This window comes from Mesorhizobium sp. B2-4-17 (genome assembly GCF_006441275.1).
In the GTDB taxonomy this organism is placed as follows: domain Bacteria; phylum Pseudomonadota; class Alphaproteobacteria; order Rhizobiales; family Rhizobiaceae; genus Mesorhizobium.
The window spans coordinates 1-55923 of sequence record NZ_VFUX01000034.1; the positions used below are offsets into that span (position 1 = coordinate 1).

54 protein-coding genes and 1 other RNA gene (1 of these 55 only partly in view) are annotated in these 55923 nt (G+C 62.3%); 24 read left to right on the forward strand and 31 right to left on the reverse strand.

Annotated features, from left to right (window positions below):
* Nucleotides 1-45: 45 nt before the first annotated feature.
* The 6 genes from FJ548_RS23985 to FJ548_RS24010 form a co-directional block, all read right to left on the reverse strand.
* Nucleotides 46-336 (reverse strand): type II toxin-antitoxin system ParD family antitoxin, encoded by a 291-nt coding sequence (locus tag FJ548_RS23985; protein ID WP_140779126.1) that lies wholly within the window; start codon nt 334-336, stop codon nt 46-48.
* Nucleotides 337-499: 163 nt separating this feature from the next.
* An RNA gene (rnpB, locus tag FJ548_RS23990) (RNase P RNA component class A) lies at nt 500-898 on the reverse strand.
* Nucleotides 899-963: 65 nt separating this feature from the next.
* Nucleotides 964-1683: a lytic transglycosylase domain-containing protein gene (locus FJ548_RS23995; protein WP_140779127.1), complete on the reverse strand. Its 720-nt coding sequence runs from the start codon at nt 1681-1683 to the stop codon at nt 964-966.
* A gap of 211 nt (nt 1684-1894) precedes the next feature.
* Nucleotides 1895-2650: an N-acetylmuramoyl-L-alanine amidase gene (locus FJ548_RS24000; RefSeq protein ID WP_140608063.1), complete on the reverse strand. Its 756-nt coding sequence runs from the start codon at nt 2648-2650 to the stop codon at nt 1895-1897.
* The gene (locus FJ548_RS24005; RefSeq protein WP_140779128.1) at nt 2647-3366 is read right to left on the reverse strand and encodes a DnaJ family molecular chaperone; all 720 of its coding nucleotides are present in this window, start codon (nt 3364-3366) and stop codon (nt 2647-2649) included. The genes FJ548_RS24000 and FJ548_RS24005 overlap by 4 nt, the downstream gene beginning before the upstream one ends.
* Before the next feature lie 158 nt (nt 3367-3524).
* Complete coding sequence (locus FJ548_RS24010) at nt 3525-3731, reverse strand: hypothetical protein (protein WP_140608067.1); 207 nt, start codon at nt 3729-3731, stop codon at nt 3525-3527.
* 184 nt (nt 3732-3915) lie between these two features.
* Between FJ548_RS24010 and FJ548_RS24015 the strand changes: the two genes are divergently transcribed.
* From FJ548_RS24015 to FJ548_RS24035, 5 genes are all read left to right on the forward strand, one after another.
* Complete coding sequence (locus FJ548_RS24015; RefSeq protein WP_140779129.1) at nt 3916-7668, forward strand: hydantoinase B/oxoprolinase family protein; 3753 nt, start codon at nt 3916-3918, stop codon at nt 7666-7668.
* A gap of 32 nt (nt 7669-7700) precedes the next feature.
* A complete protein-coding gene (locus FJ548_RS24020) occupies nt 7701-8999 on the forward strand; it encodes a DUF3419 family protein (protein ID WP_140779130.1) in 1299 nt (432 codons plus the stop codon).
* Nucleotides 8996-9661, forward strand: a complete 666-nt coding sequence (locus FJ548_RS24025; RefSeq protein ID WP_140608073.1) for a class I SAM-dependent methyltransferase — start codon at nt 8996-8998, stop codon at nt 9659-9661. Before FJ548_RS24020 ends, FJ548_RS24025 begins: the two co-directional genes overlap by 4 nt.
* A 158-nt stretch (nt 9662-9819) precedes the next feature.
* Nucleotides 9820-10116 (forward strand): type II toxin-antitoxin system RelE/ParE family toxin, encoded by a 297-nt coding sequence (locus FJ548_RS24030; RefSeq protein WP_140779131.1) that lies wholly within the window; start codon nt 9820-9822, stop codon nt 10114-10116.
* Between the two features lie 8 nt (nt 10117-10124).
* Nucleotides 10125-10433, forward strand: a complete 309-nt coding sequence (locus FJ548_RS24035; protein ID WP_140608077.1) for a HigA family addiction module antitoxin — start codon at nt 10125-10127, stop codon at nt 10431-10433.
* Nucleotides 10434-10457: 24 nt separating this feature from the next.
* Here the strand turns inward: FJ548_RS24035 and FJ548_RS24040 are convergent, their stop codons facing one another.
* A complete protein-coding gene (locus tag FJ548_RS24040) occupies nt 10458-11837 on the reverse strand; it encodes a serine hydrolase (protein ID WP_140608079.1) in 1380 nt (459 codons plus the stop codon).
* Between the two features lie 285 nt (nt 11838-12122).
* On the opposite strand from FJ548_RS24040, the gene FJ548_RS24045 reads away from it, so the two are divergent.
* Together FJ548_RS24045 and FJ548_RS24050 are read left to right on the forward strand one after the other, a co-directional pair.
* Nucleotides 12123-12914, forward strand: a complete 792-nt coding sequence (locus FJ548_RS24045) for a GH25 family lysozyme (RefSeq protein ID WP_140608081.1) — start codon at nt 12123-12125, stop codon at nt 12912-12914.
* Between the two features lie 241 nt (nt 12915-13155).
* Nucleotides 13156-14334, forward strand: coding sequence for a lytic murein transglycosylase (locus FJ548_RS24050; protein ID WP_140608083.1), 1179 nt, complete (start codon nt 13156-13158; stop codon nt 14332-14334).
* A gap of 72 nt (nt 14335-14406) precedes the next feature.
* Here FJ548_RS24050 and FJ548_RS24055 read toward each other — a convergent pair whose 3' ends face one another.
* The gene (locus tag FJ548_RS24055) at nt 14407-15627 is read right to left on the reverse strand and encodes an alanine racemase (protein ID WP_140608085.1); all 1221 of its coding nucleotides are present in this window, start codon (nt 15625-15627) and stop codon (nt 14407-14409) included.
* A 214-nt stretch (nt 15628-15841) separates the two neighbouring features.
* On the opposite strand from FJ548_RS24055, the gene FJ548_RS24060 reads away from it, so the two are divergent.
* Nucleotides 15842-16759, forward strand: coding sequence for a DMT family transporter (locus FJ548_RS24060; protein WP_140779132.1), 918 nt, complete (start codon nt 15842-15844; stop codon nt 16757-16759).
* Between the two features lie 381 nt (nt 16760-17140).
* Here the strand turns inward: FJ548_RS24060 and metF are convergent, their stop codons facing one another.
* Both metF and FJ548_RS24070 read right to left on the reverse strand, forming a co-directional pair.
* On the reverse strand, nt 17141-18058 hold the full coding sequence (metF, locus tag FJ548_RS24065) for a methylenetetrahydrofolate reductase [NAD(P)H] (RefSeq protein ID WP_140779133.1): 918 nt from the start codon (nt 18056-18058) through the stop codon (nt 17141-17143).
* Complete coding sequence (locus FJ548_RS24070; RefSeq protein ID WP_140779134.1) at nt 18058-19080, reverse strand: metalloregulator ArsR/SmtB family transcription factor; 1023 nt, start codon at nt 19078-19080, stop codon at nt 18058-18060. Before FJ548_RS24070 ends, metF begins: the two co-directional genes overlap by 1 nt.
* A 178-nt stretch (nt 19081-19258) precedes the next feature.
* On the opposite strand from FJ548_RS24070, the gene tsaA reads away from it, so the two are divergent.
* From tsaA to FJ548_RS24090, 4 genes are all read left to right on the forward strand, one after another.
* Complete coding sequence (tsaA, locus tag FJ548_RS24075; protein WP_140779135.1) at nt 19259-19783, forward strand: tRNA (N6-threonylcarbamoyladenosine(37)-N6)-methyltransferase TrmO; 525 nt, start codon at nt 19259-19261, stop codon at nt 19781-19783.
* Nucleotides 19780-20094 (forward strand): DUF2293 domain-containing protein, encoded by a 315-nt coding sequence (locus tag FJ548_RS24080; protein WP_140695652.1) that lies wholly within the window; start codon nt 19780-19782, stop codon nt 20092-20094. Before tsaA ends, FJ548_RS24080 begins: the two co-directional genes overlap by 4 nt.
* A gap of 200 nt (nt 20095-20294) precedes the next feature.
* Nucleotides 20295-21257: a D-amino acid aminotransferase gene (locus FJ548_RS24085; RefSeq protein ID WP_140779136.1), complete on the forward strand. Its 963-nt coding sequence runs from the start codon at nt 20295-20297 to the stop codon at nt 21255-21257.
* Nucleotides 21258-21390: 133 nt separating this feature from the next.
* Nucleotides 21391-22230 carry an SDR family oxidoreductase gene (locus tag FJ548_RS24090; protein ID WP_140779137.1) on the forward strand — a complete coding sequence of 280 codons (840 nt, stop codon included), beginning with the start codon at nt 21391-21393 and terminating at the stop codon, nt 22228-22230.
* Nucleotides 22231-22300: 70 nt separating this feature from the next.
* Here the strand turns inward: FJ548_RS24090 and FJ548_RS24095 are convergent, their stop codons facing one another.
* Nucleotides 22301-22939: an MOSC domain-containing protein gene (locus FJ548_RS24095; RefSeq protein ID WP_246678750.1), complete on the reverse strand. Its 639-nt coding sequence runs from the start codon at nt 22937-22939 to the stop codon at nt 22301-22303.
* Nucleotides 22940-23114: 175 nt separating this feature from the next.
* Here FJ548_RS24095 and FJ548_RS24100 point away from each other — a divergent pair, with 175 nt between their 5' ends.
* Nucleotides 23115-23681, forward strand: coding sequence for an isoprenylcysteine carboxylmethyltransferase family protein (locus tag FJ548_RS24100; RefSeq protein ID WP_140779139.1), 567 nt, complete (start codon nt 23115-23117; stop codon nt 23679-23681).
* A 24-nt stretch (nt 23682-23705) separates the two neighbouring features.
* Here FJ548_RS24100 and FJ548_RS24105 read toward each other — a convergent pair whose 3' ends face one another.
* Both FJ548_RS24105 and tam read right to left on the reverse strand, forming a co-directional pair.
* Complete coding sequence (locus FJ548_RS24105; RefSeq protein WP_140779140.1) at nt 23706-24827, reverse strand: beta-ketoacyl-ACP synthase III; 1122 nt, start codon at nt 24825-24827, stop codon at nt 23706-23708.
* A 243-nt stretch (nt 24828-25070) separates the two neighbouring features.
* A complete protein-coding gene (gene tam, locus FJ548_RS24110; protein WP_140779141.1) occupies nt 25071-25847 on the reverse strand; it encodes a trans-aconitate 2-methyltransferase in 777 nt (258 codons plus the stop codon).
* A gap of 150 nt (nt 25848-25997) precedes the next feature.
* Here tam and FJ548_RS24115 point away from each other — a divergent pair, with 150 nt between their 5' ends.
* Genes FJ548_RS24115 through FJ548_RS24125 form a run of 3 tightly spaced genes read left to right on the forward strand, consistent with a single transcriptional unit; the run spans nt 25998 to nt 28893 of the window.
* Complete coding sequence (locus FJ548_RS24115; RefSeq protein WP_246678751.1) at nt 25998-26642, forward strand: MT-A70 family methyltransferase; 645 nt, start codon at nt 25998-26000, stop codon at nt 26640-26642.
* The gene (locus FJ548_RS24120) at nt 26639-27241 is read left to right on the forward strand and encodes a BglII/BstYI family type II restriction endonuclease (protein ID WP_246678752.1); all 603 of its coding nucleotides are present in this window, start codon (nt 26639-26641) and stop codon (nt 27239-27241) included. The genes FJ548_RS24115 and FJ548_RS24120 overlap by 4 nt, the downstream gene beginning before the upstream one ends.
* 5 nt (nt 27242-27246) lie before the next feature.
* Nucleotides 27247-28893 carry an AIPR family protein gene (locus FJ548_RS24125; protein WP_140779143.1) on the forward strand — a complete coding sequence of 549 codons (1647 nt, stop codon included), beginning with the start codon at nt 27247-27249 and terminating at the stop codon, nt 28891-28893.
* A gap of 9 nt (nt 28894-28902) precedes the next feature.
* Here the strand turns inward: FJ548_RS24125 and ettA are convergent, their stop codons facing one another.
* Entirely contained in the window at nt 28903-30552 is a 1650-nt protein-coding gene (gene ettA, locus FJ548_RS24130; protein WP_140779144.1) for an energy-dependent translational throttle protein EttA, read from the reverse strand.
* 226 nt (nt 30553-30778) lie between these two features.
* Nucleotides 30779-31786, reverse strand: coding sequence for a ribonuclease (locus tag FJ548_RS24135; RefSeq protein WP_140779145.1), 1008 nt, complete (start codon nt 31784-31786; stop codon nt 30779-30781).
* Nucleotides 31787-31975: 189 nt separating this feature from the next.
* On the opposite strand from FJ548_RS24135, the gene FJ548_RS24140 reads away from it, so the two are divergent.
* The 3 genes from FJ548_RS24140 (at nt 31976) to FJ548_RS24150 (ending at nt 35838) form a co-directional block, all read left to right on the forward strand.
* Nucleotides 31976-32908 (forward strand): alpha/beta hydrolase, encoded by a 933-nt coding sequence (locus FJ548_RS24140; protein ID WP_140779146.1) that lies wholly within the window; start codon nt 31976-31978, stop codon nt 32906-32908.
* Between the two features lie 108 nt (nt 32909-33016).
* Entirely contained in the window at nt 33017-34192 is a 1176-nt protein-coding gene (locus FJ548_RS24145; protein WP_140779147.1) for a CaiB/BaiF CoA-transferase family protein, read from the forward strand.
* On the forward strand, nt 34189-35838 hold the full coding sequence (locus FJ548_RS24150; protein WP_140608118.1) for a thiamine pyrophosphate-binding protein: 1650 nt from the start codon (nt 34189-34191) through the stop codon (nt 35836-35838). The genes FJ548_RS24145 and FJ548_RS24150 overlap by 4 nt, the downstream gene beginning before the upstream one ends.
* Before the next feature lie 89 nt (nt 35839-35927).
* Here the strand turns inward: FJ548_RS24150 and FJ548_RS24155 are convergent, their stop codons facing one another.
* Both FJ548_RS24155 and FJ548_RS24160 read right to left on the reverse strand, forming a co-directional pair.
* Nucleotides 35928-36371: a CHRD domain-containing protein gene (locus FJ548_RS24155; protein WP_140608120.1), complete on the reverse strand. Its 444-nt coding sequence runs from the start codon at nt 36369-36371 to the stop codon at nt 35928-35930.
* Nucleotides 36372-36535: 164 nt separating this feature from the next.
* Nucleotides 36536-37819, reverse strand: coding sequence for a cystathionine gamma-synthase family protein (locus tag FJ548_RS24160; protein ID WP_140779148.1), 1284 nt, complete (start codon nt 37817-37819; stop codon nt 36536-36538).
* A 119-nt stretch (nt 37820-37938) separates the two neighbouring features.
* On the opposite strand from FJ548_RS24160, the gene FJ548_RS24165 reads away from it, so the two are divergent.
* Nucleotides 37939-38397 (forward strand): Lrp/AsnC family transcriptional regulator, encoded by a 459-nt coding sequence (locus tag FJ548_RS24165; RefSeq protein ID WP_140608124.1) that lies wholly within the window; start codon nt 37939-37941, stop codon nt 38395-38397.
* A 49-nt stretch (nt 38398-38446) separates the two neighbouring features.
* Here FJ548_RS24165 and FJ548_RS24170 read toward each other — a convergent pair whose 3' ends face one another.
* From FJ548_RS24170 to FJ548_RS24185, 4 genes are all read right to left on the reverse strand, one after another.
* Nucleotides 38447-39418, reverse strand: a complete 972-nt coding sequence (locus FJ548_RS24170) for an ABC transporter substrate-binding protein (protein WP_140695687.1) — start codon at nt 39416-39418, stop codon at nt 38447-38449.
* Between the two features lie 40 nt (nt 39419-39458).
* Nucleotides 39459-40613 (reverse strand): ABC transporter permease, encoded by a 1155-nt coding sequence (locus FJ548_RS24175; protein ID WP_140779149.1) that lies wholly within the window; start codon nt 40611-40613, stop codon nt 39459-39461.
* Complete coding sequence (locus tag FJ548_RS24180) at nt 40610-41488, reverse strand: ABC transporter permease (RefSeq protein ID WP_140779150.1); 879 nt, start codon at nt 41486-41488, stop codon at nt 40610-40612. Before FJ548_RS24180 ends, FJ548_RS24175 begins: the two co-directional genes overlap by 4 nt.
* 359 nt (nt 41489-41847) lie before the next feature.
* Entirely contained in the window at nt 41848-42639 is a 792-nt protein-coding gene (locus FJ548_RS24185) for an ABC transporter ATP-binding protein (RefSeq protein WP_140608922.1), read from the reverse strand.
* Between the two features lie 124 nt (nt 42640-42763).
* On the opposite strand from FJ548_RS24185, the gene FJ548_RS24190 reads away from it, so the two are divergent.
* Nucleotides 42764-43168, forward strand: a complete 405-nt coding sequence (locus tag FJ548_RS24190; protein ID WP_140779151.1) for a cupin domain-containing protein — start codon at nt 42764-42766, stop codon at nt 43166-43168.
* A 253-nt stretch (nt 43169-43421) separates the two neighbouring features.
* Here FJ548_RS24190 and FJ548_RS30005 read toward each other — a convergent pair whose 3' ends face one another.
* The 4 genes from FJ548_RS30005 to FJ548_RS24210 form a co-directional block, all read right to left on the reverse strand.
* Nucleotides 43422-43592, reverse strand: coding sequence for a hypothetical protein (locus FJ548_RS30005; protein ID WP_181168890.1), 171 nt, complete (start codon nt 43590-43592; stop codon nt 43422-43424).
* 1 nt (nt 43593) lies between these two features.
* Nucleotides 43594-45045 carry a dihydropyrimidinase gene (gene hydA, locus FJ548_RS24200; protein WP_140779152.1) on the reverse strand — a complete coding sequence of 484 codons (1452 nt, stop codon included), beginning with the start codon at nt 45043-45045 and terminating at the stop codon, nt 43594-43596.
* 63 nt (nt 45046-45108) lie between these two features.
* On the reverse strand, nt 45109-46359 hold the full coding sequence (locus FJ548_RS24205) for a Zn-dependent hydrolase (RefSeq protein ID WP_140699433.1): 1251 nt from the start codon (nt 46357-46359) through the stop codon (nt 45109-45111).
* 72 nt (nt 46360-46431) lie between these two features.
* On the reverse strand, nt 46432-47760 hold the full coding sequence (locus FJ548_RS24210; RefSeq protein WP_140699431.1) for an aspartate aminotransferase family protein: 1329 nt from the start codon (nt 47758-47760) through the stop codon (nt 46432-46434).
* Between the two features lie 227 nt (nt 47761-47987).
* Between FJ548_RS24210 and FJ548_RS24215 the strand changes: the two genes are divergently transcribed.
* Nucleotides 47988-48623 carry a TetR family transcriptional regulator C-terminal domain-containing protein gene (locus FJ548_RS24215; RefSeq protein WP_027051045.1) on the forward strand — a complete coding sequence of 212 codons (636 nt, stop codon included), beginning with the start codon at nt 47988-47990 and terminating at the stop codon, nt 48621-48623.
* A 239-nt stretch (nt 48624-48862) separates the two neighbouring features.
* Here the strand turns inward: FJ548_RS24215 and FJ548_RS24220 are convergent, their stop codons facing one another.
* The 5 genes from FJ548_RS24220 to FJ548_RS24240 all read right to left on the reverse strand — a co-directional run bounded on the left by FJ548_RS24220 (nt 48863) and on the right by FJ548_RS24240 (nt 53781).
* A complete protein-coding gene (locus FJ548_RS24220) occupies nt 48863-49357 on the reverse strand; it encodes a DUF3592 domain-containing protein (protein ID WP_140699428.1) in 495 nt (164 codons plus the stop codon).
* A gap of 268 nt (nt 49358-49625) precedes the next feature.
* Nucleotides 49626-50084, reverse strand: a complete 459-nt coding sequence (locus FJ548_RS24225) for a carboxymuconolactone decarboxylase family protein (protein ID WP_140699425.1) — start codon at nt 50082-50084, stop codon at nt 49626-49628.
* A gap of 28 nt (nt 50085-50112) precedes the next feature.
* Nucleotides 50113-50631, reverse strand: a complete 519-nt coding sequence (locus tag FJ548_RS24230; RefSeq protein ID WP_140609128.1) for an Rrf2 family transcriptional regulator — start codon at nt 50629-50631, stop codon at nt 50113-50115.
* A gap of 469 nt (nt 50632-51100) precedes the next feature.
* Nucleotides 51101-52414 carry an NAD-dependent dihydropyrimidine dehydrogenase subunit PreA gene (gene preA / locus FJ548_RS24235; protein WP_140779153.1) on the reverse strand — a complete coding sequence of 438 codons (1314 nt, stop codon included), beginning with the start codon at nt 52412-52414 and terminating at the stop codon, nt 51101-51103.
* Nucleotides 52415-52416: 2 nt separating this feature from the next.
* A complete protein-coding gene (locus FJ548_RS24240; RefSeq protein WP_140608940.1) occupies nt 52417-53781 on the reverse strand; it encodes an NAD(P)-dependent oxidoreductase in 1365 nt (454 codons plus the stop codon).
* A 271-nt stretch (nt 53782-54052) separates the two neighbouring features.
* On the opposite strand from FJ548_RS24240, the gene FJ548_RS24245 reads away from it, so the two are divergent.
* The gene (locus tag FJ548_RS24245; protein ID WP_140608942.1) at nt 54053-54829 is read left to right on the forward strand and encodes a VOC family protein; all 777 of its coding nucleotides are present in this window, start codon (nt 54053-54055) and stop codon (nt 54827-54829) included.
* A 75-nt stretch (nt 54830-54904) separates the two neighbouring features.
* Here the strand turns inward: FJ548_RS24245 and FJ548_RS24250 are convergent, their stop codons facing one another.
* Nucleotides 54905-55393: a hypothetical protein gene (locus FJ548_RS24250; RefSeq protein ID WP_140779154.1), complete on the reverse strand. Its 489-nt coding sequence runs from the start codon at nt 55391-55393 to the stop codon at nt 54905-54907.
* A gap of 221 nt (nt 55394-55614) precedes the next feature.
* Between FJ548_RS24250 and FJ548_RS24255 the strand changes: the two genes are divergently transcribed.
* Nucleotides 55615-55923: the 5' portion of a DoxX family protein gene (locus tag FJ548_RS24255; RefSeq protein WP_140608947.1), read on the forward strand. Its footprint extends 84 nt past the window's final position; only the first 309 of its 393 coding nucleotides appear in the window; its start codon is at nt 55615-55617; the stop codon falls past the right edge of the window.

Genomic DNA, 55923 nt, shown 5'->3' on the forward strand with positions numbered 1-55923 from the left:
ACGCTTCACCGCCGAGCAATGCACAAACTACTTCAGCGCCGCAGGTTACGAGCCAGAGTGATCAGATTCTGCTCTAGACCGCAAGCGTCTCCGTGCCTCGGCCTTGACTTCATCCATCGATGCAAATCGTCCCGGCCCGCTGTCGATCCCTTCCTGCACCAGCTTGCGCAGTTCCTCCACCGTGTAGCCGAAGAGGTCGCGACGATCCTTCCACTGCCTGAGCGCATCGCGGATTACTTCGCTTGCCGACGCATATTCGCCAGCAGCAACGACATCATCGACAGCTGCCGCCAGTTCCGGCGAAAGCGTAATGCTGCGTTTGTCGACCTGACCCATGACTGGCTCCTTATTCCGTTCACAGGCATGGTACGATTTAATCGCACCATTTTCAAGGAAAGCCATCCTGTCCTGTTGGCGGAATGGCGAGGCGGCAAAACCTGAATCGCCAGGCGCGCCGGAGAGCGCAACCTGCTGATCTCAAAGGGTTTCTCGGGGAGAAACTGCCAGCCGGCCTGTAAGCCGGGTTCTGTATGGCCCTCGCCCCTTGCGGGACGAGAACGTGGCGGCCATTCATCTTGGACGCATATTGCCATGCGCCTCACGCAACCTACCCGGACGGTGAGCCGGAAACAGCCCTCGAGGGTTTCCCCCCGCACCGCCCCTATTCGGTCTTGCTCCCGGTGGGGTTTACCGTGCCGCTCCTGTTGCCAGTCGCGCGGTGGGCTCTTACCCCACCCTTTCACCCTTGCCACGATAAATCGTGGCGGTTTGCTTTCTGTGGCACTTTCCCTGGGGTCGCCCCCGCCGGCCATTAACCGGCACCGTGTCTCCATGGAGCCCGGACTTTCCTCACCCGCGGCCTTTCGGCGCTTGCGGGTGCGGCCGCCCAGCCAGCTGGCAGGGCGTATAAAGGGGTTCAGCCGGCAAAACGCAACCGAAAAAGCCGGTTGCGGCCAGTTCTTCTCATGCGGGCGCCCCAACAGCGGCCAACTGCACCTTGACCTTGCTGCAATAAGCCGCCGACACCGGGTTCATCCGGGTCGCGCCGTGGCCCGCATTGTATTTCAGGATCGTGCCGCAAGTGGTGCCGCCACCGAGATCCCGCGCCATGGCGAGATACTTCATGCCGTATTTGATGTTGGTGTCGGGATCGAACAGCCCCTTGGCAGAGCCGTTATAGCCCATCATCCGCGCCGTTGCCGGCTTGATCTGCATCAGGCCGATCTCGCCGGCGCTGCCGACCATGTCCGGCCGGTAGTTGCTCTCGATCTTGATGACGGCTTGAGCCAGTGAAACAGGAACGCCGTAGCTCGCCGCATAGCGGGCAACGACCGCGGAATACTGGCCGCCACTGGCCACCGCCGCGGTCGACGCAGCGACATTCCTCAGTCCGATCGATGCCGTCGTCGTCATGTCGATGGTCTTGCGGCTAGGCTTGGCCTGCCTTTTGGCTGCGGATTTTTTCGCCTTGGACCAGCTTGCCTTTTCCACCTTCGCCGAAGCCTGCTTCGTCGCCGCCTTGGTGCTCTTGCTGCTTTTGGCCGAAATGACCTTGCCCTTGGCACTCACCGCGACGAGCCCCTGATCGGCCCGTGGGCTTACCGGCGCGGCGTTCGCCGCACTGAAGGCAAAAGTCATTACGCCGGCAGCAAGAGCTGCCGTTACAACGGTCAATTTCTGCATGGGATCCTGTTCTGTCTGGACCACGCGAAGATTTTCGCGCGGGATTGCTTGATCAATATCGGAATATCCGGGGGGATACGCGTCCGACAAACTGTACGAATTGCCCTTTGAAGCCTGAATTGGCGGCAATGAAGGCGGGGCAAGTCACTTTGAGTGACAGTTTGTAACCTAACGGCGAAAAGGATTACTTGGACGGCGCCTTGACCTAAGGTCAGTCCCGGATGGAAGCGAGCAGCCTTTCCAGCGTGCGCATGGTCGACCCGTCTGCCGTCCCATCGATCCGGCGCGGCCGAAAATGCCGCTGGAAAGCCTCGATGACGTTCTGTGTCTGATGGTCAAAAGTTCCTGATATCTCAACGCCGTAGCCATAGAGCGCCAGCATCGACTGCAGCGCCTCGACATCAGCCCCGCTGTCGCCGGGCTTCAGCGCCGCTCCGCGTCTTACAGGCGCGGCCGGCACCAGATGGCCGACACCGGCCTCGAACAGCACCGCCCAGGGAAACTTCTCACCCGGATCGATCTTGCGACCCGGCGCCACATCGGAATGCGCCAGCACCCGCTCGGCGGCGATCGCATGGCGGCTGATGATCCCCCGGCATAGGCCGATGACCGCGTCGATCTGACCCCGGGGAAAACCGGGATATCCCAGCGAGTGCCCTGGATTGACGATCTCGATGCCGACCGAGCAGGAGTTGATGTCGGTGCGTCCGAACCAGGAACTCTTGCCGGCGTGCCAGGCGCGGTCGCTTTCCCTGACCATCTGCACGATGTGGCCATTCTCATGGACGAGATAGTGCGAGGAAACCTCGCTCGCCGGGTCGCACAGCCAGGCTTCCGCGCCGGCCCCTGTCGCCATGCCGGTATAGTGCAGCACGATCATGTCGGGCTTCAGCGTGTTGCGCCTTGGCCCGAAATTCGGCGATACCCTGACCTCCGCGCTCGGCTCGTCGGGCAGGAAGCCACTCATGCGTGCCGCAGGCCCCGCTCGATCATCTCATAGGCGGCGTTGATCGCCGCGACCCTGGTCGTGGCGATCTTGATGAATTCCTGCGGCAGGCCGCGCGCGATCAGCCGATCGGGATGGTTGTCGGAAACCAGCTTGCGATACCGCTTCCTGACTTCCTCGAACGGCTTGCCGCGCTCGATACCGAGCACAACATAGGGGTCGGCGGCGCCGAGATTGACGTGGCGGGCCAGGATCGACTCGTAATGCGCCTCGTCGATGCGGAAAATCTCGGCGATGCGGTGCAGGAACTGGCCTTCGCGCTCATGGATCAGCCCGTCGGCCTTGGCGATGTGGAACAGGCCGTCGAGTATGTCTTCCAGCATTGCGCAGTTCGAATGGCCGGAGCCGCAAAGTTGGGCCATACGTTCGGCATAGGTTTCGAAGCCGGCAACGTCTTGCTTGGCCAAGTCATAGAGCCGCGCAACGTTGCGCGTCTCCTTTGGCGGAACTTCGAATATCTCCTGGAAGGCCCGTACCTCATCCTGGGTGACGATGCCGTCGGCCTTGGCCATCTTTGCAGAAAGCGCGATCATCGCCACCGAGAAGGCAATGCGTCGGCGCAGGTCCGCATCCCCGGAGAAAACCGTGCGCACGGCTTCGACGACGTCGGCAACGCCCGACGAGGCTGACGACGATACCCGTGTGATGAAGTCGCCGAGGCGGTCCCAAATCGACATGGCCGTTTCTTAAAGCGAACCGGTCCCCGCTATCAAGCCAATAACGGCCATGACCCTGCTTGTGAACGACGGGCATTTGCCGGTCCATGAGTGCCTGACGGAGAAAAGGCCGACGAGACGCCGGCCCTTCCTCCAAAACACTTTTACTGCCTAACGAACTACTGCGCGGGCGCAGGAGCAGGCGTTGCCGGAGCCGGCTCGGCGGGCTTGGTCGATTTATCGGCCGGAGCCGCAGGCTTCATGGGCTGCTCGGCAGGCGGCGGATTGGTGCTCTGGGTGGTGGTCTTGTCGGTGCCACTGTCGCTGCAGGCCGCAACGCCCAGCAAGGCAAGAGCGGACACAGAAGCAAGAATGAGCTTTTTCATGACATCTCTCCTTCAACACACGCTCACGTTGCGGTGAACGGTCGCAGTGGAAATGCATCACACGGCCATGAGTTTCGTAACGTTGCGTTTCCGCGTGTAACAGCAACGGCATGCGGGCGGCGTTGCTGTGGGCGTCGAGGCAGATTAACAACAGATAGGAACGAAAATGCCGGGGAGAGCCGCCATGGCCGGGAAATGGGATTTCTGGATCGATCGCGGCGGCACCTTCACCGATATCATCGGCCGCGACCCGCAGGGTGGGCTGCATCCGCGCAAGCTCCTTTCGGAGAACCCTGAAGCCTATGCCGATGCCGCCATCCAGGGCATCCGCGATCTGCTCGGGCTCGAAACGGGCGCTGTTATCCCATCGGGCTCGATCGGCGACATCAAGATGGGCACTACCGTGGCCACCAACGCGCTTCTGGAACGCAAGGGCGACCGCGTGCTCTTGCTCATTACAAAGGGGTTTCGCGATGCGCTCAGGATCGCCTACCAGGCGCGGCCCGACATTTTCGCCAAGGAGATCATCCTTCCCGAACAGCTCCATGAGCGCGTCCTCGAGATCGACGAGCGCGTGCTCGCCGATGGCTGCGTCGAACGGCTGCTCGACATCGCCGCCTGCCGTCCGGCGATAGAGCAGGCGAAAGCCGATGGCATCGACGCCGTGGCGATCGTCTTCATGCATGCCTGGAAATACCCCGATCACGAGAAAGCGGTGGCGAAGGTCTGCCGCAAGCTTGGCTTCAGCCAGGTCTCGGTCAGCCACGAAGTCTCGCCGCTGATCAAGCTGGTCGGCCGCGGCGATACCACCGTGGTCGATGCCTATCTGTCTCCCATCCTGTCGCGCTATGTGCAAAAGGTTGCGGGAGAACTCGGCGCCCTCTCCCCGCTCGAGCGGGTGACGTCGGCAAAGCCCGCAGAGGGGGTCATCTCAGAAGGCACCTCTATAGCGTCGCGTCCAGTCGAACCGACCCCAGCCGGCGGCTTTACCGCCACCCTCTCCTCGAGGGAGAGGGAAGGCCCCCGCCTCATGTTCATGATGTCGTCGGGCGGCCTCACCGCCGCCGACATGTTCCAGGGCAAGGACGCCCTGCTGTCGGGTCCCGCCGGCGGCGTCGTCGGCATGGTCGAGACGGCGAAGCTCGCCGGCTTCGACAAGGTCATCGGCTTCGACATGGGCGGCACCTCCACCGACGTCGCCCACTATGATGGCGAGTACGAGCGCGCCTTCGACACCGAGGTGGCCGGCGTGCGCGTTCGCGCTCCGATGATGCGCATCCACACCGTCGCCGCCGGCGGCGGCTCGGTCCTGCACTACGAAGCCGGCCGTTTTCGCGCCGGACCGGACTCCGCGGGCGCCAATCCAGGCCCCGCCGCCTACCGGCGCGGCGGCCCGCTGGCCGTCACCGACGCCAACGTCATGCTCGGCAAGCTGCAGCCCGATTTCTTCCCGTCGATCTTCGGCCCCGGCCAGGACCAGCCGCTCGATCTGGGAACGGTGCGCGCAAAATTCGAGGCACTTGCCGCCGAAATCGCCGACGGCCGTTCGCCGGAAGCGGTTGCCGAGGGTTTCATCACCATCGCCGTCGAAAACATGGCCAATGCCATCAAGAAGATTTCGGTGCAGCGCGGCTACGATGTCACCGAATATCTCCTGAACTGCTTCGGTGGCGCCGGTGGCCAGCACGCTTGCCTGGTCGCCGACGCGCTTGGCATGGAAGCCGTGCTGATCCATCCTTTCTCCGGCCTTCTATCAGCCTATGGCATTGGCCTGGCGTCGGTCTTTGCCTCGCGCCAGCAGGCGCTGCTCAAGCCACTTGCCGAGGACTCCAGGACAGAGGTCAGCGGTCTCATCGCAACGTTGAGAAAAGCCGTTATTGCCGAACTCGCCGCGCAAGGCATCGCCGAGGATGCGGTTGCCACCAGGCCCGTGCTGCACATTCGCTATGACGGCACCGATACGACGCTGCCGGTGAATTTCGAAAGCGGCTCGATTTTCCAGGCCAAGCGCGATTTCGAAATCGCCCACAAGACGCAATTCGGCTTCGTCTATGACGACAAGCCCATGATCGTCGAGACGGTCGGCGTCGAAGGCACCGAAATCGCCGAAAACAGCGCCGAAGCCCATGCACCCGCCGGACCTGCGAAGGATAAGATCGGCGCTTCCCAAACCCGGCGCATCTATACGGAAGGCCGATGGCATGAAGCTGGCGTCCACCGTCGCGAAAATCTGCGCCCGTCGGATCGGGTGGCAGGCCCCGCTTTGATCATCGAACCGAACCAGACCATCGTCGTTGAACCGGGCTGGCAGGCTGAAATCACCAACCTCAATCACGTCGTGATCCGCCGAACGGAAAGAAAAGCGCGCACCGCCGCCCTCGGCACCGAAGCCGATCCGGTCATGCTCGAAGTCTTCAACAATCTCTTCATGTCGATCGCCGAGCAGATGGGCGTGACACTGCAGAACACCGCCTACTCCGTCAACATCAAGGAAAGGCTGGATTTTTCCTGTGCCGTCTTCGACCACACCGGGGCGCTGGTCGCCAACGCGCCGCATATGCCGGTGCACCTCGGCTCGATGGATCGCTCGGTCGAAACCATCATCCGGCTGAACTCCGGCGACATCCGTCCTGGCGATGTCTTTGCCCTGAACGCCCCCTATAATGGCGGCACACATCTTCCCGACATCACCGTGGTGACGCCGGTCTTTGACGACGCCCAAAGGAGTATCCTTTTCTGGGCGGCCTCGCGCGGTCATCACGCCGATATCGGCGGCACCGCTCCCGGCTCGATGACACCGCTTGCCACAAGGGTCGACGAGGAAGGTGTGCTGTTCGACAATTTCCGCATCGTTGACCGCGGAAAATTCCGCGAGAAGGAATTGCAGGCGCTGCTGACCGACCACCGTTACCCGGCCCGCAACCCACACCAGAACATTGCCGACCTGAAGGCGCAGATCGCCGCCAACGAGAAAGGCGTCGCCGAACTGCGCAAGATGGTCGCCCATTTCGGCCTCGATGTCGTCAAGGCCTATATGGGCCACGTCCAGGACAATGCCGCCGAGAGCGTGCGGCGGGTGATCGAGCGGTTGCCCGATACGTCGCAATATGAATACCCGACCGACACCGGCCAGGTCATCAAGGTGAAGATATCGGTCGACCGAGAGAAGCGTGAGGCGACCGTCGACTTCACCGGCACGTCGCCAGTGATGAAGAACAACTTCAATGCGCCCGAACCGGTCGCCCGTGCCGCTGTGCTCTACGCCTTCCGCGTCATGGTCGAGGACATGATCCCGATGAATGCCGGCTGCCTCAGGCCGATCAACATCGTCATTCCCGATGGCTGCATGCTGAAGCCCACCTACCCCGCCGCCGTTGTCGCCGGCAATGTCGAGACCTCGCAACATGTCACCAATGCGCTGTTCGGCGCCATGGGCGCGATGGCCAATGCGCAAGGCACGATGAACAACTTGACCTTCGGCAACAAGAAATACCAGTACTACGAGACCATCTGCTCCGGCTCGCCGGCCGGGCACATGAACTCTGGGCGCGGCTTCGCCGGCACCTCCGGCGTCCACACCCACATGACCAATTCGCGCCTCACCGATCCTGAGGTTCTGGAATTGCGTTTTCCGGTGGTGTTGGAGGATTTCCATATCCGCGAAGATTCCGGCGGCAAAGGCAAATGGAACGCCGGCGACGGCACCAGACGCACGATCCGCTTCCTCGAGACGATGGAATGCGCGATCCTGTCATCACACCGCAACCGTCCGCCGCAGGGCCTGGACGGTGGCGGCGACGGCGAGGTCGGCTCGACCAAGGTCCGTCGCAAGGACGGCGCAATCGACGTGCTCAAAGCCTGCGACCAGACCGTGCTCGACGCGGGCGACGCCGTCATCCTGACGACGCCGACGCCGGGCGGGTTCGGAAAGCTGTAAAGAAGGCGTCAACAGACTGTCACCGGCCTGTCATGACCCTGCGCTACCCGCTTGCGCCAAAGCAAATGGGGAATCACTTTGCCATGACGGACGTTTCCGCAGATCTGGTTTTTCGGCGCGGCAAGGAAGTTGGAAAAGCCGTCTACCAGAACCGCCCGCTTTCGAAAGCCGGCATCTCCGAACGGCTGTTCGCCTTCCTCTTCTCCGGCCTCGTCTATCCGCAGATCTGGGAAGACCCGGATGTCGATATGGAGGCCATGCAGCTTGGCGAAGGCCACCGCGTCGTTACCATCGCCTCGGGCGGCTGCAACATCCTGGCTTACCTCACGCGCTCGCCAGCAAGGGTCGACGCGGTCGACCTCAACGCCGCGCACATCGCGCTGAACCGCATGAAGCTGGAGGCGGTGCGCCGCCTGCCCTCGCAGGGCGACCTGTTCCGCTTCTTCGGCGCGGCCGACACAAGCCATAATTCGGAAGCCTACGACCGTTTCATCGCGCCGCATCTCGATCCGGTCAGCCGCCATTACTGGGAGCGCCGCAACTGGCGCGGTATCAGGCGCATCGCCGTCTTCGACCGCAATTTCTACCAGACCGGCCTGCTCGGCCTGTTCATCGCCATGGGCCACCGCACGGCGAAGTTCTTCGGCGTCAACCCGGCCCGCATGATGGAAGCCAGGAATATCGGCGAACAGCGCCGCTTCTTCAACGAGGAATTGGCTCCGGTCTTCGACAAGAAGCTTCTGAAATGGGCGACCTCGCGCAAGGCCTCGCTTTTCGGCCTCGGCATTCCGCCGGCGCAGTACGATTCCCTGATCACATCAGGCGACGGCACCATGGCCAGCGTGCTGAAGGCCCGGCTGGAAAAGCTCGCCTGCGATTTCCCTCTGGAAAACAACTACTTCGCCTGGCAGGCGTTCGCCCGGCGCTATCCGAATCCCGGTGAAGCCGCCCTGCCCGCGTATCTGGAAAAGCAGAACTACGAGACTATTCGCGGCAATATCGACCGCGTCGCCATCCACCACGCCAATCTGATCGAGTTCCTCGCCGCCAAGGATGCCGGCGCGGTCGACCGCTTCATCCTGCTCGACGCACAGGACTGGATGACCGATGATCAGCTCAATGCGCTGTGGTCGGAGATCACCCGCACGGCTTCCGCCGGCGCCCGCGTCATCTTCCGCACCGCCGCCGAGCCCACCCTGCTTCCGGGCCGCGTCTCCACCTCGCTGCTCGACCAGTGGGACTACCAGAGCGAGGCGTCACGTGAATTCTCGGCCCGCGACCGCTCGGCCATCTATGGCGGCTTCCACCTCTATGTGAAGCGCGCGGCATGAGCGCGACGGAGCTGCCGGCCAGCCACGCCGAACTGATGGACGGCGTCTACCGCTGGCAGCGCCACATCTACGACCTGACCCGCAAATACTATCTGCTCGGACGCGACAGGCTTGTCGACGGGCTCGCTGTGCCGGCAGGCGGCACGGTGCTGGAACTTGGCTGCGGCACCGGCCGCAACATCATCCTCGCCGCCCGCCGCTATCCCGATGCGCATTTCTTTGGTCTCGATATTTCGGCCGAAATGCTGGAGACGGCCAGCGCCGCAATTGCCCGCGAGGGCCTGTCCGCGCGCGTCAAGCTGGCAAAGGGCGACGCCACGGATTTCAACGCCGGCGCGCTGTTCGGCCGGGCCGCCTTCGACCGTGTCTTCGTTTCGTACTCGCTGTCGATGATTCCCGGCTGGGAAAAAACGGTGTCGGCCGCGCTCGCCGCCCTTTCGCCCGGCGGCTCGCTGCACATCGTCGATTTCGGCCAACAGGAGGGCCTTCCAGGCTGGTTCCGTTCGCTGCTGCGCGGCTGGCTGAGAAAATTCCACGTCGCGCCACGTGAATCGCTGCGGGACGTCCTTGAATCGGAATCGCAGCGAACCGGCGCAACCTTCCATTTCAGAACGCTTTATCGCGGCTATGCCTGGCTTGCGATTGTCAAGCTCGGCCACTGACATCAGGTAAATTGCCGAGCGGGATGCCATCACCGTTGGCAGCCGGCCCTGATATCCCACCCCGGCGCTTCCAAGGATGCGACCCGGGCCCCCGTCCGAAACAGATTGCAATCTGACCCAAGGAGTGGTACATTATCTCCGCTTGGGAGAAATGCGGAGTGATCGTCAGATTTCGAGACGAATGGCTGCGGGCGTTCTTCGTGGAAGATATCCCTTCCCGCAACATTCCGCCCGATCTGGAAAGCCGGCTATTCCGTAAACTCCAGATGATCGATGACGCGATGACTGATCAGGATTTGCGTGTGCTGCCTAGCAATCATTTCGAGAAGTTGCGTGGCAATCTCGATGGCTTTCATTCAATCCGCGTCAACAATCAGTGGCGGCTGATCTTCCGGTGGGACGGCGGTCGCGGTGAGGCGGCGGATATCTATCTCGACGACCGTAGCTATAAGTGAGGTGACATATGTTGATGACCACGCGCAAGCCAGCAACGGTTGGTGAAATCCTCACGGAAGAATTCATGCAACCGCTCGGCCTGACACAGGCGGCGTTGGCCGAGGCGATGGGTGTTCAGCGCAAGCATGTCAACGAATTGTGCAATGACCGCCGCAACGTGACCGCAGCGACCGCGCTCATTCTGGCTCGGGTGTTTGGCAACAGCCCGGACTTCTGGCTGAACGTGCAGCGTCGTAGCGATCTTTGGCAAGTCATGAATTCGCCCATCGAGCGAGCGCGCGTTGATCGTGCCAAGCCTTTGGCGACAGCAGCGTAGATGACACGACAAATGGGGCGCGGTTTAATGCAGCGCCTTCACCAGCGCTCCTACCATCGCCCGCGGACGGTAGTTGAGCTTGGCCGGCGTCAAGCCGAGCCGCACCACCACCAGTTGCTCCGATGGGATGATGGCGACTGTCTGCCCGTCATGCCCTTCCATCCAATAGGTGTCCTTGGGGAGGCCGGCGGCGACGCCCGCACCTGGGTTTTCCTCATCGCCGGGCGCCTCGATCCACAGCTGGCCCTTGCCGTAGACTTTCGAGCCAGGCGCCGGCTCGCGCATCCAGTCGACGAACCCGGCCGGCAGAACCTGGTTGCCGTTCCACACCCCGCCTTGCAGCAGGAACTGGCCGAAGCGGGCCCAGTCATGCGCCGTGGCATAGAGGTAGGACGAGCCTACGAAAGTGCCCTGCTCGTCAGTTTCGAGCACCGCGCTGTGCATGCCGAGCGGCTGGAACAGCGCCGTGCGAGGCCATGTCAGTGCCTTGGCCTTGTCGCCGATCGCGTCCTGCCATAGCCGCGACAGCATCACCGCCGTGCCGCTCGAATAGGAGAACGCCTTGCCCACATCGCCCGCCAGCGGCTTTGATTCAGCAAAGCCCGCCATGTCGGGTTCGAGATAAAGCATGCGCGTGACGTCGGCGACGTCGCCATAGTCCTCGTTGAACTCCAGCCCGCTCGACATCGCCATCATGTCGGCGAGGCTGATCGCGGTACGGCCATCCGCCTTCCACGGTCCGAACAGGCTCTTGTTGTCGACCGCCATCTTGCCGTCCTTGACCAGCGTGCCGACGATAGCGGCGTTCACCGTCTTGGTCATCGACCAGCCGAGCAGCGGCGTCTTGGCTGAAAAGCCGTCGCCATAGCGTTCGGCGACGACACGGCCGTTCTTGACCACCACGATCGCGCGCATGCCGGTGCCGGCCATCGCGGCATCGCCGATGATCTTCGAGACTTCTGGGTTCTGCGAGGCATCGACCCGCTCGCCCTCGGGCCACAGCGCGTCCTGATCGGTCGGGGATGGCTCGGTGTGGATTGCCGTGCGACGCGCCTTGCCGACATCCCCATCGGGAACCGAAGCGCAGCCCAGCCCTTCGCGCGAGACGGCGACGCTTTTACCGAGGAAGCCGAGCAGTCCGGCGGAGACCGTGCCCCGGTTCTTGTCGACCGAGACCCGCATCAGCCGCAGCAGCGGGTGTCCGGGCGCCTGAACGTCGACGGCAAGCACCTCCTTGGCATCGCGCCCGGCAATGAAGACATTGGAGCAGACGATCTTGGCCGAATAGCCCGAGCCGACACGGATGAGTTCGGGAGGCGCGATATAGAGCCACGCAAACAGCGCGACGACCGCCAGCACGATCAGGCCAAGCAGCCATCTCACGAACTTGACCACGATCCGCATGTGTTGCCTCCCCGGCTTTCGCCCGGCTCTTATGTCATCGATTTGCCGTCATTGCTTCCGCAAAATCGGGTCTCTTGTCGAGCGCCGTCAACGGATTATCAACCATGATCGGCGATCACAGGGAGCGTGTCGCCCGAACTTCGCAACGGTTCTGGGGCAGGGACATGCAAAAAAGGAGATACCAGGCGATGCTGTGGGGCGATCGCCTGGAGGGGGCTCGACCAGTCGGCGGCCGTCAATGCACAGACCCATCAGCGACCGGCTGATTCCGGCTCGGGAGTTGTGATGCGCCGTCTTGCGGCTCTTTTCGTGCTGACGCTGCTTGGCGCCTGCTCGACCGTCGACGATCTGTCGCCATCCGCGTCGAGCGGTTCGACGGTAGCGGTGCGCGCGCCGCGCTTCGCCGATTCCAAGCCGCATGAATGGGACAGCGGCGCACCGTGGAACTATTCCGTCCACGGCACCGACGTCTCCAAATATCAGACCTCGGTCGACTGGCCCGCGGCCAGGGCGAGCGGCATTTCGTTCGCCTTCATCAAGGCGACCGAAGGCGGCGACCGCTTCGACGACTATTTCAGCGAGCACTGGGCGCGCACAAAGGCCGCCGGTGTTCCACGCGCGGCCTATCATTTTTTCTATTTCTGCACGCCGGCGGCCCAGCAGGCGCGCTGGTTCATCCAGAATGTCCCCGTCGATCGGTCCGCCATGCCGCCGGTCCTAGACATGGAATGGAACCCGAACTCGCCGACCTGCAGGCTGCGCCCGGACGCGGCCACGGTGCGCGCGGAGATGACCACCTTTCTCGAGATCGTCGAGCGGCATTACGGCAAGAAGCCGATCATCTACACGTCGGTCGATTTCTTTGACGACAACGAGTTGTCGACCTTCCGCGGCTATCCCTACTGGCTGCGCTCCGTCGCAGGCCATCCGCGCGAGAAGTATGGCGGCCACCCCTTCACCTTCTGGCAATACACCGGAACCGGCATCGTTCCGGGCATGACCGGCAAATCCGACATCAACGTCTTCAACGGCAGCGAAGCCGCCTGGAACAAGTGGCTGCGGCAGAACGCCCGTTGACACCGGTTCAACGGCGCACCGCCGTCAACAAGGGCTGCGGCAGGCATCGTTGACACCTGTTCCGCGGCAGCGGAGGCGACTCTAAGAAGCGGCTACGGCAGAAGAACCGTTGACACCGGGCCTGCCGCCTGCTTTTCGACACTGCCGGCGGCCAAGAGTACAACCGCCGGTATTCCAAGACGACGCGCATCCGCACGGACGCGCCGGGTCGCCTGGAGCCCTGAGCGTCGAAAGGAAGCTGATGCGACTGCGTTCCCAAGCCCTCGCGGCGCTATTGCTGTGCGCCACGGCCTTGCCGGCAATGGCGCAGGAATGCGGCGGCGACTTCGAAACCTGGAAGCAGGCTGTGGCGGCCGAAGCCAAGGCGGCTGGTGTCGGCGCTGTCGGCCTCGACGCGCTGGAGGATGCCGCCTTCGACCCGAGGGCGCTGGCGCGAGACCGCGCCCAGGGTGTCTTCACCCAGACCTTCATCGAATTCTCCAACCGCATGATCTCGGCCTACCGGCTGAAGCAAGGTGCGGCGAACATGAAGAAATACGCCGGTATCTTTGCTCGCGCCGACCAGCAGTTCGGCGTTCAGGCGCCTGTCATCACTGCCTTCTGGGCACTGGAAACCGATTTCGGCGCCGTGCAGGGCGATTTCCACACGCTGAGCGCGCTGGTGACGCTGTCGCATGATTGCCGCCGCCCGCAGCTGTTCCGGCAGCAACTCGTGCCGCTTCTGGAATTGATCGATCGCGGTGTGCTGCCGGCCGACGTCAAGGGCGCGTGGGCAGGCGAAATCGGTCAGACGCAGATCCTGCCTTCGGACTATCTTGCCCGTGGCGTTGATGGCGACGGTGACGGCAAGATCGACCTGCGCAACAGCGTGCCCGACGTGATCATGACCACGGGCAACAAGGTGCTGTCGCGCGGCTGGAAGCGCGACGAACCCTGGATCCAGGAAGTCCGTGTTCCCGAAGACATGCCCTGGGACCAGACCGGGCGCACCAACAAATTGCCGCTGACGCAGTGGGCGCAGTGGGGCGTCACCAATCCCGACGGCTCGCCGCTGGTCGACAAGGGCCTCAAGGCCGGACTGGCGCTGCCCATGGGCCGCAAGGGTCCCGCCTTCCTCACCTATGACAATTTCGACGTCTATCTCGAATGGAACCAGTCCTTCACCTATGCGCTGACGGCAGCCAACCTCGCCGCACGGCTGGCGGGCGCGCCGCCGATCGATCCGCGCAATCCCGAGCCGGGCCTCAACAACGAGCAGATGAAGGCGTTGCAGACCAAGCTCGAAGCCAGGGGCTACGATGTCGGCACGGTCGACGGCATTCTGGGCACCAACACGCGCGAAGCAATCCGCAAGGAGCAGACGCGGCTGGGCCTGCCCGTTGACGGCTGGCCGACGCCGGAGCTGCTGGGGAAATTATAAGGCAGTAGGCAGTAGAAGTTACTCGAAACCGGTGACCGCCACCCCTATTGCCAACTGCCTATTGCCTATTCCCTAATCCGCCATCGTCTCCAAACTTGCAAACCCTTCCGGCGCATCGCCCTCGTCGAAGGGTGTCGCCACCTCGACGAAGGTGTCGGGATAAAAGCCGTTGAAGCGGGTCCTCAGCGACAGCGAATAGGCGCCGATGTGGCCGATCTCGATCCAGTCGCCGGTGTCGACCGTTTCAGGCAGCCAGAACGGCCTGGACAGGATGTCGACGGAATCGCAGGTCGCGCCGCAGACCTTGAACGGCACGATGTTCTTTTCGGCGCCATTGCGGGTCCGGATCGCCGGATCGGGAATGAAGCGCGCCGGCAGCGTGATCTTGCCGGTCCAGGAATCCGACAGCGACGCCCAAATGCCGTCATTGATGTAGAGCCGCTTGCCCTTGCGCAGGAGCACGCGCACGATCAGCGACAGGCAGCGCGCCACGATCACCCTGCCCGGCTCCGCCACCAGCGGCATCTGGTCGAACTGGTATTCCTTCATGTCGCCGGACAGCCGCGACATGATCTGGCCGAGAGACGGCATCTCGATCTGCTTGCGGTTGGGGTCATGCCCGTATTCAGCCGGAAAGCCGCCGCCGACATCGAGCCCGGCGAGGTCGAAGGTCAGCCGGTTGCGCACCCAGTCGGCCGAGGCCAGCGCCCGCTCATAGGTGTCGGGGTCCTCGATCTGACTGCCGACATGGAAACACAGGCCGACCTTGTAGCCGGTGCGGTTCAGCCGCTCGGCGAGTTCCACGGCATAAGCTGGCCCGGCGCCAAACTTCTTCGACAGCTCGTAGGCCGCATGGCCCTTGGTCTGCACCCGCACGAAAACACTGATCGCGCCGGGGTCGATGTCGAGCGCCCGCACCACCCGTGTCAGCTTGGTGATCTCGTCCTCATGGTCGAGCGAAATGACGCGTATGCCGTATTTCTCCAGCGCCAGCTTGATGTCCGACTGCGCCTTGACCGGATGCATGTAGAGCATCTCGGCATCGGGAGAGACGGCGCGCACGGCGGCGAACTCGCCGGGCGAAGCGACGTCGAAAGCGGTGACGCCGGCATCGACCAGCGTCTTCAGTACGATCTGCTCGCCATTTGTCTTGACCGCATAGGCGGTCTTGCCGGGGAACATGCCCATGAACTGCCTGGCATCGGCCTTGAGCACCTGCGGGCGGAAGCAATAGACAGGATCGTCGGGGCGAAGCGCCAGAGCCGCTTCGCGTGCATTCTCGAATCGCTGCATTGACGAATCCTCGACTTCGGCTGTGCACAATTAATCCAAGCTAGCGGCTAATGAAAACAATTCTGTGTCTCGTGCGCTTGGCGCCGTGGCGCTAGATCCTTTTGGCGGCGATGTTTGCCATTGATCAGGTTTCGGGTGGCGCTTGTCGCCGAACCCGATATGGCTTCTGCCTGGCTGACTGGCTCTCAGGCCGGCTTGGGGAGGACCGATTCACATGGCGATAGCCGCGACTTCAGCGCCGCGCGGGCCGATGGCCCTCAAGGACTGGGGGCAATTGCTGCTGCTCGGCGCGATCTGGGGCGGCTCCTTCTTCTTCGCCCGCATCGCGGTGGCGGAGCTTCACCCACTGGTGCTGGTGCTGTTTCGCGTCGCCATCGCGGCAATCGCGCTGCAGCTCTATCTCGGCCTGCGCGGCCCCTCCTTCCGCCTCGCCCTTCCCCATGCCGGCATGTTCTTCCTGCTGGCCTTCACCAACAACGTCGTGCCCTTCTCGCTGATCTTCGCCGGCCAGACAGAGCTTGGCGCCGGTGTCGCCTCCGTGCTCAACGCAACGACGCCGTTCTGGACGCTGATCCTTGCCAACGCGATGACATCGGACGAAAAGCTCTCCTGGAACAAACTGGCCGGCATTGGTCTCGGCGTCGCGGGCACCGCGGTCATGATCGGTCCCGGCCTGCTTGCTGAGCTTGGCGGCCCGGTCTGGGCCAAATTCGCCCTGATCGGCGCATCACTGTCCTATGCCGTTGCGCTGATGGTCGCCCGCCGTTTCAAGGGCGTGCCCTCGCCGGTCCTTGCTGCCGGGCAGATGACCGCTTCGACCATCATCATGATCCCGATCGTGCTCTTCACCCACGGGCCGGCCGGCCTGTTCTCGGCCTCGCCCCCGGTCTGGGCGGCGGTGCTGGCGCTGGCGCTCTTGTCCACCGCCTTCGCTTATATCCTCTATTTCAATCTCGTCGCCTCGGCCGGCGCCACCAACGCCTCGCTGGTGACGCTGGTCGTTCCGGCCAGCGCCCTGCTGCTCGGATTCCTGTTTCTGGGCGAACGGCTGGAACTGTTCGAAATCGGGGGCGTGGTGCTGATCGCACTCGGCCTGATCACCATCGACGGGCGGGTGTTTGGAAGACGGTAGCGCTGCCACGACACAATGGCGACACGCCGCCGCCATAATTTATTCACAGGTCTCTAGCGGGTTTTTGCCTAGAGGTTTCAACATCTAACGGCAAAAACGAGTCGCAAACTTTGCATTCATGTCGCAATGCAGCACATTTTCCGCTTGCCTGTGGCACAAATGACCCTAGACTCCGGGCATAGCTCTTTAAGAGGAGGCTATGTCATGGGACTTACGAGGCCAATCAACGCATTGATGATTTGTGCTGCGTTTGCTTTCATCGGCGCCCTCATTATGGGCGTCCTTCCCTGAACCCGCCAAGACGGGGAAGACCAGCACCAGATAGTTCAAACAATTCAAAAGGCCGGGTTTTTACCCGGCCTTTTGCTGTTCAGCAGTGCCTTATGCCGCGGCCGAGCCGGCCACCTCCGCCTCGTGCGAGCGGATGCCGATCATATGGCAGATGGCAAAGACAAGGTCGGCGCGGTTCATCGTGTAGAAGTGGAAGTCGCCCACCCCGCGCTCGACCAGATCCAGCACCTGTTCGGCCGCCACTGCCGATGCCACCAGCGCATGCGTCTGCGGGTCGTTCTGCAGGCCGTCGAAGCGCTCGGCCAGCCATGCCGGCACCAGCGCGCCGCAACGCGCAGAGAAATTGGCGACCTGGGTGAAATTGTGCACCGGCAGGATTCCGGGCACGATGGGAATGTAGATGCCGGCGCGGCGCGCGCGCTCGACATAACGCTCGTAGAGATCGTTGTCGAAGAAGAACTGGGTGATCGCCCGCGTCGCGCCATTGTCGGCCTTGCGCTTCAGCATGTCGATGTCGGTGGCGAAATCGGGGCTTTCCGGATGCTTCTCGGGATAGGCCGAAACCGAGATGTCGAAATCGCCGGCATCCCTGAGCGCCCCCACCAGTTCAGCGCCATTGGCGTAGCCGTCCGGATGCGGGCGGTAGGCGGTGCCGACACCCGCGGCCGGATCGCCGCGCAAGGCGACGAAGCGTTTCACGCCCATATCGGCAAACTCCTGGATCACCCCGTCGACCTGATGGCGGGCGGCGTCGACGCAGGTCATGTGCGCCGCTGGCGTCAAGCTGGTCTCCTTCAGGATGCGGTCGATCGTGCGCGCCGTCCGCTCGCGCGTCGAGCCGCCGGCGCCATAGGTCACCGAGACGAATTTCGGCTTCAGCGGCTCCAGCCTTGTCACCGTGTCCCAGAGCCTCGCCTCCATCTCGTCGGTCTTCGGCGGGAAGAATTCGAACGAAACCCGGACCTTGTGGCCAATGTCGGGCCGGCGGGAAAAACGGAACTGGTTCATTACGCGATTTCCCCTATCGAGCTCACTCTGGTCTGCTGGCTGGCGTTGGCGGGGTCGGCGATCAGCAGGCGCCGGTCGCGGCCAAGCCAGAGCTTGACGGTGAGTCTGGCTTCGTTGCCGCCGCGCGGTTCGAACTCCTGGGCATCCTCGAGATCCAGGCCGGCCTCGGCGAACCACTCGCCGATCTGCCGGTCGGAAAAGCCAAGGCGCATATGCGCGTGCTCGTCACGCAGGAATTCCAGCGTGTGCGGCGCGAAGTCGACGATGACCAGCCGGCCGGCCGGGCGCAGAAGCCGCGCCGCCTCATGGATGGCGCGGGCCGGATCGTCGAGATAGTGCAGCACCTGGTGGATGGTGACGAGATCGAAGGCATCGCGCTCGACCGGCGGCGAGAAGATATCGCCCTGCCGCACCTGCGCATTCGAAACACCGGCCTTGTCGAGATTGGCGCGCGCCACGGTCAGCATCTCGCGCGACATGTCGATGCCGACACCGCGCCGGTAGAGCGGCGAGAAGATTTCGAGCAGCCGGCCTGTGCCGGTGCCCAGGTCCAGCATCGACTGGAACGGCCGCTTGCCGACCAGTTTCAGCATCGCGGTCTCGACGGCACGGTCCGGCACATGCAGCGAGCGGATATGGTCCCAACTCGCGGCATTCACCGAAAAATACTCCGCCGCCCGGTCCTGCCGCTTGCGCTTGACCGAGGACAGGCGCTCGAGATCGCGCTCGACCTGCGGATCGGCGCCGCGAATGCTGGAAACCAGGCTCAGCACGAAATCGCGCGCCGAATCGGCATCCGACAGGCGGAAGAAGGCCCACGATCCCTCCTGGTAGCGGCCGATCAACCCGGCTTCCAGCAACAGTTTCAGGTGCCGCGACACACGCGGCTGCGACTGGCCGAGAATTTCGGTAAGATCGGAAACGGTGAGGTCGCCGCGCGACAGCAGCGCCAGTATGCGCAGGCGGCTCGATTCGGCCGCCGCTTTCAACGTATCCACCATCGTATCGAGCGAGACATGCATCAGCGTATTCTCTTTGAAAAAGATATAAACATATGTTTATGTCGATTTTCGAAGCCTTGCAAGAGCTATGTCGCTTCCAGGCCAGAAAATGCCGCATGCGTGATTTCCGGGTGCATATCGTCCAGAAATGTGTTGCGGTCTTTGGATCATGACTTGCACCAACGCAGGGATCGACAGAATGACCGGGCCGCGTGAAATGTTCGAGTCGCGCGAAGGCGAGATCAGGCTGGAGCAGGATCCGGCAACGATGCCCGCGGATGGCGGCGTCGTTTTCATTGGCCGTATCGCCTCGCCATGGACGACACGGGAAAGCTGCCCGAAAAACATGCGCGCGGCGCGCGAGACCGGACAACCCGCGGTGCTGACCATCGATGCGCCCTACCGCGATGGCCTGCGCGGACTGGAACGAGCCAGCCATGTCATTGTCCTGTCCTGGCTGCATCACGCGCCGCGGAATCTGATCGTGCAGAAACCCCGCCATGCTGCTGAAGCAAAAGGCGTATTCGGCCTGCGATCCCCTGCCCGGCCGAACCCGATCGGCCTGCATGTGGCCAGGCTCGTCGGGTTGGACATCGCCGCCGGGAGCGTCGGCCTCGACGCCATCGACGTGCTCGACGGCACGCCGGTCATCGACATCAAGCCTTACTTCGCCTCGACCGACGCCATGGCAGAGGCGACGGTCGAAGGACGTGATGAACGATGACAGCGCCGACCGGCCGCCGCCGCGCCATCGCCAAGGCGCTGACCGCGCTTCTGCCGCTGGCGCCTTATGCCGACATGGAGAAGATCCGCGCCGACGCCGGCTCGGTGCACATGAAGACCTTGCCGCCGACGATCGCCGTCTGGCTGGCGACCATTGCCCATATCCGCCACAGCCATACCGACTACGAAAAACTGCTGACCGAGGGCTACGACCGCGACTCGGCCCGTTTCTTCGTCATCGAGCAGACCAACATCATGCTTACGCGCTGGCGCGCGACCCGCTTGCTCGACGCCGACGAGGAGGATGAGTAGGGCTTGGTCCCCTATCGCCGCGTCGGCACGACGATTGCATTTGTAAGGCTGGCCGTCCGCCTGGCCGACCCAGGCCCAGGACAGGTTTCCCTTGTAAACCCTGATCCTGATAGAGGACGAACAGCGCCGGATGGCTGGCCCTATGCCTTCCGACTGGGGCCGCTAGGCTGGTGGTCCGCCTTGTGCGAGAGGAGGCCTCGATGAGCCAGACAACGAAGATGCGGGATACACGGCAACTGCCCGCTGTCTCCGATCGGCATATCGACCCGCATGCCTATCCCGACGGCATCGCCTTCCTCGACGGCCAGTACCTGCCGATGTCGCAAGCCAAGATTTCGGTACTGGACTGGGGGTTCCTGCATTCCGACGCCACCTACGATACCGTGCATGTCTGGAACGGCGGTTTCTTCCGTCTCGACCAACATCTCGACCGCTTCTTCGCAGGGCTGGAAAAACTGCGCATGACCATCCCGTTCGATCGCGACGGCGTGAGCGAAATCCTGCACGATTGCGTCGCGCTGTCTGGTCATCGCGCTGCCTATGTCGAAATGCTGTGCACGCGTGGCGCCTCGCCGACCTTCAGCCGCGACCCGCGCCAGGCGGTCAACCGCTTCATGGCCTTCGCCGTGCCATTCGGCTCGGTCGCCAATGCCGAGCAGTTGCAGCGCGGCCTGCGTGTCGCCATCAGCGACAAGGTGCGCATCCCGCCGGCCTCGATCGACCCGGCGATCAAGAACTACCACTGGCTCGACCTGGTGCGCGGCCTCTACGACGCCTATGATCGCGGCGCCGAGACCGCCCTCATCCTCGATTTCAACGGCAATGTCGCCGAAGGCCCCGGCTTCAACGTGTTCTGCGTCAAGGACGGCAAACTGTCGACGCCGGCCGTCGGCGTGCTGCCCGGCATCACCCGCCGCACCGCCTTTGATCTCTGCAGCGAGGAAGGGCTCACCGCAGAGGCCGCCGATGTCAGCGTCGCCGCGCTCAAGGCGGCCGACGAGGTCTTCATCACCTCGACCGCTGGCGGCATCATGCCGGTGACGGAGATTGACGGCGCGGCGGTCGCCGGCGGCAAGGTCGGGCCGGTCACCAGCCGGCTGATGACCCTCTATTGGCAAAAGCACGACGATCCAGCATGGTCGAGCCCGGTGCGCTATCCCTGATCAACCGGGCAGCCTGGTCAAAAGATTTCGCCTCGCCTCTGGAAAATCGCGGAATAGGCCGTATATGCCAGAAAGCGGAGAAGCCTCCGTTTTTCACCAGAAATCACGCCCGCACGGGCAAGGATTCCACATCATGACAAACAAGGTTTGGTTCATCACCGGATCGTCGAAGGGCTTTGGCCGCGTCTGGGCCGAGGTCGCGTTGGCGCGCGGCGACCGCGTCGCCGCAACCGCCCGTGACGTCGGCATGCTCGCCGATCTCGTCGCGAAATATGGCGACAACATTGCCGCGATAAAGCTCGACGTCACCGACAAGAAAGCCGTCGATGCGGCAATTGCCGAGGCGCACAAGCGCTTTGGCCGGCTCGACGTCGTCATCAACAATGCCGGCTACGGTCATTTTGGCGCCATCGAGGAAGTGAGCGAACAGGAAGCCCGCGATCAGATCGAAACCAATGTGTTCGGCGCGCTCTGGGTCACCCAGGCCGCGCTGCCGATCATGCGGGCGCAGCGGTCCGGTCACATCATCCAGATCTCGTCCATCGGCGGCGTCAATGCCTTTGCCTCGCTCGGCCTCTACCATGCTTCGAAATGGGCGTTGGAAGCCTTGAGCCAATCGCTCAGCCTCGAGGTCGCGGAATTTGGCATCCACGTGACGCTGGTCGAACCGGGCGGCTTCTCCACCGACTGGGCCGGCCCGTCGGCCAAGGTCTCCAAAGCGATCGAGGCCTATGCGCCTGCTCGCGCCGCCATGGCGGAACGCCGCAGCCGCGCCGTGGCCGGCGATCCCGAGGCCACCGGACCGGCGATGCTGGCGATTGTCGATGCCGCCGAACCGCCACTGCGTGTGTTCTTCGGCGACGGCGGCCTGCCGATGACCCGCCAGGAATACGCCAACCGCATCGCCACCTGGGAAAAGTGGGACCACGTCTCCGTCATGGCGCAAGGCGCCAACAAGAACCGCAAGAGCTAAGGCCCGGCGTCTTGCTACGCCGCTCCACCCGCGGCGTAGCCCCCGCCCTCGGCCTGAGAAGAGCGTGCGGCTAAGCCCGATAGATCCACTGCTCGGGCACCCGCACCGAAATCTCCTCGCCGGCCTTGATGGTACCAGGCTTCTCAACCCAGGCGACGACGCTACGCAGCCGCTTGGCCGCCTTTGGAAACAACAGCGCACCGGCTTCAACGTCGGCCATCCCGACGTTTTCAGCGATCGATCGGCCGGCGATGCGGCACGGTCCGTTCTGCGCATCCACCTTGAGGGTCACGCCGCCCTTGAAGAACAGCAGCGTGCCAGCCGGCAGCATCGACAGATGCGGCACACCTTCGATCACCAGATTGGCGCCGATCCATTCCGGCTTGATTTCGGCCAGCCCCATCCGTTCGGCGACGATGGCCAGTTCATCCACGGCGACGATCGACAGCTGCCGTTCGTTGCGCATTTCGGTGCCGCGTGGATACCAGGGTTCGCGCCCGCCCGAGCGTCGCGTTGGCCCGGCGTGGAAATCGCCCGAAATGCCGTCGAAGCCCAACCGCAATTCCTCCGCCGGACGCGTCTGGAAATGATCCGCCGGCGCGACATAGAGCGCCGCCGCGCGGGCGGAAAACTTCTTCGCCGGGATGATTTCGACCGGCTTCTCGGTCTCGGGGAAGAGATCTAGCATGGTGTTCCGTCCTTTCGTCATCCGGGAATTATCCGGGCACCCTTCCATGCGTCCAGTCGAAAGTGCTGATCGTCCGATCAATGTCATCGATGCGGTTGCGATCACGCGTTTCTTACCTGCCGTCGATCGCAGGCGGGATTGCCGCCATGCCGTGCCGGCCCCATGGTGACGCGCGGACAGGTCTGCGGAGGTTACCATGCGTCCCGGAACGGTAATCGTGCTGCTTTGGCTGATCTGGGTGGTGTCGTGGGCGGCTGCCGCCTTCTGGGCGGATCCGGTCGCCAAACGTGCCGACCTTGGGTCGGAGATGCGCTACCGGATGGTGATGGTGTTTGGCGCGGTCCTGTTCCTGCTCCCGGCACACAATTATTACGGGCGCCTGCGGCTGTGGGTTCCCGACCTTGCCGTGGCCTGGATATGCGTTGTGCTGATCGCTGTCGGCTTCGGCTTCTCGTGGTGGGCAAGGCTGCATCTTGGCCGTCTCTGGTCGGGCAATGTCACCGCCAAGGCAGGGCACCGTGTCGTCGACAGCGGCCCCTACGGCCTCGTTCGCCATCCGATCTACACAGGATTGCTTTTGGCGATCCTCGCCACCATGGCGGCAAAAGGAACTGTCTGGGGCATTGCCGGCGCGCTCCTGCTCATCATCGGCATCGTCATGAAGGCAAAGATCGAGGAGCGTTTCCTGCGCAGCGAACTCGGAACCGCCTATGACGACTATGCCAGGCGTGTGCCGATGCTGGTGCCGTTCGCTCCCGCCTGACGCGCGGCCGGAGCACCCCGCAAGTCAGAGCATCCTCAGCAACGCGCCGCCTATCGAATACCCCGCGCCAAAAGCGCAGATCAGGCCGAAATCGCCGGGCTTCATGTCGGCATGGTTTTCCGACAGCGCGACGATGGCGCCGGCGCCCGCCGTGTTGCCGAGTCGCTCCAGCACCATCGGCGCGCGGTCGTGGCCGACTTCGTGGCCGAACGCCAGCTTCAGGATCATCGCGTTCATGCGCGCATTGGCCTGGTGCAGCCAGAAGCGGCGGACGGCCTGCGGCGTCAGTCCATGTTCGGCCAGGAATTCGACGATGAATTTGTGCCCGGCGACGGTGACTTCCTTGAACACCTTGTTGCCGACCTGCTTGATGAGATTGCCCTCCAGGTTGATCATATAGGGATCGTCCTGGGCCGTGCGGGTGTGGTAGCCCAGATTGGTGCGGATGTTGTTCGACATCTGCGTCCAGATACGCGTGTCGAGCACCTCGAAACGTTCCGGCCGCTTTTCGCCCAAAGCGAGCCCTTCCACCACCATAGTCACCGAAGCGTCGCCGAAGATGAAATGCGTCTGCCGGTCGCGGAAATTGAGATGGCCGGTAATGATCTCGGGCGTGGTGACCAGAATGCGCTTGTGCGCGCCCGAGCGCACCAGGTTGACCGCCATGTGCAATGCCGCCGCCGCCGACGAACAGCCAAGCCCCATATCGAAACCGGCCCCTTTGGTGCCCAATGCCTCCTGCATTTCAATGGCGATGGCCGGATATGGCCTTTGCTGATGCGAGGACGAGCAGATCACCAGATCTATCTCCGACGGGTCGATGCCGGCATGGGCGATCGCCTTCCTGGCCGAAGCGATGCCGAACTCGGCCTGCAGCGACAGGACGTCATCCGGCCGTGCCGGAATGCGCGGTGCCATGCGGGTCGGGTCGAGAATGCCTTCGCGTTCGATCACATGGCGGCTGCGCACGCCCGAAGCATGGACGATGAAGTCGGCGTCCGACTTCTGCAGCAGCGTTCCGCCTGTGGCCTGGCGCCGCTCATTCTCGGTGTCGACCCAGCTGTTGAAGCTTTCGACCAGCTCTTCATTGGTGATGACAGGTTGAGGAATTTCAGCGCCGATGCCGCTGATGATGACGCGATGCATATTTCAGTCCGTCCCATCCGCAGGCCTTGCGGCTTCATGTGAGCGCCGAAACGCCTCGGCGCAACACTTTTCTCACTTCGCCGGTTTACGCCGGCTTAAACCAAAGATTTACGCCCACGTAAACCTGACTTTCACCAGGCGTACAGGTTGAGAACAGGAGCGGCGCGTAGTTCTCGTACCTGAGCAGTGGAAGCGCCGGAGGCCGCCGTTTGCAGGCGAGCGTCATACGAATCTCGACATACCCTATCCGGCCCGTTTGGCGACAATGAAAATCCGCGGGAAACGCAGCAGCACCTTGCCGTTCGCGGTTTCGGGATAGGCCTTGGCGATCCTTGCCGTGTAGCTGTCGAGGAACAGCTTGCGCTCGTGCTCGTCAAGCGGATCGAGGACCGGCTTCAGCCCGGTTGCCTTCACCCACTCGACGATCGCCTCGGCATCGGCCAGCGGATGGTTGTAGATGGTATGCCAGATGTCGACCCTGTCGCTGAGCGGTGACAACAAGTCGTAATAGAACGATACTGGAGGCAGCGGCGCGCGCGCCGCCCCCTTCATCTTGGCGGCAAACGGCATTTCGGCGGCGGTCTCGCGCATCAGGCGGTGAGAGTCCTCGCCCATATTGTCCGGCATTTGGACGGCAAGCGCGCCACCGGGAGCAAGAAAGCCCATCAGCCGCTGGAAAACCGCAGGATGTTCCGGCAGCCACTGGAACACCGCATTGGCGAAGATCACATTGACCGGCTCGGCCGGTTGCCATGTGGAGGCGTCCGCCAGATCGAAACTCACGCCGGGCAGCCGCGCCCTCGCCTTTTCGATCATGTCGGGGGAGGTATCGAAACCGCTGACCTCGGCATTCGGCCAGCGCTCGACCAGAAGCTCGGTTGAATTGCCCGGCCCGCAGCCGATGTCGACGACGCGGCGTGGGAAATCGACCGGCACCTGGGCCGCGAGATCACGCGCCGGCCGCGTACGTTCGTCCTCGAATTTCAGATATTGGGCGGCGGACCAGTCGGGCTTGGACATATTCAACCTCTCAGTTACCCCCAATGTGAGCTCGTAGTGCATATGTCGAAAACCGCACAATGAGCCAGACATACCGGCACGAATCGTGCCAGTCTTGACAGAAGCAGAAAGTTCCTCTTTTGTTCTCGGTACATTTCTTAGGGGGCTACGGTGAACGCCGAAGCGATGAATGCAGCCATCGATTTGGCAAAGAAAACGGCCGGCAAGCGCTTTCATACCGTGCTGGCCGATCCGCCGTGGCGTTTTACAAACCGCACTGGAAAAGTTGCCCCGGAGCATCGTCGGCTAGCTCGTTACGAGACTATGACAACCGGCGATATATGCGCGCTCCCGGTGGCAGAACTGACTTTGCAGCCGGCGCATCTTTATCTTTGGGTTCCGAACGCGCTTTTGCCGGATGGCCTACAAGTTATGCGCGCCTGGGGGTTCGAATACAAATCGAACATCGTCTGGCATAAGGTTCGCAAGGACGGGGGGTCTGACGGCCGAGGTGTCGGGTTTTACTTCCGCAACGTCACGGAGCTTCTGCTGTTTGGTGTTCGCGGTAAGAATGCGCGTACGGAAGCTCCCGGGCGCAGCCAGGTTAATTATCTGTCGTCGCGCAAACGAGAGCATTCGCGCAAGCCCGACGAGCAGTACGAACTGATAGAACGCTGCTCAAAAGGCCCATACCTTGAGCTTTTTGCCCGTGGCACAAGGCCTCGATGGACCTATTGGGGCAACCAAGCGGACGAGGACTACAAGCCGACTTGGAAGACATATGCCTACAATTCGGCAGCGGACGCGGCAGAGTGAGCAAACTGCCCAAAGTTGATCTATTGCCAGGGTGGGATTGCTACGATTGGCGCAATGCCCGAACAATCCTACAATACGGCCACCCCAGCGAATGGTCAGACATTATCGAGGTGCTCACGGCCTCGCGCCTGCCGCACAGCGCCATCGCGGCCAAGGGCGGAAGCAAAACCGAACTGGCAACGGCGATCGACTCGGAATTCTATAAACGCGGTTGGCTCGAAAAGAAATTCGAGACCAAGATCGTCGTCGATAAAGTCGAGAGCGAAAGCCCGACCCATAAGGTGGATTGCTTCAAAGGAAAGATCGCACTGGAGGTCGAATGGAACAACAAGGATCCATTCTACGACCGCGATCTCAACAACTTCCGCCTGCTCTACGACCTCAGGGTTGCCGATGTTGGTGTGGTTGTCACACGCTCCACCGAATTACAGCAGTGGCTGCATCGCCACCGAGTGGAGTTTGGCCGGGACTCCAGCACTTTTGGCGGCTCAACCACCCACTACGACAAGTTAGAGCCACGTATTCTTGGTGGCGGTGCTGGCGGCTGTCCACTTCTTATATTTGCAATGACGCCTACAATCTATATTGACGATAGGTAATACACATGGCTGAATTACAGCATAGTCAGATACGGCAGAAATTGCAGGAACAGGTCATCCCGCACCTGGACGCGAGCGATATTAAAGATGGCCCAGGAAAGGCCGACCATCTTCTATCGAGAGCAATAGCTGCCGTTTGCATCAGAATTCTAGCAGACGCAGAAATAGAGGCAGCAAGCCAAGCTGTCGTTGACGGCGCCAATGACAACGGAATTGACGCGATTTACTATGATCCAACTACAGCCACATTAATTCTCGTCCAATCAAAATGGAACAATTCTCACGGCGGCTCGATTGATTCTGCAGGGGTTTTGAAATTTGTTCAAGGAGCCCGCGATCTCATCTCTCAAAAAAAAGACCGCTTCAATGAAAAAGTGCAGGATCGATGGGCAACCATTGAGGACGCGCTTGGTCGGGTAAACAGCGTCGTTTTAGTTCTTGGATATTCAGGGTCCGGCCCTCTGGACAGTTTTGTGAGCCATAGCCTTCAGGAATTCGTTGACTCTCAAAACGACACAGGAGACATGTTCTCATTCGAAGTTATCTCGCAGAAGCAACTCTTCCAGTACTTCGTCCACGAAGCAGCACCACCGCAAATCGACCTCACCGTCCGCCTTTCACACTACGGGCTAGTCGAGACTCCATTGCAAGCTGTTTACGGGCAAGTATCAGCCAACGATGTTGCGGATTGGTACCGAAAATACGGAAATAACCTCTTTGCACAAAACATTCGAAACTTTCTAGGTCTAAAGTCCGAAGTTAACACCGCCATAGCCAAGAGCCTCGTCGAAGCGCCAGCAAACTTCTGGTATTTTAACAACGGTCTGACAATTCTTGCAGAAAAAATGAAAAAGCAGGCAATCGGCGGTGCAGATCGTTCGGTCGGTATCTTCGACTGCTCTGGGGTCACAGTTGTAAATGGCGCCCAGACGGTCGGCACGATCGGCCGGACCTTAGTGGGAGGATCCGAAGCTGCCCTTCAGGCGAGAATCATTATCGTCGATGACCCCAACTCGCTCATGGGACAGCTTATAACACGCGCTTCCAATACCCAAAATCGGATTGACGCAAGAAATTTTGTGGCTTTGGACCCTCAACAAGAACGTATCAGAACGGAGTTGTTGGTCAGCGGCGTGAATTATGAATATCGAGAGGGCGAGACACCAGTTGAGAGCGCAGATGGATTTGACTTCATAGAAGGTATCATCGCGCTTGCTTGCGCTAGTGGCGAAATTTCTTATGTAGCGTTGGCTAAGGGTTACGTTGGCGGGCTTTACGCTGACATCAACGAAACGCCATATAAGGCACTGTTTAATGCAGGGACGTCATCTAAGCGACTTTGGTCCCTTGTACTTCTCGGACGCCGAATAGATACTTATTTGAGAAAGAACCATGATCAGTCGTCCCCCACCGTTAGAGGAACGGTAGTTCATGGAAACAGATTCCTGATGCACTGCATTCTAAAAGATCTTGAAAAAATACACCCGCACGATGGCGGGAGCACTTTCACCGACCAAGAAGTTGAGTCATCGGCGTCATCAATGCTCAACAAGATTGATACGGTTGTCCAAGCCGACTATTCCGACGCCTATCTTGCGAGACTTTTCAAAAATGTTTCCAAATGCACGGCGATAAAGGCTAAGGTACTCTAATCTTTATATCTACCGCGTCAGCCGCTTGTGCGTCATGCGGTGCGGGGCTGCCGCTTCGGCGCCGAGGCGGCGCAGCTTGTCCTTTTCATATTCCTCGAAGTTGCCTTCGAACCATTCGACATGCGCGTCGCCCTCGAAGGCGAGCATATGGGTGGCCATGCGGTCGAGGAACATGCGATCGTGGCTGATGATGACCGCGCAGCCGGCATAGGCTTCCAGCGCGTCTTCCAGCGCGCTCAGCGTTTCGGTGTCGAGATCGTTGGTCGGTTCGTCGAGCAGCAGCACATTGCCGCCGGTCTTGAGCATCTTTGCCAGGTGCACGCGGTTGCGCTGGCCGCCCGAGAGATTGCCGACCTTCTGCTGCTGGTCGCCGCCGCGGAAGTTGAAGGACGAGCAGTAGGCGCGGCTGTTGACCTCGTGCTTGCCGAGCTTGATGACTTCGGCGCCGCCGGAGATTTCTTCCCACACCGTCTTGTTCGGATCGAGCGCGTCGCGGCTCTGGTCGACATAGCCGAGCTTGACCGTCTCGCCGATGCGGACCGAGCCCGCGTCCGGCTTCTCCTGGCCGGTGAACGTCTTGAACAGCGTCGTCTTGCCGGCGCCGTTCGGGCCGATGACGCCGACGATGCCGCCCGGCGGCAGCCTGAACGACAGGTTCTCGATCAGAAGCTCGTCGCCGAAGCCCTTGCTGAGGTTCTCGACCTCGATGACGACATTGCCCAGCCGCTCGCTCGACGGGATGACGATCTGCGTGTCGGTGGGCTTGCGGTTCTGCGACTGCTCGACCAGTTCCTCATAGGCCTTGATACGCGCCTTCGACTTGGTCTGGCGCGCCTTTGGCGAGGACTGGATCCATTCGCGTTCGCGCCAGATCGACTTCTGTCGGGCGTCGTCCTCGCGGCCTTCCTGGATCAGGCGCTTGGCCTTGGCGTCTAGATATCTGGTGTAGTTGCCCTCGTACGGAATGCCGCGACCACGATCGAGTTCGAGGATCCAGCCGGTGACATTGTCGAGGAAGTAGCGATCGTGGGTGATGATCAGCACCGAGCCCGGATAGTCGCGCAGGTGCTTTTCCAGCCATGCCGTGGTCTCGGCGTCGAGATGGTTGGTCGGTTCGTCGAGCAGCAGCAGATCGGGCTGCTGCAGCAGCAGCCGGCAGAGCGCCACGCGGCGACGCTCGCCGCCCGACAGGTTGGTCACCTCGGAATCGCCCGGCGGGCATTGCAGCGCGTCCATCGCCATCTCGACCTGCTGCTCGAGATCCCACAGGTTCAGCCGGTCCATCTCGTCCTGGAGCTTTGCCGACTCGTCCGCCGTCTCATCGGAATAGTTCATCATCAGCTCGTTGTAGCGCTCGATGATGGCGGTCTTCCTGGCGACGCCGTCCATGACGTTTTCCATCACGGTCTTGCTGTTGTCGAGCTGCGGTTCCTGCGCCAGGTAGCCCACGGTCGCGCCCTCGGCCAGCCACGCCTCGCCCTGGAACTCCTTGTCGAGCCCGGCCATGATGCGCAGGATGGTCGACTTACCCGAGCCGTTCGGCCCGAGAATGCCGATCTTGGCGTCCGGATAGAAAGACAGATAAACGTTATCGAGCACCTTTTTGGTGCCATAGGCCTTCGACAGGCCGGACATGTGATAGATGAACTGGCGTGCCACGCGCGCTTTCCCTGAAACTGACTGAATTGTCGATCTGAATGGAGGTTGGCCGCTATGTAGGCGATGCGGCGGCGAACGGCAATCGCTTTTGCGGGCCAGGCACACGGGGAAGTGGCCGCCGAGAGACGACGTTTCTGCCGGACACACCCCTGCTGAAGGCTTCGATTACCCTTCCGCATCTGTCCGCGACTGGCACGCCGGCTTGCCGGAAGCGGCGGTCCAGCGCTTACTGGAAGCCGATCGGATCGACCGTGCCCACTGGGCAGCCGGCCTTGTTGGTGGGAACCGATGCCAGCAGCAGGTCCTTCAGCGAACTGGAGGGACCGATCGGGCCGGCGAGGCCGAGCGTCAGTTCGCCGATCAGCCGCCGGCCGCTCGACGGATCGATGACGCAGGAAACGCGCACCCGATCCCCTGCCCCCGAGCCGAAGGCCTGGTCGAAGGCACTGCGGATCTGGTCGGCCGTCAGCTTGCCGCCGATGTTCTTGGTAAAGAGATCGCGCACAGGCGAGCTGTTCACTTCGCGCATCAGGCTGAGTGCGTCGGAAAAATACTCCTGCTGGTTCTTGCCGTAGCAGGTGCCGTGTTTGATCCATTCATGCCGCTCGAGCTTCGAGGCGGTGCCCGGCATCACCTTGTCGAGCTCCGCGCGGGTGCCGGCGTCAAGGTTGACCGGCGGCAGGTCCTGCCAGTGGGCAGGATTGTCGTTGGCCTTGTCGCCGGCCGAAACCTGGCAATAGAAATTGCCGTTCGGCTGTGGCCACAGGCCGTGCAAGGTGAAATTGGTGGCGTCGAATTCGCTCGGATTCTGCGCCCTGCATTCGGCCTTGTTCGACTTGGTCTCGCAAAAGGCCGGCTGCCAGCTCAGCGCGAAGACATATTCGGGTTTTCCCGAAGCCGCCGGCTTGTCTTGCCTACCAGGAGCCGCCGGAACCGTCGCGGCGCTGCTGCCCGAGAGATGGCCACAACTGACCTTCACCCAGCGACGCTCCGGGTCGGCGCCGGGCACCTGGATCAGATAGTGCGTCGGCGTATCCTTGTTGCCGGCAAGCAGTTGGTAGCCCTTTCCGGCATCGGTCGAGACATTGCCGGGATTCTTGCCGTTCTTGATGGCCTGCGTTGCCGGACAGGCGGCGTCGGCAACGAAAGTGCCGCTCAGCTTGACGTCGGCACGCGCTGCACTGGCCAGCGATGCCGCCAACAAGGCCAATCCGAAAACAACACCAATGCGCATAAGAATCCCCGCTGAAGCAAATGGGTGACAGACTGCCGCTGTCTCCATGTCAGAATTGCGATATTTTGCTGGCCAAACGCAAGAAACATCGTTGGGCAAAAAGTGGTTGGTGTGGATTGACGCAAAACCGGCGGCAGGCGCACAGAGGTCAGACGCCATGAGGCGAACCGGGGGTGGAAACCAGCCTGCATGCCATTCAACCAGCAACGCCTGGTCCGCTCGCCGACCGGCGCCGAGCTCAATCTCTTCGTCAGGCAGGCCGAAGGCCGGCCGCGCGCGGTCGTCCAGATCAATCATGGACTGGCCGAGCATGCCGCGCGCTATGCCCGCTTTGCCGATTTCCTTGGCTCGCGCGGATTCCACGTCTATGCCCATGATCATCGCGGCCACGGCCGGACCAAGGCGCCGGACGCGCCGCTCGGCAGATTCGCCGACAGGGGCGGACCGGCCAAGGTGATCGCCGATGTCGATGCCGTCCACGATCTGATCGCCGGGGAACGCCCAGGCCTGCCGGTCATCCTCTTCGGCCACTCGATGGGCGCGTCCGTGGCGCTGAATTTCCTTTTGGGCCATTCATCCCGCATCCATGCCGCCGCGATCTGGAACGGCAATTTTTCGCAAGACCTGCTTGGACAGCTGGCGCTCGGCATCCTTGCCTGGGAGCGGATGCGGCTGGGCTCGGACGTTCCGTCGCGGCTGCTGCCGAAACTCACCTTCCAGGCTTGGGGCAAGGCGGTGCCCAATCATCGCACACCGTTCGACTGGCTGTCGCGCGACGAGGCGGAGGTGGCGAGATACATCGCCGATCCGCTGTGCGGCTGGGATGCCTCTATCTCGATGTGGCGCGACGTGGTCTCGATGGCGCTCAATCGCGGCAAGGATGCCGGCTTCGTCGGTGTCCGGCGCGACCTTCCCGTCGCCATCGTCGGCGGTGAGAAAGACCCGGCCTCGGACTATGGCAAGGGCATCACCCATCTCGCCAACCGCATGCGCAGGATGGGTTTTTCGAATCTCGTATCAAAGGTTTACGCCGACACTCGCCACGAAAGCCTGAACGAGGTGAACCGCGACATCGTCATGGACGATTTCACGGCCTGGGCGGATAGCGTCCTGAAAGCGTGACCGAGCCAGTTCGTTGGCCCATTGCAAGGGCCGTGACAGCCACCGCCGGGCTTGATAGAGGCTCTGCTTTCGCAGCAATCACGGTGATTGCGGCAACCACGGTGATTTATGGCTGAGCCCCCGCTGAAAGGCGTCCGCGTCGTCGAACTCGCCCGCATCCTCGCCGGGCCCTGGGCCGGGCAATTGCTTGCCGATCTCGGCGCTGATGTCATCAAGGTCGAAAGCCCCAATGGCGGCGACGACACCCGCAAATGGGGCCCGCCCTTTGTCATGAGCCATGAGGGCGAGAATCTGTCGGCCGCGTATTATCATTCCTGCAATCGCGGCAAGCGCTCCATCGCCATCGACTTCTCGACGCCCGGCGGCGCCGAGACCGTGCGCCGGCTGGTCGCGACGTCGGATGTGCTGATCGAAAACTTCAAGCTCGGCGGCTTGAAGAAGTACGGGCTCGATTATGACAGCCTGCGCAAGATCAACCCGCGCCTGGTCTACTGCTCCATCACCGGCTTCGGCCAGGATGGACCCTATGCGCCCCGCGCCGGCTACGATTTTATCATCCAGGCCATGGCCGGCATGATGTCGATCACCGGCGAGGCCTGCCGCGAGCCGCAAAAGGCCGGCGTCGCCATATCGGATCTCTTCACCGGTCTTTATTCGGTCGTCGCCATCCAGGCAGCCCTGCGCCATGCCGAGCAGACCGGCGAGGGCCAGCACATCGACATGGCGCTCTTCGACACTCAGATCTCGGCGCTCGGCAACCAGAACCTCAACTATCTCGTCTCCGGCAAGTCGCCGGTGCAGATGGGCAATGCGCATATGAACATCGCCCCTTACGAAGTGCTTCCGGTCAGGGACGGCCACATCATCCTTGCCGTCGGCAATGACGGCCAGTTCGCCAAATTCTGCGCCGCCGTCGGACTGGACGATTTGCCTGCCAATCCCGACTTCGCCACCAACCCCGCCCGCGTCGCCAACCGCGTGAAGCTGCGCGAGCGCATCGTCGAGGCGCTGAAGTCTCTCGACCGCGATCCGCTGCTGGCAAAGCTCGAAGCGGCAAGCGTGCCGGCGAGCCCGATCAACACGATCGGCCAGATGTTCGCCGACCCGCAGACGATCGCGCGCGGCATGCGGCTCGACCTCGACGACGGCCATGGCAACCTGCTGCCCTCGGTACGCGCCCCGATGGTGATGTCCGGCACGCCGCTGGTCTATGAGCGCCCCTCGCCGCGCCTGGGCGAACACACAAAAGAAATCCTTGCCGAACTGGAGAGGTCTGGAAAATGAAGACCGGCGGACAACTGATCGTCGACGCGCTCGAAGCCAACGGCACCGACCGCATCTATTGCGTGCCTGGCGAATCCTACCTCGCGGTTCTCGACGCGCTGCATGATTCCACGATCCGCACCATCGTCTGCCGCCAGGAAGGCGGCGCGGCGATGATGGCCGACTGCCACGGGCGCCTGACCGGCAAGCCCGGCGTCTGCTTCGTCACCCGCGGCCCCGGCGCCACCAATGCGTCGGCCGGCATCCACATCGCCATGCAGGATTCCATACCGCTCATCCTGTTCATCGGCCAGGTCGCCAGCCACGCCAAGGAGCGCGAGGCGTTCCAGGAAGTCGATTACAAGAGGTTCTTCGGCGACATCGCGAAATGGGTGGTCGAGATCGACGACGCGTCACGCATCCCGGAGTTCGTCACCCGCGCCTTCGCGGTGGCGACATCGGGCCGTCCCGGCCCGGTGGTGATCTCGCTGCCGGAAGACATGCTGACCAGCGTCGTCGAGGCGCCTGCCGTCTTGCCGCACACGCCGGTCGACACCCGTCCGGGCGAAGCAGAACTCGATGCGCTGGAAACGCTGTTGGCCAAGTCCATCAGGCCCTTCGTTATCCTTGGCGGCACGCGCTGGGACACGGAGGCCGTGGCACGGATGCGCGCCATCGCCGAGGCGTGGTCGCTGCCGGTCGGCTGTTCCTTCCGCCGCCAGATGCTGTTCGACCATCTGCATCCGAACTATGCCGGCGATGTCGGCATCGGTATCAACCCGAAGCTTGCCACCGCCATCAAGCAGGCCGATCTTGTGCTGCTGATCGGCGGTCGTATGGGCGAGATGCCCTCATCCGACTACACATTGCTGAAGAGCCCCTACCCGGACCAGACGCTGGTGCATGTCCATGCGGACGCCGGCGAACTTGGCCGCGTCTACCGGCCGACGCTGGCCATCAACGCCTCGCCATCCGCCTTTGTCGAAGCCTTCGCCAGCCGCAAGCCGGCCTCCGACCCGGCATGGGCGGCCGAGACGCCAAGACTGCACGCCGCCTATCTCGACTGGTCGACACCGCCGGAAAGCGGTCCCGGCCCGGTTCAGATGGGGCCGATCATGAATTATCTCGAAAAAATGCTGCCGGACGACGCTATCCTCACCAACGGCGCCGGCAACTATGCCACCTGGGTGCATCGCTTCCACCGCTTCCGCCGCTTCGCCACGCAGGCGGCGCCGACGTCCGGCTCGATGGGCTATGGCACGCCTGCCGCGGTCGCCGCCAAGGAGCTGTTTCCGGAACGCACCGTGGTCGCGTTTGCCGGCGATGGCTGCTTCCTGATGAACGGGCAGGAATTCGCCACCGCCGTGCAGTACGACCTGCCGATTATCGTCGTGGTCGTCAACAATGGCATTTACGGCACCATTCGCATGCATCAGGAGCGCGAATATCCTGGCCGCGTGGTTGCGACCGACCTCAAGAACCCCGACTTCGCGTCGCTGGCCCGAGCCTATGGCGGCCATGGGGAGACGGTGGAGAAGACGTCCGATTTCGCAGCCGCCTTCGAGCGTGCGCGCGCCAGCGGCAAGCCGTCGGTCGTCGAAATCCGGCTCGATCCGGAGGCGATCACACCGACCCGGACGATGACCCAGATCCGCGACAAGAGCTGAAGCGAAGGCAGCCTGCTGCCTTTCGCCGGCCGTGCTGAGCTAAGGACTCGTTTGGCGAAAGGGGCGGTGCGCCGCCCCTTCCGACCGCGCTACATCGCCTTCTCGATCTGACCGCGGATCTCGCCGTCCTTGTTGGCGGCGGTGTGGACGTTAACGTAGTATTTGCCGGCCTCAAGGTCAGCCGCTTGCGCATCTGTGAGCGTCGCCGATCCCTTGATCGGGCTCTTGAGCTTGCCCTTGAACGGGATTACCGGCGCGGCATTCTCGCCCATCCCCGCGGGGCCGTGAATGTGCGCGGCCGTCGCCGGTCCGCTGAGACCGGAATATTTGACGTTCCAGCTTAGCTTCTTCTTGGTGGTGTCGAAGGTCAAGGTGGCAGTCCCCTTGCCCTTGGTGGTGACGGGAGGGCTCTGCTGGCCGCCATCGAGCGTTGCCTTGTACTTCACCATTTCGGCCATGGCCGGCGATGCGAATAGAAAGGCGGTCGAAATGGCCAGCGCGGAAAGCACCGGCATGAAGGATTGTCTGCGCATTTTCCTAGGACCTCCGTTGGATGTTCATCCTCGCGGCTCTCCACGCGTGGATGCACCAGCACAACGGTCGGGTGGCCCAAAGTATCCCTCGGGGCACATTTTTTTGATGTCTGATCAAAAAGGGGCGGTCACCCGCCCTTTCAAGACGCGCGGAAGGACAACGCTCAGACGGCGGCCAGAGCCTGCGCAAGGTCGGCGATCAGGTCATCCGGGTGCTCGACGCCGATCGACAGCCTGACCGTGGTCTCCAGAACGCCGATGCGCTGGCGCACGTCGAAGGGAATGCCCGAATGGGTCATGGCGGCTGGATGGCTGGCCAGCGATTCCGTGCCGCCGAGGCTTACCGCCAGCTTGAAGATCTGCAGCCCGTTGAGAAAGGCGAAGGCCGCCTTCTGTCCGCCCCTGATGTCGAAGGAGAAGGTCGAACCGGCGCCGCTGCATTGCGCCCGATAGACGCGGGCGGCAGGCGTGTCCTCGCCGAGGAACGGCAGATAATGCACCTTCTCCACCTTGGGATGCTCTTGCAGGAATCCGGCAATCAGGCGGGCATTGTCGTTCGCCCGTTCCATGCGGATCGACAGCGTCTCCAGCGAGCGGCCGAGCATCCAGCAGGAATGTGGATCAAGCTGCGTGCCGATCGCGCCACGCAGAGCTTTGATCGGCTTCGTGACCGCCTTGCCGCCCATGACGGCGCCCGCGATCAGGTCGGAATGGCCGCCGACATATTTGGTCAGCGAATAGACGGAAACATCGGCGCCGTGCTCGATAGGCCGCTGGAAGACTGGACCGAGCAGCGTGTTGTCGCAGGCTATGATCGGCGTCGATCCTTGCCTTGCGCCGATCTCGTCGGCGACCTTCCACATCAGCGCGATATCGACCAGGCTATTGGTCGGGTTCGACGGCGTCTCGACCAGAATAACCGACACACGGCCCTTCGCGGTCGCCGCATCGGCCGCCACGCGCACCGCCGCCTCGTCGACGCCATCCGCGAAGCCGACCGCGCCGATGCCGAAGCCGGCAAGCGTGCGCGTCAAAAGCGTCTCGGTGCCGCCATAGAGCGGCTGCGAATGCAGGATCACGTCGCCGGGGCGGGCATAGGCAAGCAGCGTCGTCGCGATCGCCGACATGCCGGAAGAAAACAGGATGCAGGCATCCGTCCCCTCATAGACGGCGAGCCGGTCCTCGACGATCTCGCTGTTGGGATGATTGAAGCGCGAATAGACAAGGCCCGACGCCGTGCCGCTCGGCGGCTCCTTTCGGCCGGACGTGTAGTCGAAGAAATCACGCCCCTCCTCCGCCGATTTGAACACGAAGGTCGACGTCAGGAACACCGGCGGCTTGACCGCGCCCTCCGACAGCTGCGGATCGAAGCCATAGCTCAGCATCAGCGTTTCGGGATGAAGCTTGTGGTTGCCGATATGGGTTTTCGAAGGACGCGGCGCGGTCATGATGTTCCCTGTTTTTTCGAGACGTGTGGCGGCAATTTATGCGATCCCCACCACGCAGTCCTTGCTATTTGGACCCCCATGGCTGCACTATCGCAATGAATCGCCTGGAGACACCAAAAGTGCGGCAGAAAATAGCTGATGATTTCGACCGCAAGATCCTGCATGAACTGCGCGCCGATGCGCGTATCACGAACAACGAGTTGGCGGAGCGCATCGGCCTGTCGCCGTCGCCTTGTCTCAGGCGCGTGCGGCGGCTGGAGGAAGCCGGAATTATCAAGGGCTACACGACGCTGGTCGATCCGGCTGCCTTTGGCTGGACCATGGTCGCCATCGCCACCATAAGGCTCGGCCGCCAGAACGAGGACGAGATCGTCATGTTCGAGGAAGCGATCCGCGGGTGGGACGAAGTGCTGGAATGCCACCTCGTCACCGGCTCACGCGACTATGTGCTCAAGGTTGTGACCGGCGGCCTCGACCAGTATGAGCGCTTCATCAAGGAAAAGATCGCGCGGCTGAAATGCGTCGCCTCGATCGAGACCAGTTTTGTCATGAACACCATAAAGGAACGGCGCCTCTGACCCTTGGTCGGAGGCGCCGCTCTGAAGATCGATCGTAGCGGGACTACGCTTACTTCACAGCCTTGTCGGTGATGGCGGTGGTGTAGGCGCCGGTCGGCTCCTTGGTGATGATCTTCTGGTCGAGCAGGGCCTTGGCGGTGCGCTCGTAAGCCGCGGGGATCAGCTTGCCGTCCGCATTGTCGATCAGCTTGGCCACTTCCTTCATCATGAACTTCTGGTGGTTCTCGTCCTGACCGCCATTGTCCACGACGATGCCGGCCGCCTCGTCGGTGTTCTCGGTTGCATATTTCCAGCCCTTCATCGAGGCGCGCACGAAACGCACCATCTTGTCGGCGAAAGCCGGATTCTTGAGCTTGTCCTCAAGCGTGTAGAGCCCGTCCTCCAACAGGTCGTTGCCCATGGCCGAATAGTTGAAGACGATCAGGTCCTCGGGCTTGTAGCCGGCATCCAGCACCTGGCCGTATTCGTTGTAGGTCATCACCGAGATGCAGTCCGCCTGCTTCTGGATCAGCGGCTGCACGTCGAAGCTCTGCTTCAGCACGGTGACGCCGTCGGGGCCGCCATCGGTCTTGAGACCGATCTTGTTCATCCAGGCGTAGAACGGATATTCGTTGCCGAAGAACCAGACGCCGAGCGTGTGGCCCTTGAAATCGGCCTCGGTCTTGATCGGTCCGTTCTTCGGGCAGACCAGTTCCATGCCCGCCTTCTTGAAGGGCTGGGCGATGTTGACCAGCATCACGCCCTTGTCGCGGGCCGCGAGCGCCCCGCCCATCCAGTCGACGATGACATCGGCGCCGCCGCCGGCAATCACCTGTTCGGGCGCGATATCAGGGCCACCCGGCTTGATGTCGACGTCGAGGCCTTCAGCGTCATAGAAGCCCTTGGCCTTGGCCACATAGTAGCCGGCGAACTGGGCCTGCGTGACCCATTTCAGCTGCAACGTCACCTTGTCGGCGGCGATTGCCTGGAACGCGGCCAGCGACAGCGCGCCGGCCAGAAGTGGAATAAGAAGTCTTTTCATTTTTTTACCCTCTGAAGTTAGTGCCCTGAACCCACCGCCCCTATCCACCACGGACAGAGGGATGCCAAAACGTGACGGCCCTTTCGACAAGGGCGACCACGCCATAAAAGACCGAACCCGCAAGTGCTGCAACTGCGATTTCAGCCCACACCATGTCGATGTTCATCCGCCCGACCTCGGTCGAGATACGGAAGCCCATGCCGACGACGGGCGTGCCGAAGAACTCGGCGACGATGGCGCCGATCAGCGCCAGCGTCGAGTTGATCTTCAGCGCGTTGAAGATGAAGGGAGCGGCGGCCGGCAGCCTGAGCTTGATCAGCGTCGGCCAGTAGCCCGACGCATAGGTGCGCATCAGGTCGCGCTCCATATGGCCCGACGCGGCAAGCCCGGCGACCGTGTTCACCAGCATCGGGAAGAAGATCATGATGATGACCACGGCTGCCTTGGACTGCCAGTCGAAGCCGAACCACATGACCATGATCGGCGCCACGCCGATGATGGGCAGCGCGGAAACCATATTGCCGATCGGCAGCAGGCCATGCCGCAGGAACGGCACCCGGTCGGCTAGGATCGCGGTGATGAAACCGGCGCCGCTACCGACGACGTAACCGAAAAGCACCGCCTTGAAGACGGTCTGGCGGACATCGGCACCGAGTATCGGCAGCGAGTTGACAATGCGCACGCCGACGGCGCTCGGCGGCGGCAGCAGGATGAAGGGAATGCCGGCGCCACGCGTCACCGCCTCCCAGATGATGAGTATCCAGGCGCCGAAGATCGCCGGGATGATCAGGCGCAGCGCGTTCCGGGACCAACCTGTCGCTGGACGAAGCCCGGACAGCACCGCCACGCAACGCCATCCGAGCAGCCAGGCCGCGGTGAGCAGCAGGAAATACGGCGCCAGTGCCGTGCCTTCGAAACCTGTAACGCCTGAGATCAGCAGCCAGGCGACGAGATGGGCACCGACAAACAGCACCAGGGCTTCAGCAAGCGACGGAATCCTGACCATCGAGATCAGCGCCGCCACGATCGCCAGGCCGAGCATCAGACCCTTCGTCCCGAGATAGGGGTAGTTGATACTGGCAGCCGGATCCGCGAATGCTGCCGCCTCGGGCTTCGACATCGCGCCAAGCGCGACCGCGATCAGACACAGCACGATCGCCAGCACGGCTTGCCAGGAGGGTTTCAACCAGCTCATGCCGGCCTCCCGCCCATGGCGCGATCGACAAGACGGCCGGCGATGCCGACCACCATGACCAGAAGCGCCGCCACGATGGAACCGGCGACCAGCGCCGACCAGATGTCGATGGACTGGCTGTAATAGGCGCCGGCGAGCAGCTTGGCGCCGATGCCGGCGACAGCACCGGTCGGCAGTTCGCCGACGATGGCGCCGACGAGGCTCGCCGCCACCGCCACCTTCATCGAGGTGAACAGGAACGGCACGGAGGCCGGCACGCGCAATTTCCAGAAAGTCTGGGTACGGCTGGCATTGTAGGTGTGCATCAGGTCGAGATGCATGATCTCGGGCGAGCGCAGCCCCTTCACCATGCCGACCGTCACCGGGAAGAACGACAGATAAGTCGAGATCAGCGCCTTCGGGACCAGGCCGGTGATGCCGACGGCCGCCAGCACCACAATGATCATCGGCGCCACCGCCAGGATGGGAATGGTCTGCGAGGCGATGATCCAAGGCATAAGGCTACGGTCGAGCGTCGCCACATGCACGATGCCGACCGCGATGATAATGCCGAGCGCGGTGCCGAAGGCAAAGCCGAGCAGTGTCGAGGACAGCGTCACCCAGGCGTTATAGATCAGGCTGCGGTTCGAGTTGACAGGCCGCAGGAAGGTGTTCTGGAAGAAGTTCACCGCCACCTGATGCGGCGCCGGCAGCGTCGGCTTGGGCTGCGACAGCGTTTTGCCGATGAATTCGACGGTGCCCGGTGTCACGTTGGCCCGGCTGTCGATATCGCGCTGAAACGGCGCATTGAGGATGACGGCGAAAACGTACCAGAGCACGACCACGCCGGCGAGGATCGAGGTCACCGGAACGAGCTTGTCGCGGAAGCTATCCATGGCGATGTCCTCCTCTCAGCGGTACTGCGCTACGCAGCGCGCTCTTCGTCATCCTAGGGCGGAGCAGGCGCGAAGCCGCCTGCGCAGACCCTAGGATCCATGCCGTGACGTCGATCGAGGGGTGTGAGCGGTCGAAAATGTTCGCCTTCCGAGGCGCGACGGAAGGTGCCCCGTTCTGCGCCGATGCGGAACGCGGAGGAAACGGCATGGATCCTAGGGTCTGCGCCGCGTCGCTTCGCTCCTTGCTCCGCCCTAGGATGACGAAATCGCCATGGACGGCTCGCGTCACGCAGGCGGCTTCGCGCCTGCTCCGCCCTAGGATGACGAAGGCGCTCTTGGCCGCTCGCTTGCCATGACCCTCAATCATCATAGCTGTGCCCTGCCCTCAAGCCGTCGCGCACCCGCGCCGCGATTGCCAAAAACTCCGGGCTCTCGCGGATGTCGAGTGGGCGCTTCCTCGGCAGCGTCGATTCGATGATGTCGCTGACGCGGCCCGGGCGCGGCGACATGACGACGATGCGCGTCGACAGATACACGGCCTCCGGAATGGAGTGGGTGACGAAGCAGATGGTCTTGTTCGTCCGCCCCCACAATTGCAGCAACTGCTCGTTGAGATGGTCGCGAACGATCTCGTCCAGCGCGCCGAACGGTTCGTCCATCAACAGCACGTCGGCGTCAAAGGCCAGCGCACGGGCGATCGAGGCGCGCTGCTGCATGCCGCCGGAAAGCTGCCAGGGATATTTCTTCTCGAAGCCCGAAAGGTTGACGAGATCGAGCGTGCGCTTGATCCGTTCCACCTGCTCCGCCCTGGACAGCCCCATGATCTCCAGCGGCAGCGCGACATTGCGCTCGATGGTGCGCCACGGAAACAGTGCGGCGGCCTGGAAGACATAACCATAGGCGCGCTTCTCGCGCGCCTGTTCTGCCGTCATGCCGTTGACCGATATCGTCCCGGACGTCGGCTTCTCCAGGTCGGCAATGACGCGCAGCAGGGTGGTCTTGCCGCAACCCGACGGGCCGATGAAAGAGACGAACTCACCCTTGCCGATGGTGAGATCGACATTGGACAGCGCCTGCACCGGCCCGTCATTGGTCTGGAAAGTGAGGCCAAGTTTGCTTGCCGCGACGACGGCTGGCGAAATCCCTGTCATCGGTGGGTGCCTGCCTTGTCCCGTCCCTGCGGCGGGATTCCGATTGCTTTTATCGCGATGTTGTTTTCCACTCGCCCAGTCCCATTGAATTTGTCCCACTCGATTGACGCCCGGAGTTTTCCCGATGTCGCCCAAACCGATATGCCATCTTATCCGCCCTGAAAGCACTTATGAAGGCAAGCAGGGATTGACCTATTTCGCCGGCATTGCCGCGGAATCGGTCGGCTCCTCCGGCATCTGCATGCACGTCCTCACCATGCCGCCCGGCGCGCGCGCCAAGGCGCATCTGCACGAGAACCATGAAACCGCGATCTACGTGCTCTCCGGCGAGGTCCACACCTGGTATGGCGACCGGCTCGATCATCACATCGTCGTCAAGGCCGGCGATCTCTTCTACATCCCGGCCGGTGTGCCGCATCTGCCGGCCAATCTGAGCAACGCTCCCTCTTCGGCCGTCATTGCCCGCACCGACCCCAACGAACAGGAAAGCGTGGTCCTGCTGCCGGAGCTGGATGCGCTGGTTGCGTGACACCGGGACAAGGCGTGGAGGCCGCGCAATCGCTTCAGGCCGGTGCTGCCCCTCATCCGCCTGCCGGCACCTTCTCCCCGTATAGGGACGGGGAGAAGGGATCTCAGCGCAGCCTCGGCGATCTCTCTGGAAATTGGCGAAATCCTTGGCGACGGCGTCCTTCTCCCCGTCCCTATACGGGGAGAAGTGCCCGGCAGGGCGATGAGGGGCGGCGCCGATTTCGGCGATCATCGGCACCGGGAGACTTCGCCCATCACATTGCCGTCCTCTCGACGACAACGAGCCGCCTGGCCACCTCCTGGCCGTTCCTGTTGATGCAGCCATATTTGTCGCCATAGGGTTTGGACAGGTCGCTGCCGGCCGCCGAAGTGCGGCCGGCAGCCAGGACGAGAACGCCGGTGAGAAGAAGCCCCGCGTGCCTCACCTCAAACCCCGGTCGCCGGAATGCCTGTGCGTTCGACCTTGCGCGGCGCTGTGATCTCTTTCCATGTCGACAGCGCGCGGTGGACCGCGGCGTTCGGCTCGCGGCCGACGAATTGGCCGTGGCCGGGCCGGGCCTTGACCTCCGCCTCCTCGATCGACAGTTCGCCGCGCGAGAAGACGAAGCGCGGCAACCCTGTGACCTCGACGCCTTCGAACACGTTGTAGTCGATGACCGACTGCTGCTTCTTCGAAGAAATCGTCTTCTTGCGCTTCGGATCCCAGACGATGATGTCGGCATCGGCGCCTTCGACGATGGCGCCCTTCTTCGGATATATGTTGAGGATCTTGGCGATGTTGGTCGAGGTCACAGCGACGAACTCGTTCATCGTCAGCCGCCCGGTGTTGACGCCCTTGGTCCATAGCACCGGCATGCGATCCTCGAGCCCGCCGGTGCCGTTGGGGATCTTGGTGAAATCGCCGACTCCAAAGCGCTTCTGCTTGGTGGTGAAGGCGCAATGGTCGGTCGCCACCACCTGCAGCGAGCCCGCCTGCAGGCCGGCCCACAGCGAATCCTGGTGCAGCTTGTTGCGGAAGGGCGGGCTCATTACGCGGCGCGCCGCATGGTCCCAATCCTTGTCGAAATACTCGCTCTCATCCAGCGTCAGATGCTGGATCAGCGGCTCGCCGAACACACGCATGCCCTTCTGGCGGGCGCGGCGGATCGCCTCGTGGCTCTGCTCGCAGGAGACGTGCACGACATAGAGCGGCACGCCCGCCATGTCGGCGATCATGATTGCGCGATTTGTGGCCTCGCCCTCTACTTCCGGCGGACGCGAATAGGCGTGACCTTCCGGGCCGTTATTGCCGGCGGCGAGCAGCTTCTGCGACAGGGCCGCAACCACATCGCCATTCTCGGCATGCACCAGCGGCAGCGCGCCAAGATCGGCGCAGCGCTGGAACGAGGCATACATCTCGTCATCGTCGACCATCAGCGCGCCCTTGTAGGCCATGAAGTGCTTGAACGAGGTGATGCCCTTGTCAACGACGTCGGCCATCTCGTCGAACACCTGCTTGCCCCACCAGGTGATCGCCATGTGGAAGGAGTAGTCGCAGGAGGCCTTGGAGGTCTTGTTGTCCCACATCTGCAAGGCTTCGAGCAGCGATTGCTGCGGGGCCGGCAGGCAGAAATCGACCACCATGGTCGTGCCGCCGGCCAGTGCCGCGCGCGTGCCGGATTCGAAATCATCGGCCGAATAGGTGCCCATGAACGGCATTTCGAGATGCGTATGCGGATCGATGCCGCCCGGCATAACATAGCAGCCGGTGGCGTCGAACTCATGATCGCCATGCAGTTCCGAACCGATGGCGACGATCTTGCCATGCTGCATCAGCACATCGGCCTTCCACGTGCGGTCGGCGGTGACGATGGTGCCGTTTCGGATGACTTTGGTCATTTTTGTTCCCTTGTTTCTCTTCGCGCTTCTTAATGAGCTGCGTTTGAAAGGTAATCTCTAAGCTCACTCCACGATGACCGCCGTCTCCACCACCGCGTGGAACAGCACGTCGGCGCCGGCGGCGGCCCATTCCTTGGTGATTTCCTCGGCCTCGTTGTGGCTGAGCCCGTCGACGCAAGGGCACATCACCATGGCGGTGGGCGCCACGCGGTTGATCCAGCAGGCATCGTGGCCCGCGCCGGAGACGATGTTGCGGTGCGTGTAGCCGAGCCGTTCGGCGGCGTCGCGGATCGCCTTGACGCAGCCCTTGTCGAAGGTCACGGGGTCGAAAGCGCCGACCTGCTCGATCTTGTATTGGATATCGAGCGCGTCGCAGATCGTGTCGATGCCTCCGCGGATGCGACCGTCCATGGCGTCGAGCACTTCCTTCTCGGGCGAGCGGATGTCGATGGTGAAGACGGTGCGCCCGGCAATGATGTTGCGCGAGTTGGGGAAGACTTCCATGTGGCCGACAGCGCCGACGGCATCGGGCTGGTAGTCCATGGCGATCTCGTGCACCAGTTCGATTACCCGCGCCATGCCGAGCCCGGCATTGCGGCGCTTCGGCATCGGCGTCGAGCCGGTATGCGCCTCCTTGCCGGTCAGCGTCACCTGCAGCCATTTCAGGCCCTGGCCGTGGGTGACGACGCCGATGTCGATGCCTTCGTCCTCGAGGATCGGGCCCTGTTCGATATGCAGTTCGAAGAAGGCGTGAATCTTGCGGTCGCCGACCTTCTCGGTGCCCTTCCAGCCGATGCGCTCCAGTTCCTCGCCGAATTTTTTGCCGTTCTTGTCCGTGTGCTCGTAGACGTCGGCCTGTTCGAGCACGCCGGCGAACACGCCCGACGCCATCATCGCCGGTGCGAAGCGCGCGCCTTCCTCGTTGGTCCAGTTGGTGACGACGATCGGATGCTTGGTCTTGATGCCGAGGTCGTTGAGCGAGCGCACGACCTCGAGCCCACCGAGAACGCCGAGAACGCCGTCATACTTGCCGCCGGTCGGCTGCGTGTCGAGATGGCTGCCGACATAGACGGGCGGCAGGCTGGGATCGGTGCCTTCGCGGCGGGCGAACATGGTGCCCATTTCGTCAACACCCATTTCGAGCCCGGCTGCATCGCACCAGCGCTTGAACAGATGCCGGCCCTCGCCATCCTCGTCGGTCACGGTCTGGCGATTGTTGCCGCCGGCAATGCCGGGGCCGATCTTCGCCATCTCCATGATCGAATCCCACAAACGGTCTGAATTGATTCGCAGATTCTCGCCGGGTGCGGCCATTCAAAGTCCTTCCCATTTCATGTTCTGGGCGGCTGGCGGTTCCCATCGCCACCCGCCCAGATAAAAGCAGACTCAATCTATCGAGCGCAGCACATCGCGCACATGGTCGATCAGTTCATTGATCTGGCCCTTGGTGATGATCAGCGGCGGCGACAGCGCGATGATGTCGCCGGTGGTGCGGATCAGCGCGCCGCGCTCGAACGCCTTGACGAAGGCCGAGAATGCACGCTTGGTCGGCTCGCCGGCGATCGGTGCCAGTTCGATCGCGCCGATCAGGCCGATGTTCCTGATGTCGATGACATGCGGCTCGCCCTTCAGCGAATGCAGCGCGTCTTCCCAATAGGGCGCCAGTTCCTCGCCACGGGTGAGCAGGCCTTCTTCCTTGTAGGTGTCGAGCGTGCCGAGTGCGGCGGCGCAAGCAACCGGATTGCCCGAATAGGTGTAGCCGTGGAAGAACTCGATCATGTGCTCGGGGCCGGTCATGAAGGCGTCGTGGATCTCCTTCTTCACGAACACCGCGCCCATCGGGATGACGCCGTTGGAGACCCCCTTGGCGGTGGTCATGATATCGGGCGTGACGCCGAAATAATCGGCGCCGAACGGCGCGCCGAGACGGCCGAAACCGGTGATGACCTCGTCGAAGATCAACAGGATGCCGTGCTTGGTACAAATTTCGCGAAGCTTCTGCAGATAGCCCTTGGGCGGCAGGATGACGCCGGTGGAACCAGCGACCGGCTCGACGATGACGGCGGCAATGGTCGAGGCGTCATGCAGGGCAACGATGCGCTCCAACTCGTTGGCGAGCTCCGCGCCATATTCCGGCACGCCCTTGGAGAAGGCGTTCTTCTCAGGCAGATGCGTATGCGGCATGTGGTCGACGCCGCCAAGCAACGTGCCGAACATCTTGCGATTGCTGACGATGCCGCCGACCGAGATGCCGCCGAAATTCACACCGTGATAGCCGCGCTCGCGGCCGATCAGACGGGTGCGCGAGCCCTCGCCCTTTACGCGGTGATAGGCGATCGCCATCTTCAGCGCCGTCTCGACGGATTCCGAACCGGAATTGGTGAAGAACACATGGTCCATGCCCTTGGGCGCGATGTCGACCAGGCGGTTCGCCAGTTCGAACACGATCGGATGGCCCATCTGGAAGGCCGGCGCGTAGTCGAGCTCGGCGGCCTGGTGCTGGATCGCCTCGGTGATCTTCGGACGGCAGTGGCCGGCATTGACACACCAGAGGCCGGCGGTGCCGTCCAGCACCTTGCGGCCATCGCTGGTCGTGTAATGCATATCCTTGGCGGACACGAACATGCGTGGCGCCTGCTTGAACTGCCGGTTTGCCGTGAACGGCATCCAGAATGCGCTGAGATCGTTCGGCGTGACTTTCAGCCGGTTGGACATGACCAAGACTTCCCCTTGTAACCTGTTTCGGTGCGTCCAACGCTTGGTCTTTGCCGCGCTTTCATGCTACGCAAATTTTTGACCGATTGGACAAACGTTAGCACCGCCCTGTCGGCGGTCAAGGGATTACTAGCGGAAATGCGGCTCCTGAAGTGCGTTCCACAGGCTGGGGAAAAACTGGTCCAGAGAATTGGTCCAGATAGACGTCAACACGGGGGTCCGCAACGGTGAACACCGGCACGGAAGCCCCTCGCCGCACCCGCATCCAGCAGGAAAAGCGCGAACTGATCCTGGAGGCGGCGCTCGAGGTGTTCTCCACCAACGGCTTCCGCGGCTCGACCATCGACCAGATCGCCGAAGCCGCCGGCATGTCGAAGCCCAACCTGCTCTATTATTTCCGCCGCAAGGAAGACATTCACGAGACTTTGATGCAGCGCCTGCTCGACACCTGGCTGGCGCCGCTCCGGGAACTCGACGACATCGGCGATCCCATGACCGAATTGCGCAGCTACATCAGGCGCAAGCTCGAAATGGCGCGCGATTTTCCCCGCGAAAGCCGGCTGTTCGCCAACGAGATCCTGCAAGGCGCGCCGCGCATCATGCCGCTCTTGGCCGGCGAGTTGAAGACATTGGTCGACGAGAAGGCCGCCGTCATCAAGGGCTGGATGCGTGCCGGCAAGATCGCCCGGACCGACCCCTGGCACCTGATCTTCTCGATCTGGGCGACGACGCAGCACTATGCCGATTTCGACGTTCAGGTCCGCGCCGTACTGGGGCCGAACCGCGGCGGCGACGGCCGCTTCGAGGACGCGGCGCGCTTCCTCGAGCAATTGTTCCTCGATGGGCTGAAGCCGAAGGGCTAGGGTCTCGGGAAAAGGGCTTAACGGATAGGGCCAACTTACCGGTGATTTGGTTGTTACCGACCGTAAGGATTGGCCGAGGCACCCATCATTTCGTCATCCACGGGCGGAGCAAGGAGCGAAGCGGACGCCGAGACCCGTGGTTCCTGTGTGTTTGTTTTCAGTGCTATGATCAAAGTGGGAAGGAGGCCGAGAGGATCCTGGTCGTCCTTTGACGGATAGGCTGCGTGACTGCGGCGGGATCAGTAGGAGATCAGGCCGGGCCAGAAGGCGAACAGCAGCAGCCCGGCGACGATTGCGTAGCCGACCGCGAGGTGGACCGCTTTCATGATGGGGCGGCCCATCTCCCGGGCTCGCTTAGGGTGCAGAGGATCGTAGATGACGTCGACCGCGGCACCGATAGACCGTGTCCTGCCATTAACCGGCAGATAGGATTCGAAACGCCAGGTTCGTCCGGAGCGATCGGCGAATTCTATGATCGGGTTGTCCGAATATTCGCCAGACTTATCGATATCCACCACCTTGCCGGTGGCAAAGATGCCGCGCCGCTTGAGGACAAAACCGCCATAGCTCTGCACGCCGATGGGCGCCAGGAAGAAGACGCCGCACAGGAAGCACCAGATCTGTAAGTCGCTTGGATGCCAGCCAACGGCTTCCGCGATCACGCGGAACGGAAACAGCGCCTGATGGAAGACCTCCGAAATGCGCGCCCAGAATGCGGTCCAGCCTTGCTCCATGCCCGCTCCACTCGTGAACCCGCGATTTCATACAGGATAATCGCGACGGAGCGATTAACACGGGCCGGCGTCGAATTGCGCCGAGTTCCCCGGCCCGCCCGGAAGTATTGCGCTATGAAGCGTCAGGCCCGCTCAGCGCGACATTGAAGCCGTTTATGCGCTGCCCGGTGTCAGGGCCTTGATGGTCCCCGGAAATCGGCTGCATCGACCGCTTCCTTCGACAGCTGGAGCGCCGCCTCCTCGGCGGCGCTCCCGGGCAATCGGGCAATCAGGCCGCCTTGGCGGCCGGCATCGGATGAATGGCGTGGAACGGAATGCAAAGCCTGTTCCAGGTGTTGATCATGCCGAGCGCGACCGACAGCTTGACCAGTTCCTCTTCCGAGAAATGCTCGAGCGTCCTGGCATAGAGTTCGTCCGAAACACCATTGTTGGCGATCAGCGTCACCGCCTCGGTCCAGGCCAAAGCCGCGCGTTCGCGCTCGGAAAATAGTGGCGATTCCTTCCAGGCCGAGACCAGATAGAGCCGCGGCTCGGTCTCGCCGTCACGGCGAGCCTCGCGGCTGTGCATCTCGACGCAGAACGAGCAGCCATTGATCTGCGAGGCTCTGAGCTTGATCAGGTGCAGCAGGCTCACCTCCAACCCGCATTCGTCGACCGCCTTGTTGAGCGCCATCACCGCCTTCATGACCTCCGGCGCCTTGGCGAAGAATTGTATCCTCTGTTTCATCGTGTTGTCCTTTCACATCGACTGGGTTTCAGATTTGCTTGATGGAACCGGATTTCTGCGGCCGCTGGTGGCGCTCAACGAAAGCGCAGCTCGCTGCAATCGACCGGGGATCGCCTTCCTCGGCGAAATTGGCCACGACGTCGGACAGCTTGGTCTCGGCAAGCGCGGCCCGATAGGCCCTCTCCGCCTTCAGCATCGCGGCGTTGATGCCGCAGGGTTTGACATAGGCCGAGGCATCCAGCTTGACCGGACCATTGCGGCGGATTTCGCCGCAGCGGAAAGCCGGCTCGCGCCCTTCGACCGCCAGCACGATATCAAGCAGGGTGATGCGTTCAGCCGGCCGCGCCAGCCGGTAGCCGCCGGTTGGCCCCGGCACCGATTCCAGGATGCCGGATGAAGTCAGCATGTTGAGATGCTTCAGGAGATAACTCGGTGAAAGGCCAAAGGATTCCGCCAGCGCGGCGCCTGGAATGGTGCTGTTGCCTTCGACGCTCGCCAGCGTGGCCGCGCAGTGGATGGCCGCTTCAACGCCCTCGCCAAGCTTCATTGTCGGTCTCCAAGCTTCGTCGATATAATTTATCCTCGATATATTTTATCTGCAATAGGAAAATCGTAGGAGTCTGATTTTTGAGAGAGGTTTTCTTGGAGAACGAAGACCCGTTGTCGTGCCAAGACACCTTCCAATTCGGCGCTGGCGCTGCCCCTCACCTGCCTGCCGGCATCCTCTCCCCGTATAGTGACGGGGAGAGGGGTGCTGTCGTGAGAGCTTTCGCCAATCTCCGACGTTGCGGAAAAGGAGCCGGCGTTGCGGCCAGCCCTTTCTCCCCGTCTCTATACGGGGAGTTGAGAAGTGGTCCGCGCAGCGGACGAAAAGCCAATTGCTTGGCTTTTCGAACGACGAACGTCCGGCAGGACAATGAGGGGGCAGCGCCAACCCACAAATTGAAGCATTACGAAAATCGCCCCGTGCAAAAGACGGGGCGACTGAACTCAACCGACGTTACGACCAGCAGCCGCTACTCCGCTGCCACCTTGGCCATCGGGTTGTTCGGGTGTGTGGTCCAGTTGGCGTAGACCGGCGACACCGGCTTGCCGGTGCGTTGGTCCATCGCGCCGGCTGCCAGCGGCTCCATGGTGATGCAGTTGTCGACCGGGCAGACGTTGACGCACAGATTGCAGCCGACGCATTCGGCCTCGATCACCTCGAAATGCCTGACGCCATTGACCATGCTGGTGATCGCCTGGTGCGAGGTATCCTCGCAGGCGATGTGGCAGCGGCCGCATTTGATGCAGGCATCCTGGTCGATATGCGCCTTGGCGACATAGTTGAGGTTGAGATACTGCCAGTCGGTGACGTTGGGCGTGGCGCGGCCGATGACATCGTCGAGCGTGCGGTGACCCTTCTCGTCTATCCAGTTTTCGAGACCGGCGATCATCTCCTGGACGATCTTGAAACCGTAGGTCATCGCCGCCGTGCAGACCTGCACATTGCCGGCGCCGAGCGCCATGAATTCGGCCGCATCGCGCCAGGTGGTGATGCCGCCGATGCCCGAGATCGGCAGGCCGCGTGTTTCGGGATCGCGCGCGATTTCGGCCACCATGTTCATGGCGATCGGCTTAACCGCCGGACCGCAATAGCCGCCATGCGAACCCTTGCCGTCGATGGTCGGCATCGGCGCGAAATTGTCGAGGTCGACACCGGTGATCGAATTGATGGTGTTGATCAGCGACACCGCGTCGGTGCCGCCGGCATGTGCTGCCCGCGCCGGCTTACGGATGTCGGTGATGTTGGGCGTCAGCTTGGTGATGACGGGCATGCGCGTGTACTGCTTGCACCAGCGCACCACCATTTCGATATATTCCGGCACCTGGCCGACGGCCGCGCCCATGCCGCGCTCCGACATGCCGTGCGGGCAACCGAAATTGAGCTCGATGCCGTCGGCGCCGGTCTCCTCGACCAGAGGCAGGATGGCCTTCCAGCTTTCCTCGAGGCAAGGCACCATGATCGAGGCGATCAATGCCCGGTCGGGCCAGTCCATCTTGACCTGCTTCATCTCGCGAAGATTGGTCTGCAAATCGCGGTCGGTGATCAGTTCGATATTGTTGAGGCCGAGCAGACGGCGGTCCGCACCCCAGATCGCGCCGTAGCGCGGGCCGTTGACGTTGACGACGGGCGGACCTTCCTCGCCCAGCGTCTTCCAGACGACACCGCCCCAGCCGGCCTTGAAGGCGCGGATGACATTATAGGCCTTGTCCGTCGGCGGCGCCGAGGCCAGCCAGAACGGATTGGGCGATTTGATGCCGATGAAAGTGTTGCGGATGTCTGCCATGCTCACGCCCTCCCGTTAAAGGTCAGTGCCCGGTGGATGGACTCCGCCGCATCGCGCCCTTGCGCCACCGCCGAGACGGTCAGGTCGTCACCACCAAAAATACAGTCGCCGCCGGCCCAGACCTTGGCGAGCGAGGTGCGCCCTTCCGCATCGACCTTGATGCGGCCGGCTTCGAGTTCGATCAATTCTCCGCTGCCGTTGAGGGCGGCCGGGACAAAGCTCTGGCCGATGGCCTTGAACACCTGGTCGGCGACGAGCGTCAGCGTCTCGCCGGTGCCGACGAGCCTGTCGCCCTTGAGCGCGGTGTATTCGAGTTCGATTGCCGACACCTTGCCGCCGTCAGCGACAACCCGCTTCGGCTGCAACCAGTGGCGGATGGTGACGCCGTTCGCGGCCGCCAGATCCTGTTCGAATTCGGAGGCGTTCATGTGCTCCTGGCCGCGCCGGTAGCAGATGGTCACCTCTTCCGCGCCAAGCAGCTTCGATTGCACGGCGGCGTCGATCGCTGTCATGCCGCCGCCGATGACGACAACGCGGCGACCAACCGGCAGGCCCGAGAGATCGCTAGCCTGCCGCAGTTCGGCGATGAACTCCACCGCATTGGTGACGCCGGAGGCATCCTCGCCATCGGCGCGCAGCGCGTTGACGCCGCCAAGCCCCATGCCGAGGAACACCGCGTCATAATTGCGGATCAGGTCGGAGAGCTGGTAATCGCGGCCCAGCGCCTTGCCGTTCTGGATGTCGATGCCGCCGATCGCGGTGACGTAGTCGACCTCGGCCTGGGCGAAATTGTCGACGCTCTTGTAGGCGGCGATGCCGTATTCGTTGAGGCCGCCGGCTTTCGGGCGCGCCTCCAGGATGGTCACGTCATGGCCATGGCGGGCGAGCCGGTGCGCGGCGGCTAGACCGGCTGGGCCGGCGCCGACCACGGCGACCGTCTTCCCCGTCGCCGCTGTGCGCGGATAAAACTGCTTGTTCTCGCTCATCGCGATATCGGTGGCATAGCGCTGCAGCCGGCCGATCTGCACCGGCTTGCCTTCCGCCACTTCGCGAACGCATACCTCCTCGCACAGCGTCTCGGTCGGGCAGACGCGGGCGCACATGCCGCCAAGAATGTTCTGGTCGAAGATGGTCTTGGCCGACCCGATCGGGTTGCCGGTCGAGATTTGGCGGATGAACAGCGGGATGTCGATCGAGGTCGGGCATGCATTCATGCACGGCGCGTCGTAGCAGAAATAGCAGCGGTCGGATTCGACCAGCGCCTCGTGGTGATCGAGCGGCGGATGCAGGTCGGAAAAGTTGTCGGCATACTGCTCGGCCGCAAGCCGTCCGCCGGCAATGCCTTCCTTGAACTGGCCTTCTGGCATTTTCAGTTCCCCATGTTTTCGTTTTGGGAAAGGCTAGCACGTTTTATTTTTTTATCAATTGGTCAATTTTCTGGGTAAGTCGCTGAAAAACTTCGATAATAACATGACTTCTTTACTCATGTTATCGGCTGAAATCGGGCGATCCGTAGCATCGCGGACGAAACACCTTACTCAACGGCCTATCTTTGCGCAAAGTTGTCGGATTTCCGTCTCGAAGATCGTCCTATGATGGATCGAAACATGATCGACGACAAAGGTGAGGAGACCGACAATGCCGAAATCCCCAATGCCCTTCTTCTGGTACGAGCTGATGACCACGGACCTCGACGCCGCCGAGGCATTCTACACCAAGGTTATCGGCTGGACGGCGCAGCCCTTTGACAAAGCTCCCGGCATGCCGCGCTACATCGTCATGAATGTCGGCGAGCGAGGCGTCGGCGGCCTGATGACGATACCCGAGGACGCGGCCAAGATGGGCATGCCGCCCGCCTGGCTGGGTTATATCCATACCAGGGACGTCGATGCCGCCACGGCATCGCTGCAGAAAGCCGGCGGTACCGTTCATCGCCAGCCCGACGACATTCCAGGCGTCGGCCGCTTCGCCGTCGTCGCCGATCCGCAAGGCGCGACCTTCATGTTCCTGCAGCCGAACGGCCCGGACCAACCCGTCCTGCCGGCCGCGACGCCCGGTCATATCGGCTGGCACGAGCTCTACACGTCGGATTGGAAGGCCGCATTCGATTTCTATTCCGGCCAGTTCGGCTGGGCCAATGCCGGGGATTTCGACATGGGGCCGATGGGCATCTATCAGACCTTCACGGCCGGCCCCGAATCCGGCGGCGGCATCATGAACAAGCCGGAGCAGATCCCGGTGCCGGTCTGGCAGTTCTATTTCAACGTGACAGCCATCGACGCGGCGGCCAAACGCGTGACCGACAATGGCGGCAAGGTCCTGATGGGGCCGATGGAGGTCCCCGGCGGCAGCTGGATCGTGCAGTGCCAGGATCCGCAAGGCGCCCATTTCGCGCTGATGGCGCCGGGACGTTAAGGGAACTGCGACGGCTCGCACGACAGGCGGCCATTCATGACGTCGCCGACGAACGGCGATCCCGGCTGGCGCCCGTTATTCCGGCGCCAGCACGGCGACCTTGAGATCAGCTTTCTTCGCACCGCTGAACTGGAGGGTGGCCTGGCCGGCAGCAAGCTTGAAGCGCACGCTCTTGCGGATACCCGGGCAAGTCTTGACGCCGCTGTAATCGGCCGATCTCACGGCCTTGCCATCCTGGATGACATCGATCCAGGCCTCGCCCGACAGGCTTATCTGGATGCTCCCTTCGGGCGGCACGGCCACACTCGCGACGGCGCCAAACGTGCCCGGCGCTGGCGCATGCTCGGGCCGCATCGCGAAGCCGGCCTTCTCGACCGGCACCAGTGCGAGATCCGCTGCCGCACCGACCGCCAGCGTTGCCCCCGACGGCGTTGCTGGCGCCGCGGGAAACAGCGCCTGTTCGCGCGTCACCGGCCATTTGAAGGCCTCACACCCCGCGTCCTCGGCCATGACGGCGGTCGTCGCCGCCAGCATGGCTGCAAAACCAAGAACGAGTGTCTTCATGGCGGGACTCCATAGGACCAAATGGCGGATCGGGAGAGATTTGCGCCAACTATAGCGCCACGATGCAAGATGACCAGTGCAACCAATCGGTCGCTTCGCCTTCTTTCGCTGCCCAATGATGCCCTCCTCACCGACAATTGATACCGGTGCGAACGTTGTGAATGGTCCGGCTTTCGGGGATGCTTTATGGCCGGGCCGGGAGAGACAAAACGGAGTTCTAGATGAAGCTTTTCGAAGGTCTTGCCAGATACCAGCCGCAGGCGCTCGGCGTGCTGCGCATCATGACCGCGCTGCAGTTCATCGAACATGGCAGCCAGAAGTTGTTCAACTTCCCGGCAAGCGCCCAAGCCCACGCCCTCACCGGGCTGACCACGACTGCCGGCATCCTTGAATTCGCCGGCGGCATCCTGCTGGCGCTTGGCCTGTTCACCCGTCCGGTCGCGTTCCTCCTGGCCGGCGAAATGGCAATCGCCTATTTCTCGGCGCACATGCCGCGCGACTTCTTCCCGGTCAACAACAGCGGCGACGCG

What these genes read in the sequence shown, in the direction of transcription:
- FJ548_RS23985 (WP_140779126.1), bottom strand. Translation starts at nt 336, where the DNA reads ATGGGTCAGGTCGACAAACGCAGCATTACGCTTTCGCCGGAACTGGCG.
- FJ548_RS23995 (WP_140779127.1), bottom strand. Translation starts at nt 1,683, where the DNA reads ATGCAGAAATTGACCGTTGTAACGGCAGCTCTTGCTGCCGGCGTAATG.
- FJ548_RS24000 (WP_140608063.1), bottom strand. Translation starts at nt 2,650, where the DNA reads ATGAGTGGCTTCCTGCCCGACGAGCCGAGCGCGGAGGTCAGGGTATCG.
- FJ548_RS24005 (WP_140779128.1), bottom strand. Translation starts at nt 3,366, where the DNA reads ATGTCGATTTGGGACCGCCTCGGCGACTTCATCACACGGGTATCGTCG.
- FJ548_RS24010 (WP_140608067.1), bottom strand. Translation starts at nt 3,731, where the DNA reads ATGAAAAAGCTCATTCTTGCTTCTGTGTCCGCTCTTGCCTTGCTGGGC.
- FJ548_RS24015 (WP_140779129.1), top strand. Translation starts at nt 3,916, where the DNA reads ATGGCCGGGAAATGGGATTTCTGGATCGATCGCGGCGGCACCTTCACC.
- FJ548_RS24020 (WP_140779130.1), top strand. Translation starts at nt 7,701, where the DNA reads ATGACCCTGCGCTACCCGCTTGCGCCAAAGCAAATGGGGAATCACTTT.
- FJ548_RS24025 (WP_140608073.1), top strand. Translation starts at nt 8,996, where the DNA reads ATGAGCGCGACGGAGCTGCCGGCCAGCCACGCCGAACTGATGGACGGC.
- FJ548_RS24035 (WP_140608077.1), top strand. Translation starts at nt 10,125, where the DNA reads ATGTTGATGACCACGCGCAAGCCAGCAACGGTTGGTGAAATCCTCACG.
- FJ548_RS24040 (WP_140608079.1), bottom strand. Translation starts at nt 11,837, where the DNA reads ATGCGGATCGTGGTCAAGTTCGTGAGATGGCTGCTTGGCCTGATCGTG.
- FJ548_RS24045 (WP_140608081.1), top strand. Translation starts at nt 12,123, where the DNA reads ATGCGCCGTCTTGCGGCTCTTTTCGTGCTGACGCTGCTTGGCGCCTGC.
- FJ548_RS24050 (WP_140608083.1), top strand. Translation starts at nt 13,156, where the DNA reads ATGCGACTGCGTTCCCAAGCCCTCGCGGCGCTATTGCTGTGCGCCACG.
- FJ548_RS24055 (WP_140608085.1), bottom strand. Translation starts at nt 15,627, where the DNA reads ATGCAGCGATTCGAGAATGCACGCGAAGCGGCTCTGGCGCTTCGCCCC.
- FJ548_RS24060 (WP_140779132.1), top strand. Translation starts at nt 15,842, where the DNA reads ATGGCGATAGCCGCGACTTCAGCGCCGCGCGGGCCGATGGCCCTCAAG.
- metF (WP_140779133.1), bottom strand. Translation starts at nt 18,058, where the DNA reads ATGAACCAGTTCCGTTTTTCCCGCCGGCCCGACATTGGCCACAAGGTC.
- FJ548_RS24070 (WP_140779134.1), bottom strand. Translation starts at nt 19,080, where the DNA reads ATGCATGTCTCGCTCGATACGATGGTGGATACGTTGAAAGCGGCGGCC.
- tsaA (WP_140779135.1), top strand. Translation starts at nt 19,259, where the DNA reads ATGACCGGGCCGCGTGAAATGTTCGAGTCGCGCGAAGGCGAGATCAGG.
- FJ548_RS24080 (WP_140695652.1), top strand. Translation starts at nt 19,780, where the DNA reads ATGACAGCGCCGACCGGCCGCCGCCGCGCCATCGCCAAGGCGCTGACC.
- FJ548_RS24085 (WP_140779136.1), top strand. Translation starts at nt 20,295, where the DNA reads ATGAGCCAGACAACGAAGATGCGGGATACACGGCAACTGCCCGCTGTC.
- FJ548_RS24090 (WP_140779137.1), top strand. Translation starts at nt 21,391, where the DNA reads ATGACAAACAAGGTTTGGTTCATCACCGGATCGTCGAAGGGCTTTGGC.
- FJ548_RS24095 (WP_246678750.1), bottom strand. Translation starts at nt 22,939, where the DNA reads ATGACGAAAGGACGGAACACCATGCTAGATCTCTTCCCCGAGACCGAG.
- FJ548_RS24100 (WP_140779139.1), top strand. Translation starts at nt 23,115, where the DNA reads ATGCGTCCCGGAACGGTAATCGTGCTGCTTTGGCTGATCTGGGTGGTG.
- FJ548_RS24105 (WP_140779140.1), bottom strand. Translation starts at nt 24,827, where the DNA reads ATGCATCGCGTCATCATCAGCGGCATCGGCGCTGAAATTCCTCAACCT.
- tam (WP_140779141.1), bottom strand. Translation starts at nt 25,847, where the DNA reads ATGTCCAAGCCCGACTGGTCCGCCGCCCAATATCTGAAATTCGAGGAC.
- FJ548_RS24125 (WP_140779143.1), top strand. Translation starts at nt 27,247, where the DNA reads ATGGCTGAATTACAGCATAGTCAGATACGGCAGAAATTGCAGGAACAG.
- FJ548_RS24135 (WP_140779145.1), bottom strand. Translation starts at nt 31,786, where the DNA reads ATGCGCATTGGTGTTGTTTTCGGATTGGCCTTGTTGGCGGCATCGCTG.
- FJ548_RS24140 (WP_140779146.1), top strand. Translation starts at nt 31,976, where the DNA reads ATGCCATTCAACCAGCAACGCCTGGTCCGCTCGCCGACCGGCGCCGAG.
- FJ548_RS24145 (WP_140779147.1), top strand. Translation starts at nt 33,017, where the DNA reads ATGGCTGAGCCCCCGCTGAAAGGCGTCCGCGTCGTCGAACTCGCCCGC.
- FJ548_RS24150 (WP_140608118.1), top strand. Translation starts at nt 34,189, where the DNA reads ATGAAGACCGGCGGACAACTGATCGTCGACGCGCTCGAAGCCAACGGC.
- FJ548_RS24155 (WP_140608120.1), bottom strand. Translation starts at nt 36,371, where the DNA reads ATGCGCAGACAATCCTTCATGCCGGTGCTTTCCGCGCTGGCCATTTCG.
- FJ548_RS24160 (WP_140779148.1), bottom strand. Translation starts at nt 37,819, where the DNA reads ATGACCGCGCCGCGTCCTTCGAAAACCCATATCGGCAACCACAAGCTT.
- FJ548_RS24170 (WP_140695687.1), bottom strand. Translation starts at nt 39,418, where the DNA reads ATGAAAAGACTTCTTATTCCACTTCTGGCCGGCGCGCTGTCGCTGGCC.
- FJ548_RS24175 (WP_140779149.1), bottom strand. Translation starts at nt 40,613, where the DNA reads ATGAGCTGGTTGAAACCCTCCTGGCAAGCCGTGCTGGCGATCGTGCTG.
- FJ548_RS24180 (WP_140779150.1), bottom strand. Translation starts at nt 41,488, where the DNA reads ATGGATAGCTTCCGCGACAAGCTCGTTCCGGTGACCTCGATCCTCGCC.
- FJ548_RS24185 (WP_140608922.1), bottom strand. Translation starts at nt 42,639, where the DNA reads ATGACAGGGATTTCGCCAGCCGTCGTCGCGGCAAGCAAACTTGGCCTC.
- FJ548_RS24190 (WP_140779151.1), top strand. Translation starts at nt 42,764, where the DNA reads ATGTCGCCCAAACCGATATGCCATCTTATCCGCCCTGAAAGCACTTAT.
- hydA (WP_140779152.1), bottom strand. Translation starts at nt 45,045, where the DNA reads ATGACCAAAGTCATCCGAAACGGCACCATCGTCACCGCCGACCGCACG.
- FJ548_RS24205 (WP_140699433.1), bottom strand. Translation starts at nt 46,359, where the DNA reads ATGGCCGCACCCGGCGAGAATCTGCGAATCAATTCAGACCGTTTGTGG.
- FJ548_RS24210 (WP_140699431.1), bottom strand. Translation starts at nt 47,760, where the DNA reads ATGTCCAACCGGCTGAAAGTCACGCCGAACGATCTCAGCGCATTCTGG.
- FJ548_RS24220 (WP_140699428.1), bottom strand. Translation starts at nt 49,357, where the DNA reads ATGGAGCAAGGCTGGACCGCATTCTGGGCGCGCATTTCGGAGGTCTTC.
- FJ548_RS24225 (WP_140699425.1), bottom strand. Translation starts at nt 50,084, where the DNA reads ATGAAACAGAGGATACAATTCTTCGCCAAGGCGCCGGAGGTCATGAAG.
- FJ548_RS24230 (WP_140609128.1), bottom strand. Translation starts at nt 50,631, where the DNA reads ATGAAGCTTGGCGAGGGCGTTGAAGCGGCCATCCACTGCGCGGCCACG.
- preA (WP_140779153.1), bottom strand. Translation starts at nt 52,414, where the DNA reads ATGGCAGACATCCGCAACACTTTCATCGGCATCAAATCGCCCAATCCG.
- FJ548_RS24240 (WP_140608940.1), bottom strand. Translation starts at nt 53,781, where the DNA reads ATGCCAGAAGGCCAGTTCAAGGAAGGCATTGCCGGCGGACGGCTTGCG.
- FJ548_RS24245 (WP_140608942.1), top strand. Translation starts at nt 54,053, where the DNA reads ATGCCGAAATCCCCAATGCCCTTCTTCTGGTACGAGCTGATGACCACG.
- FJ548_RS24250 (WP_140779154.1), bottom strand. Translation starts at nt 55,393, where the DNA reads ATGAAGACACTCGTTCTTGGTTTTGCAGCCATGCTGGCGGCGACGACC.